The organism is Halomonas lysinitropha (genome assembly GCF_902500215.1).
GTDB lineage: Bacteria > Pseudomonadota > Gammaproteobacteria > Pseudomonadales > Halomonadaceae > Halomonas > Halomonas lysinitropha.
Genome location: NZ_CABVOU010000039.1, coordinates 277,842 through 335,100, shown reverse-complemented (window position 1 = coordinate 335,100; position 57,259 = coordinate 277,842). Strand labels below are relative to the sequence as shown.

Below are 57,259 nucleotides of genomic sequence, written 5' to 3'. Positions count from 1 at the left end.
CTGGGCCTCCGACGCGGCATAGCCATAAAGCCGGGTGCTGGCCTCGTTCCAGTAGATCACACGACGGTCACGATCATATCCCTGGACTGCCACCTTGGGCAGACTCTCCAGCAGGGCCCGGAAACGCTGCTCGCTCTCCAGATACTGGCGGCGAACGACCCCGATGTCGTCAGCAACGCTATCGTCCTGGACATCGGGTTTTCTGGCTCTGAGCTCTTGCCACCGACGCGCCAGCCAGTGTCGGAAGCCGGTATCGCGACCGCCCATTGAATCCCTCATCTTCGGAGGACGATGTGGCTCTTCATCAAGAAGCGGGCTGAACCCCGCGTGTGACATCGAGAAGTCTCATCCTACACGCATAAGTCATGCATGCCGATGGCGGCAAGGCACCGAGCATTATGCTGGTTAACCACCACAAGCCCGAGGCAGGCGAGCGACGAGAATCGCTGCTCACTCTCTGCAACAAGACGCCCCCCGAAGGATTCTCCGGGGGGCGTCATGCTGAACGACGGGCCGAACCCGCGGGCCGAAGCCTTACTGACGGATGCCTTCGAAGGTCACATAGAGCTCGAGCTCATGCATCACCTCGGGGAAGTCGCTCATGTCGATACCGAAGTCGGCCAGCGTCAGCATGGTAGTCCCCTCGAAGCCGGCACGATACCCGCCCCACGGGTCCTCGCCCTCCCCCACCAGGACGACCGGCATCTCGATCTCGTTGGTCTCGCCGTGCAGGGTGAGCTCGCCGGTCAGCACGCCCTCGTTGTCCCCGGTCGGTTCGAAATCCATGGACGTGAAAGTGGCAGTGGGGTACTGGCTGGCATCAAGGAAGTCATCGCTCTTGATGTGCTTGTCACGCTCGGCATGGTTGCTGTTGAGACTGTCGACCTGAACCTCGATCCCGGCGCTGGAGGCCTCCAGATTATCGGGGTCATAGCTGAAGGTGCCGGAAAATTCCTCGAAGCTGCCGAGGATATAAGAGAAACCCAGGTGGCTAATCTTGAACTGCACGAAGGCATGCTGACCATCATCGGTATCGATGACGTAGTCGGCGGCCTGAGCCTGACTGATGCCCATCAGGGCGACGGCACTCAGGGCGGTGGCAATAGCGGTCTTCTTGATCATGTATTTCTCCTTCGGGTCGTGTCGGGAAAATATCGCCTCAGGGACGACGGGAACGGCGCGGGTCGACCATACGCATCAAGACGTCGTTTCGATCAACCCAATGGTGTTTCAGAGCGGCCAGGGTATGTCCCGCCGCCAGCAGGATAAGGGCCAGGGCGCTGTACCAGTGAACCTGGCCAGCCACGGTAGCTTGATTGGGGAGGTCGCTGATCAGGGCGGGCACCACGAAAGCATCGAATACGCTGATGCCCTTGCCATCAGCGGTCGAGATCAGGTACCCGCTGACCAGCACTACCAGCATCAGCACGTAAAGACCGATGTGGCCGAAATGCGCGGCCAGGCGCTCGAGGGGATGCCCCCTCTCCACCGGCACAGGATTGGCAAAGCGCCAGACCACACGTAGCAAGGTGGCGAAAAGCAGCAACATCCCAACGGAGCGATGCCACCAGGGCCCCAGGTTGTACCAGCTGTCATAATAGCCGAGCCCGGTCATCCACCAGCCCAGGGCAAAGAGGCCGATAATGGCCAGGGCACTGATCCAGTGCAGCAGGATGCTGACCAGCCCCCAGCCGCTATGGGTGTTCTTCCACATGATCCGGTGCCTCGGTCCGCCTCGTATCGATGACGACAGCTTACCGCAGCGTATTATCGGCATCCGCTGAAAAAAGCCGAACGCACCGTTCGGAAAAACCACATGCCCCCCGCCACGCCAGGGATGGCAGGGGGCAAGGTAAGCCACGGCGAATCGAGCTCACACCAGAGCGTCGAGCCCCCGGGCCAGGTCGGCGCGGATGTCTTCCATGGCCTCCAGGCCGACCGCCACTCGAATCAGCCCTTCGGTAATGCCGGCGACATCCTTCTGGTCCGCCGACAGGCGCCCATGGGTGGTGGTAGCGGGATGGGTGATGGTGGTCTTCACGTCACCCAGATTGCCGGTGATGGAAAGCAGCCGTGTCGCATCGATGACTGACCAGGCGGCCTCGCGCGCCCCCTTCACCTCGAAACCCAGCACCGCCCCGAAGCCCTGCTGCTGGCGGCTGGCAAGCTCGTGCTGCGGATGCGTGGTCAGGCCACTGTAGTAGACCTTCTCCACGGCGGGATGTCCCTCCAGCCACTCCGCCAGGATGCGAGCATTCTCGCCGTGAGCCCGCATGCGAAGGTGGAGTGTCTCCAGGCCCTTGGTGAAGATCCAGGCATTGAAGGGGCTCAGGCAAGGACCGCAGGTGCGTACCACACCGAACACCTCTTCGAGTTCCTTGTCGCGCCCCACCACGGCACCTCCGATCGCCCTGCCCTGGCCGTCCAGGTACTTGGTGGCGGAGTGGATCACCAGGTCGGCGCCCAGGGCAATCGGCTTCTGCAGCGCCGGGGTGAGGAAGCAGTTGTCAATAGCCAGCCAGGCGCCGTGGCGTCGAGCGATCCTGGCCAACTGCGCAATATCCACCACTTCGGAAAGCGGGTTGGACGGCGTCTCGGCAAACAGCAGCCGGGTGGCCGGGGTCATCGCCGCTTCCCAGGCCTCGAGGTCGGACAGTTCCACGTAGCGCGTGGTGATGCCCAGCTTGCTGAGATACTTGTCGAACAGGCTGACCGTGGAACCGAACAGAGAGCGCGAGGCCACGATCTCGTCGCCGGCCTTGAGTAGTGCCAGCGCGGTGGCCAGGATCGCCGCCATGCCCGAACTGGTGGCCACGCAACGCTCACCGCCCTCCATGGCCGCCAGGCGCTGCTCGAAGGTGCGCACTGTCGGGTTGGTGAAGCGCGAGTAGACATTGCCCGGTTCCTCGCCACTGAACTTGGCCGCCGCCTCGGCGGCGCTGCCATAGACAAAGCTCGAGGTCGGGAAGATCGGCTCGCCATGCTCCTGTTCATGGGTACGCTGGTGACCGGCACGGATTGCCAGGGTTTCCAGTGCCCACTCCTGCTGTGGTGTCTGATCCTGCTGCATGACCTGCCTCTCAGTCGTCGATGTCATCTTCCTGATTGTGCATCCCCACCAGGGCATGGTCGCCGGCGCTGCGCTGCTGCTTGGCATCGTCGCTGCGTGAGGCCTCGAGGGCCGACAGGTAACGCTCATCGATATCACCCGTCACGTACTTGCCATCGAACACCGAACAATCGAAGGTCTCGAGCTCGGGATTCACCTCGCGGCAGGCGGCCTGCAGATCGTCGAGGTCCTGATAGAAGATCCGGTCTGCGCCGATCAGCTCCCCCACCTCGGCCTCACTGCGTCCGTGGGCAATCAGCTCGCTGGCGGCTGGCATATCGATGCCATAGACGTTGGGATAGCGCACCGGAGGAGCGGCCGAGGCGAAATAGACCTTGCGCGCACCGGCCTCGCGGGCCATCAGAATGATCTGCTTGCAGGTGGTACCGCGCACGATGGAGTCATCCACCAGCAGCACGTTCTTGTCCTTGAATTCGATGCCGATGGCATTGAGCTTCTGGCGCACCGACTTCTTGCGCTGGGTCTGGCCTGGCATGATGAAGGTCCGGCCGATATAGCGGTTCTTCATGAAGCCCTCGCGATAGGTCACGCCCAGGTGTTGGGCCAGCTCCAGTGCCGAGGTACGCGAGGTATCGGGAATGGGAATCACCACGTCGATATCATGCTCCGGCCATTCGCTCTGAATACGGTCCCCGAGCTTGCGGCCCATCTGCATGCGGGTGCCATAGACATAGGCGCCATCGAGAATGGAGTCGGGACGCGCCAGGTAGACATGCTCGAAGATGCAGGAGGTCAGCCGCGGATGGTCGGCACACTGCTGGGTATGGATAGTGCCGTCCATGTCGACGAAGATGGCCTCCCCCGGGGCCAGGTCACGGTGCAGCTCGAAGCCGCCGACGTCGAGGGCTACCGACTCGGAGGCGATCATCACTTCCTGCCCGTAGCCTTCGTCGCGCGTACCGAACACCACCGGACGAATACCATTGGGGTCACGGAAGGCCACCAGCCCCACGCCGTTGATGATGGCCACCGCGGCATACCCCCCTCGGCAGCGACGGTACACGCGTCGCACCGCATCGAAGATGTCACCGGGTTCCAGGTGCAGACCCTGCTTGCCGAGTTCGTGGGCAAAGACGTTGAGCAGCACTTCGGAGTCGGAGCTGGTGTTGATGTGGCGAAGGTCGGAGGAGAACAACTCCTGCTTGAGCTGATCGGAATTGGTGAGGTTGCCGTTGTGGGCCAGCGTGATGCCGTAAGGGGAGTTCACGTAGAAGGGTTGAGATTCCGCCTCGCTGGAGGAGCCTGCCGTGGGGTAGCGCACATGGCCGATGCCCAGATTCCCCTTCAGACGCGTCATGTGCCGAGTATGGAAAACGTCCCGCACCAGGCCGTTGCTCTTGCGCAACAGGAAGCGGCCCTCGTGCCAGGTCATCATGCCGGCGGCATCCTGTCCGCGATGCTGGAGCACCGTCAGGGCGTCATAGATCCCCTGGTTCACCGCCTGCTTGGCCATCAGGCCCACGATACCGCACATTCCACCTTACCTCGCTCGCTCGGAACTTGCTTCAAAGAGTCAGGACGGGTCGCGATACGCCCGTCCGAAATGCATCTGTCAGGGATCCGTCGCCTCTTCGGCATCTGCCGGCGCCGTCTCGGCGTCGTTTACCGGTGCCTGCTCGGAACGCGGCAGAGAGAGCTCGCGCAGCGCATCGGGCGTCTCGGGCAGGCCTCCTTCCCATGCCTCGAGGTGACTCACCGCCCAGTCGCGCAGCTGCTCGAAGGTGGGCCGCAGCTCAGCGTCCTGCCAGGCCTGAAGCTTGGCCAGCGGCGTCAGGCTGAGGAGGATGGTCGCCAGCACCAGGATCGCCGCGCCCTTGGCCATGCCGAAGGCAGCGCCGGTCACCCGATTCAGCAGCCCCATTCCGACCCACTCCACCGCCGCATGCACCCCACGGATGATGATGCCGCAGAGCAGGATGACCGCGAAGATCACCAGCACGAAGGCCAGCACCAGGCGTCCATCCGGATTGTCGATAATGCCCGAGAGCAGATTCGCCACCGGCTCGGCGAGTAGCCGCGCGGCCAGCAGGGCGATGATCCAGGCCGCCAGCCCCAGGGCCTCGCGGACCAACCCGCGCAGGAAACCGGTCAGCCCGGTCACCACCAGCACCGCCACGAAGAGCCAGTCGATCCAGGTCAGCGCCATGCTCAGTTACCCGCCCGTACCAGCAGGCCCTGGAGATTGGACTCGGCCTTGAGTTCTGCCATCACCTCCTCGCCTTCACTGGAAGTGGCGTAGGGTCCGACATAGACGGTAGTCAGGCCGTTGTCACGGACGCGGCTATAGACGGGCAGGCCCTGTGCGGCCAGATTCGACTCCAGACGCTCGGCATTGGACGGCTCCCCGAAGCTGCCCACCTGCACGGCCCACTCGCCCTCCGGAGCCGCCTCGGGCGGCTCGCGGTTCGCCTGCTCGGCCTGGCCAGACAGACGCTCGTCGGCGGCGCGGGCCAGCTCGGCAATGGGGTCATCGCTGGGCGCTGCACGCGTCTCGGCGGGCTCGGTATCAGAGGGCGCGTCGGAAGGCGATTCGGCCACGACCTCCACCGCCTGCTCGGCCTCCGGTTCAACCCGCGACTCCGTGGCCTCCTGTCGAGACGACGATGTCCCGCTGGGCGACTGGATCTGCCCGAGGCTCGCCGGGGGCTCCGGGTCGGGCACGTCACGACGCTCGACCTCCACCGGCTGCTCGATGGTCATCACCGGCTGAGGCCGCTCGCTGCGCGGTGCCGGCTCGTCGAACAGCATGGGGACGAAGATCACCGCCAGGGCAATCAGGATCACTGCTCCACTGAGGCGTTCTCGCATTCCGTACTTCATCTCGCTCCCTCGATGACCTTGTCTTCCCCTGCAGTCTGATCCGTCGCCTGGCTCATCGCCAGCCGCCATTCCAGCACCTCGGCCACGGTGAAGAAGGAGCCGCAGACCAGCACCCGATCCTCGGGTAGAAGCCGAGCTGCCAGCCACTCGGCCGCATCGACCGGCGAGCTGCCGCGGTATCCCACCTCGCCGCCGTGAAGCGCCAGACGCTCGGCCAGATCATCCGCGCTGCGGGCACGCTCCCCCGCGAGACTCGCTGGCACCCAGACATCCACCACCGGCGCCAGGGCACTGATCACGCCATCGGCATCCTTGTCGGCGAGCATGCCCAGCAGGCCGTAAGTGCGACCCGTACAGGGCCGCGCCGCCAGGCGCGTGGCCAGGTAGTTGGCGGCATGGGGGTTGTGGCCGACATCCAGGCACCACTGCCCCAGCCACTGCATGCGGCCCGGCAGCTCGACGCCGGCCAGTGCGCGGCGACAGGCAGGCGGGTCCAGCTCGATGCCGACCAGGGTCAGCGCCTGCAGGGCCGTGGCGGCATTGTCCAGGGGCAGGCCGGGGTCGGGGAGATCGGTAACCGGGGTCTGAACCCAAAAACTACTAAAGCGCCAGCCCGGGCCCTCTCCCTCGCGGCGGAAGGCCTCTCCCAGGGCATGGACATCGGCGCCAAGCTCCGTGGCCACCTGACGCACGCTGGCGGGCAGCATCGTGCTGCCCAGCACCGCGGGCCGACCGGCCCGCAGAATGCCGGCCTTCTCGCGGCCGATGCCCTGCAGGTCGGTGCCGAGGAAAGCCGCATGGTCCTGGGCCACGGTGGTGATCACCGCCACATCGGGGTGGATGACGTTGACCGCATCCAGCCGACCACCGAGCCCCACCTCGAGGATAGCCAGGTCTACCTGCCCCCTGGCGATGACCCACAGCGCCCCCAGGGTACCCACCTCGAAATAGGTGAGGCTGACGGGTTCGCCTTCCCACCGCGCCAGTTCCACCGCCTCGAACCCGGCGATCAGAGTTGCGTCGTCGGCCTCCTGGCTGTCGAGACGCAGGCGTTCGTTGTAGCGCAGCAGATGGGGCGAAGTATAGGCCGCCGTGGAGAGGCCATGAGCACGGGCCAGCGCCTCGAGCATGGCCACGGTCGAACCCTTGCCGTTGGTACCGGCCACGGTGATGACCCGCTCGCACAGCGGAGCCTCGAGGAGCCCCATGCGGCGAGCGACCTCGGCCACACGCTCGAGGCCGAGGTCGATACCGACCGGGTGGGTCGTCTCCAGCCGGGCCAGCCAGGCCGGAAGCGTATCGGGAAGGGCGTGATCGCTCATGCCAATCGATCAGCGCGCGGGATCGGGACGCTCGCCGTCCTGCTCAGCATCAGGGTCGGCCTCCGGCTCGGCGTCCAACGGGCTGGTCGACGACTGGGCCGCTTCCTGTTCGGCCTGCTCGGCGGCCTGCACCAGATCGGGCTCGTCAGTGACGGGAGCTTCCTCGCCGGCCACGGGCCAGTGAGTCAGCTTGCGCAACACGCCACCCAGCCGCTCGCGCATCTCCCCGCGAGACACGATCATGTCCACAGTGCCGTGCTCGAGCAGGAACTCGCTGCGCTGGAAGCCTTCCGGCAGTTGCTCGCGGACCGTCTGCTCGATGACCCTGGGGCCGGCGAAGCCGATCAGCGCATTGGGCTCGGCCACATTGAGATCGCCGAGCATCGCCAGCGACGCCGAGACACCCCCGAACACCGGGTCGGTCAGCACCGAGATATAGGGCACGCCGGCCTGCTTGAGCTTCTCCAGGGCCGCCGAGGTCTTGGCCATCTGCATCAGCGAAAACAGCGCTTCCTGCATCCGTGCGCCGCCGGAGGCGGAGAAGCAGATCAGCGGAATGCCCTCTTCCAGGGCAACAGTCGCGGCACGCACGAACTTCTCGCCCACCACGGCGCCCATGGAACCGCCCATGAAGGTGAACTCGAAGGCCACCACCACCACCGGCAGCCCTTCCAGGGAGCCGCGCATGGCGATCAGCGCATCCTTCTCCCCGGTCTCCTTCTGGGCCGCCGCCAGGCGGTCCTTGTACTTCTTGGAATCGCGGAACTTGAGGCGGTCCACCGGCTCGAGGTTGGCGGCGATCTCCTCGCGACCCTCCTTGTCCAGGAACCAGTCCAGCCGCTTGCGCGCGGTCAGGCGAAGATGGTGGTCGCACTTGGGGCAGACGTTGTGGTGCTTCTCCAGTTCGGGAAGATAGAGCACCGCCTCACACTTGGGGCACTTGCGCCACAGGCCGTCAGGCACGCTTGCCCGGCGATCCTTGCGCTGGATGCGGCCCACCGAGGGCACGATCTTGTCTAGCCAGCTCATGTCAGAAACACTTCCGTATAGGCTGATGCCCTCGGCGGCGCCGGGGGCGGGATCGATTCGATTGGCGACGAGCCCGGATCAGGCGTCCAGCGCCTGGCGCATCTCCCCCAGCACCGCCTTCAGCGCGGCCGGGATCGCCTCGGGGCGTTCGGCATTCTCGGCAACGCGATTGATGAGCGCGGAACCGACGATCACGCCGTCGGCCACCTTGCCTACCTCGGCCGCCGAGGCCCCATCGCGGATGCCGAAACCCACGCACAGCGGCAGATCGGTCATCTCGCGCAGCGGCGCCAGATGCGCGGCCACATCCTCGGCATTCAGGGTCGCCGAGCCGGTCACGCCCTTCAGCGAAACATAGTAGATGTAGCCCTCGCCATGGGCGCATATTGTAGCGGCCCGGGCCGGCGAAGTGGTAGGGGCGACCAGGAAGATCGAGGCCAGCCCGCGGGCCTTGAGCAGCGGACCGACATCGTCGGCCTCCTCCGGCGGCATGTCGACGATCAGCACGCCATCGACGCCGGCCTCGGCCGCCTGGTCGGCGAAGGCCTCGAGGCCGATGCGCTCCACCGGATTGAGGTAGCCCATCAGCACCACCGGGGTCTCGCTGTCGGTCTGGCGGAATTCGCGGACCATCTCGAACAGGTGGGAGAGCCGCACGCCGTGCTTGAGGGCGCGTTCGCAGGCCTTCTGGATCACTGGCCCGTCCGCCATGGGGTCCGAGAACGGCACCCCCAACTCGATGACATCCGCCCCCGCCTCCACCAGGGTGTGCATGAACCCCACGGTGTGCTCGGGTGCCGGGTCGCCGGCGGTAATATAGGGAATCAGCGCACGGCGCCCCTGGGCCTTCAGCGCGGCGAAGCGTTGGTCGATACGATTCATGGTCTGGGCCGTCATCAGAATTCAATCCCGTCGATCTTTGCCACCGTCATGATGTCCTTGTCACCGCGACCGGAGAGGTTGATCACGATGTTCTGGTCGGGGCGCATGGTCGGCGCCAGCACCTTGGCATAGGCCAGGGCATGAGCCGTTTCCAGCGCCGGCATGATGCCCTCGACGTGGGTCAGCTCGCGGAAGGCCGCCAGCACGTCATCGTCGTTGGCGGCCACGTAGTTGACCCGCCCCACGTCCTTCCACAACGCGTGCTCGGGGCCGACGCCCGGGTAGTCCAGGCCCGCCGAGACCGAGTGGGTATCGGAGACCTGGCCGCCCTCGTCGGACATCAGGTAGGTGCGGTTGCCGTGCAGTACGCCGCGAGGTGCGCCGGAGGCCAGGGGCGCGGCATGGCGGCCGGTCTCGACGCCATCGCCGCCCGCCTCGACGCCATACATGACGACATCATCGTCCTCGACGAAGGGATAGAAGAGGCCCATGGCGTTGGAGCCGCCGCCCACGCAGGCGATCAACGCATCAGGCAGCTTGCCGAACTCCTCGAAGGACTGGCGGCGTGCCTCGCGCCCGGCCACCGCGTTGAAGTCGCGCACCAGCATGGGATAGGGATGGGGGCCGGCCACGGTGCCAATGATGTAATAGGTGGTGTCGACGTTGGTCACCCAATCGCGCAGCGCCTCATTCATGGCGTCCTTGAGCGTGCGAGTGCCGGATTCCACCGGGATGACGTTGGCCCCCAGCAGGCGCATGCGATAGACGTTGAGCTTCTGGCGCTCCACATCCGCGGCCCCCATGTAGACATCGCACTCCAGACCCAGCCGCGCGGCCACCGTGGCAGATGCAACGCCGTGCTGCCCTGCCCCGGTCTCGGCGATCACTCGCGGCTTGCCGGTCTTCTTGGCAAGCAGCGCCTGGCCGATGGTGTTGTTCACCTTGTGGGCGCCGGTGTGGTTGAGATCCTCGCGCTTGAGCCAGATCTGTGCGCCACCGAGCTGCTTCGACCATCGCTCGGCATGATAGAGCGGTGACGGGCGGCCCACGAAATGGGCCAGGTCATAGTCGAATTCCGCCAGGAAGGCCGGGTCTTCACGAAGACTCAGATAGGTCTTCTCCAGCTCATCCAGGGCGAAGCTCAGGGTCTCCGAGACGAACCGGCCGCCATAGGCACCGAAATGGCCGCGGGCATCCGGCAGTCGGGTCAGGTCACTGAACTTGCTCACGAAAGACACCTCACAGGGTCGCCAGAAGGGATGTAGGGGAAACAGGGTGAAGCGAAGGGCTCAAGCACCGCAACGCGCGTCATCAGCTCGGCGCACGGCCCGCAGGAAGGCCGTCATGCGCGCACTGTCCTTAACGCCGGGGAACACTTCGATGCCACCGGAGACATCCACGGCAAAGGGAGACACGGCCGCGATCGCCTCGGCCACATTGTCCGGCATCAGGCCTCCGGCGAGGATAACAGGTTTTGCCAGACTTGCGGGGATTCGCGACCAGTCGAAGGTCTCGCCGGTGCCCCCCGGCACGCCCGGCCGGTAAGCGTCCAGCAGCAGCGCCTGTGCCCCGCCATAGGTCTCGGCGGCGGCGTGCAGGTCGAGGCTATCGCGCATGCGCAGTGCCTTGATCCAGGGACGGCCGGCGGCAAGGCAGGTGTCGGGAGACTCGTCACCATGAAACTGCAGCAGATCCAGGCAGGGCGCGCAGCGCTCTATCCAACCGTACTCGGCGTCGACAAACAGCCCGACCCGGGTGACAAAGGCCGGCACTCGGGCGGTCAGCTCGACAAGACGCGTTGCGTCCACGGCGCGCTTGCTGCCCGGCCAGAGCACGAAACCCAGGGCGTCGGCGCCCGCGGCCACGGCGGCATCGACATCCTGGGGACGCGTCAGGCCGCAGAACTTCACGCGGGTACGTCCGGTCATGTCGCCTCCTGGCTGGCGGCCACTGGTCTGCCTCGTCGAAACTCGACCATCGGGCAGTCGGGAAGCGCTCGCTCGCCGGTCCATTCGCCGAGGAAGGCCAGCAGGTTGGGGCCCAGCGGTTCGCGAGGCAACCCCCAACACTCGTCGTAAAGGGAGTCGACGAAGTGCAGGCCGCACGCGGGGGCGGTGACATCGGCAAGCCGACGGTTCTTCAGCGCCATGAGCTCGCCCAGATAGTCTTCGCCGCGCTGGCCGCGCCCCACCGTGACCAGGGCACCCACGATATTTCGGATCATGTGGTGCAGGAAGGCATTGCCCTGGACGTCGATGACCACCAGCGGGCCGTGGCGGTGCACCTCAATGAAGTGCAGGTGGCGCCAGGGGGTCTTCGACTGGCAGCCGGCGGCACGGAAGCTGGAAAAGTCATGCTCGCCCACCAGGGCCTGGGCGGCGCGGTGCATGGCCTCGGCGTCCAGCGGATCGCGACACCAGGTAACGTTGGCGCGCTCCAGCACCGGACGGCTAGGCTGATTGAGCAGGATATAGCGGTAGCGGCGAGCCAGTGCCTTGAAGCGGGAGTGGAAGGTCTCGGGTACCTCCTTGACCCAGCGCACGGCGACATCGCGCGGCAGGTTGGCGTTCACACCAAACACCCAGGCCTTCTCGGAGCGCGGCACCGGCGGATCGAAGTGGATGATCTGGCGAGTGGCATGGACACCGGAGTCGGTGCGTCCACTGGAGTGGACACGCACCGCCTGACTGGCCACCCTGCCCAGGGCCTTCTCAAGCGCGCCCTGCACCGAGGGCGCCTGCTTGAGAAACTGGAAGCCAGAGTAAGCACTGCCGTCGTACTCCACCCCCATGGCCAGGCGGCCGGCCAAGGGGCGGTGTTCATCGAGAGCTCGGAAAAGGGTCATTCGGCCTCATTGCGGGGGTTGGTCCAGCAATTCGCGGGCCTCCTCCTTGACATCCGGGTCGTGGGACTCGTCGATCAGGCTCTCGAGCAAGGCACGTGCCTGGCCGGACTCGCCGGCGTCAAGCAGGCGCCGCGCCTCGGCCAGGGTCGATGTGGAGGAAGCCGCCGCGGAAAAGTGGGCATTATCCCGCGAGAGAGGCGGGAAGGCCACCTCCTCGATGTCCCACTCCTCGTGCACGTCGCGATCCGCGTTGTTGCCGGGCTTGGTATCCACCGCGGCGTCGTCCCCGGCGTCGGACGCGGTGAACTCCACGCTGGGCTGCATCGGCGTTTCTTGGCGAGGGGCCGGGCGCTCTTCCAGAGTCGGCGGACTATAGTCGATGACGTCGCGTCCGTCTTCGCTGGCACGAGTGGTCAGTGGCACTGACGAAAACTCCTCTCCCCCTTCCGGCCCTTCGGATGTCGCCACGTCGGGGCGCTTGCCCCCGGGGGACGACACACCTTCCTGATCAGGCGCCGCACCGGACCGCTCGTCGCCCCGGGACGGCTCACCATCCTGAGCGGACGAGGCAATGTCTCCCGCCCGTGAGGCTGAGCCCTGCTGAGATTCTGGCTCCAGTTCGGGTGGCCGATAGCGAGCCAGCGGATCGGCCGGTTCACTGACGGGAGATTCCTTTTCAGGTTCCGGCGATACGGTGGGGGGTGTCTCTTCGGGCTCCGACGAGGCGACCGAAGACTCCTCCGGTGCCTCGGCGGGTGATGCCTCCTCGGCCGCAGGTGCTTCGTCGCCGTACGTCTCGTCGCTCTCGTCAGTCGCATCGGCGTCGTCGAAGCGACGCGGGGGAAGCTCGTCGGCCTCGGGGAAGACCGCCCGTTCGGCAGGCGTATTCGCCGAGGTGTCCGTGGCAGAGGCCGACGAAGCGCTGTGAGCATGGCGCTCCATCAGATGAGCTACCTGAACCTGAATATCCGGATCCCCGCCGGCGCGCAGCAACTCGGCCTGTCGGGTTGCCGCCGCATTGTCGCCCTGGGACAGCTGCACCCCCAAAAGCTTGAGCCTCAGGTCATCACGGTCTGGCTCTTGTGCCAGGTTGGATTCCAGCAGTTCGCGTGCCTGGTCGTGACGCCCGTAGGCGATAAAGATATCCGCTTCGCTGATGGCCTCGGCCTCGGGCATGGACGTGCGCACCGACAGCTCCCTCTCTTCGCGACGTACATCGGCTCTCTGCGCTTCGGAGGTACCCGGTACCACGACACCACCTGCTGTTGAGTCCCACGGCTGAACCTCGCTGAACACCGCCGTCGGCTCGCTCTCCTCGCGACGACGACGACGTATCAGGGCCCACAGCGCCAGCAGTGCCGCCAGCCCGGCTCCACCCAGCAACAGATGGCGGCCGGAGTCACCCTGATAGAGCGCACCCCACCAAGGCGCCTGCTGGGAAGTTTCCGGCTCGCTGCCAGGCGCCACCACGCCACCGCTGCCTGCCGCATCAGCGCCTTGTTCTCCGGCACTCAGGGCGGCCAGCTGGTCACGCATGGCGTCCAGCTCTTCTCGCAGCTCACCGAGCTCAGATTGCAGCACATCCCGTTCACTGCGAACCGCCTCCAGGGCCTGACGATTCTCGCGCCAGCGAGACTCGAGGCGCAGCAGGCGCTGATCCTCGGTAAGGCCGCCGCTGCCCGCCATCAACCCCAGCACCTCGGGGTCGATGAACGGCCCCTGACCGGCATCACCCGAGGGCAATGCCAGGGAGACATCCGTCATCACCTCCGCCTGGTTTGCGTCGGTAGTCTCGTCATTCTCCTGCTGGGCCTGGTCCTCCTCGACGGGCGCCACACCTTCAGCGGCCACCTCGGCATCACTGAGCAGTGTCAACCGGGGGGCCTCCTCGTCAGTCACTTTCTCATCATTGTCGGAGGCAACGCTGGGCTCTGTCTCGGCCGTCTCTGCCTGCGCCTCGGCGGCAGGTTGAGCTGACGCATCTTCCTGCGCAGGGGCACTGGCCACTGCCGATGTTGCCGCATCGTTGGAACCGCCCAGGGCCACCCTGGCCGGTGCCCCACTGCCGCGGTTGGCCCAGGCCTGATTCATAGCCTGGACGATACGCTCAGCGTCGGCAGAGGAGCGTGCCGCGATGGCCTCACGAGGCGGCACTACCAGCGTGAAGCCGGCCCGCATGGCATTGATATTGCCGGACGGGAAGACCTCCGGATTGGCCTCCACCAGGGCAACCATCATCTGATTCCTGCTGATACCGCTGTCCGGTCGCAGCCGGCCAGCCACGGACCAGAGGGTATCGCCGCTGCGCACCCGTGCGGGGTCTCCCGAGCCGTCGCTGGAGGTTCGCGCCACCGGACGCGGCCCGGGTTCTGAGGCCGCGGAAGAAGAACTCGGCGAGGATGCTGACTGCTGCGGTGAAGCCGAGGACGCCACCAGGGCCGGAAGCTGATCATAGTCGGGCGGATCGAGCAGCAGGGTCACTTCCTGCAGTTGCTGGCCACTCGGCCAGTCGAAGCGCAGCAGAAGGTCGATCCAGGGCTCACGAACTGCGCGCTCAGTGGTCAGATCGACTACCAGACGCCCCTGGCGTCGAGTCACACCCATCCTCACGCTGGCCGCAAGCGGGGTGCGCGGCAGGCCAGCCGCCGAGAAAGCACTCTCATCGGCCACCGAGACATTGAGCAGTTCAGCTTGCAAGCCGCTGCTGTCAGTCAAGGGGATGCTCGCCCGCAACGGTGCATTGAGCGTCGAGTTCACCTCGGCCTCGCCCAGGCCCAGAGCCAGCGCCATCGGGCTGGCGGCGGAGAGCGAAAGCAGCATGGCAAATGTCAGCTTGCGTTTCATCGGGATCCCTTGCGTCGTTCCACTGCGCCCCGCCGGGCCCGGCGGTAGCCTGGTAATATATTCTTAGTCGTTATGATGAATATGTATCATATTCATTCTACCGGCGCCCTCATGGATCATCACTGTTCATCGTACTTTAAACATAAGCCATTGATCGCATGAGATGCGACCCTCGCTCGCGAAAACCGACAACCAATGGCCAACGAAAAGCGGGGCGCCTTGGTCGGCGCCCCGCTTTTTGCTCAAGTGGTCGTTGACGACCCCATCGGATTTATTGCTCACGCAGGATCTTCAGCATCCGCTTGAGCGGCTCGGCGGCGCCCCACAGCAGCTGATCGCCGACGCTGAAGGCCGAGAGATATTCGCCGCCCATGGCCAGCTTGCGCAGACGCCCCACCGGCACGCTCATCGTGCCAGTGACGGCCGCCGGCGTCAGGCCATCGATGGTGGCATCCTTGTCGTTGGAGATCACCTTCACCCAGTCGTTGTGCTTGGCCAGGCGGTCCTCGATCTCATCGATCGGGACATCCTTCTTGAGCTTGATGGTGAAGGCCTGGCTGTGGGAACGCATGGCGCCGATGCGCACGCAGAGACCGTCGATGGGGATCGGGTTGTCCTGGAGGCCGAGGATCTTGTTGGTCTCCACGGAGCCCTTCCACTCCTCCTTGCTCTGGCCGTTGTCCATGGCCTTGTCGATCCAGGGCAGCAGGCTGCCGGCCAGCGGGGCACCGAAGTTGTCGGTGGGGAATTCCCCGCTACGCATGGCCGCGGTGACCTTGCGATCGATATCGAGAATGGCGCTGCCCGGATCGGCCAACTCGTCGGCCACGCTGTCGCGCAGGCCGCCCATCTGGTTGAGCAGCTCGCGCATGTGCTTGGCGCCGGAGCCGGACGCAGCCTGATACGTCATGGAGGTCATCCACTCGATCAGGTCAGCCTCGAACAGGCCGCCCAGCCCCATCAGCATCAGGCTGACGGTGCAGTTGCCGCCGACGAAGGTCCTGGCACCCTTGGCCAGCTGGGCATCGATGACGCGCCGGTTGACCGGGTCGAGGACGATGGTTGCCTCGTCGGCCATGCGCAGGGTGCTGGCGGCGTCGATCCAGTAGCCCTTCCAGCCACCCTGGCGCAGGTCACCATAGACCTTCTCGGTGTACTCGCCGCCCTGGCAGGTCACGACCACGTCCAGCGCCTTGAGGGCTTCCAGGTCGAAGGCGTCCTTCAGCGGGGGAACGTCGACGCCGACATCGGGGCCGTCCTGGCCAACCTGGGAGGTGGTGAAGAAGATCGGCTCGATGCCCTTGAAGTCACCGTCATCGATCATCCGCTGCATCAGCACGGAACCCACCATGCCACGCCAACCGACAAAACCGACTTTCAACATGTGAAGTCCTCCAGAAATCGAATGTGAGAGATATTATACAGAAAGGAGGCCCGCCTCGCAGGCGACCAGGGCGACCCACCGCCGCTGCGCGACGTATCGCGACGCGAGCGTCGAGGCATCGAACCGTTCGCTCCTACAAGGGCACGATGCCAGCGCATACTGTGGGAGCACTGCTTGCAGCGCGATGGCGCCGTCAGGCGCCTAGGTAAACGCACCGTCGCTGCGCGACGGATCGCGATGCAAGCATCGCTCCCACAGTGCCTCGGAGCTAAACCGGAGTTATGGGAGCGACGGTTCGGCGCTCCGACTTCTTATCGCGATGGTGCCGCCAGGCGCCCTAAAAACCAACGCTGCTTACAACGCCTCGAACGCCGCCAGCACGGCGTCTCCCATCTCGGCGGTGGAGACGGTACGCGTGCCTTCGGCGGCAATATCGGCGGTTCGCAGGCCGTCATCCAGCACCTTGCCCACCGCATCCTCGATGCGCTTGGCCATGGCCGGCGCGTCCAGGGAGTAGCGCAGCATCATGGCCACCGAGAGAATGGTGGCGAGCGGATTGGCGATGCCCTGGCCGGCGATGTCCGGGGCGCTGCCGTGGCAGGGCTCGTACATGCCCTGGCCGCTCTCGTTGAGGGAGGCGGAAGGCAGCATGCCGATGGAGCCGGTGAGCATGGCGGCGGCGTCCGAGAGGATGTCGCCGAACATGTTGCCGGTCACCACGACGTCGAACTGCTTGGGGGCACGTACCAGCTGCATGGCGGCGTTGTCGACGTACATGTGGGAGAGCTCGACGTCCGGGTACTCCGGCGCCAGGCGCTCCATCACCTCGCGCCACAGGATGGTGACCTCGAGCACGTTGGCCTTGTCGACGCTGCAGAGCTTCTTGCTGCGCTTTTGCGCCATCTCGAAGGCGACCCGGCCGATACGCTCGATCTCGCTCTCGGAATAGACGTAGGTATTGAAGCCCACCCGCTCGCCATCACGCTCCTCGATGCCGCGGGGCTGACCGAAGTAGATGCCGCCGGTGAGCTCGCGCACGATCATGATGTCCAGGCCGGCCACCAGTTCCGGCTTGAGGCTGGAGGCAGACGCCAGCTGGGGATAGGTGATGGCCGGACGCAGATTGCCGAACAGGCCCAGCTGCTTGCGAACGCCAAGCAGGCCCTTTTCCGGGCGCTTGGCGAGGTCCTCGATCTTGTCCCACTTGGGGCCGCCCACGGCGCCCAGCAGGATGCCGCGCGCCGCCTTGGCCTTTTCCAGGGTCTCGGCGGGCAGCGGCTCGCCGTGAGCGTCATAGGCGGCGCCGCCCAACAGCCCCTCGAAGACCTCGACGTCGAGGCCGCGGGCCTGGCAGGCGGCCAGGATACGGGAGGCCTGGGCGGTGATCTCGGGGCCGATGCCATCACCCGGCAGTACAAGAATCTTCTGAGTCATTAATTGGTCCTTGTGCAACTACAGCCGGGTAACAAGGGCGCCGGGGGCAGGCCGAAGAGGAGGTCCTATGCCAGGGATGGCATCGGTAGCGTACAGGGAAGTATTCACAGCGCCTCCCCGATGGTCCGACACTTCGGGGCCTGCCGCCGGATCAGCCCGCGTTCCCGTCGGCAAGGGTGTAAGAGGTTGTCAAGCCTGAGCGGAATCGCGAAACAGCCAGGGCCGCGCCGCGCGGTGCTTCGCCTCGAAGGCACGGATGGCGTCCTCGTCCTTCAAGGTGATGCCGATGTCGTCCAGGCCTTCCAGCAGGCACTGCTTGCGGAACGCGTCCACCTCGAATTCGAAAATCTCACCGAAGGGCGTGATCACCCGCTGGTTCTCGAGATCCACGTCGAGCCGGTAACCCTCGTTGGCCTCGACCTCGTCGAACAGGCGATCCACGGTCTCCTCGGGCAGGGTCACCAGCAGCAGGCCATTCTTGAAGGCGTTGTTGTAGAAGATATCGGCGAAGCTCGGCGCGATCACCACGCGGAAGCCGAAATCCTCCAGGGCCCAGGGTGCATGCTCGCGTGAGCTGCCGCAACCGAAGTTGCGACGCGTCAGCAGCACGCTGGCCCCCTCATAGCGCAGCTGATTGAGCACGAAGTCGGGGTTCTTCGGGCGCTGGGAGACATCCTGACCGGGCTGCCCTTCGTCGAGGTAACGCAGTTCGTCGAAGAGGTTGACACCGAAGCCGGTGCGCTTGATCGATTTCAGAAACTGCTTGGGAATGATCAGGTCGGTGTCGACGTTGGCCCGGTCGAGCGGCGCGACGAGGCCTTGGGTGCGTTCGAATTTCTTCATGGTTCAGGCCTCCTGACCCTGGACGTCGTCATTGGCAGCATCGGTTCCAAGTCCCCTCACATCCACGAAGTGGCCGGCGATGGCCGCGGCCGCCGCCATGGCCGGGCTGACCAGGTGGGTGCGCCCGCCGAAGCCCTGGCGACCCTCGAAGTTGCGGTTGGAGGTGGAGGCGCAGTGCTCGCCGGCCCCCAGCTTGTCGGCGTTCATGGCCAGGCACATGGAGCAGCCAGGCTCGCGCCACTCGAATCCCGCCTCGATGAAGACCTTGTCGAGGCCCTCCGCCTCGGCCTGGCGTTTCACCAGGCCGGAGCCCGGGACCACCATGGCCAGCTGGATGGAATCGGCCACCTTCTTGCCGCGCGCCACCTTGGCCGCCTCGCGCAGGTCCTCGATGCGCGAGTTGGTGCAGGAGCCGATAAACACCTTGTCGAGACGAATATCGGTGATCTTCTGCCTCGCTGCCAGCCCCATGTACTCGAGGGCCCGGGTGTAGCCACGCTGGGTGGTCTCGTCGCCGGCCTCGGCCGGATCGGGCACCTCGCCGGAGATGCCGGTGACCATCTCGGGACTGGTGCCCCAGGAGACCTGCGGCTCGATCTCGGCGGCATCCAGGGTCACCACCTTGTCGAAGGCGGCGTCGGCATCGGAGACGAGATTGTGCCAGTCGGCCACCGCGGCGTCCCACTGCTCACCGGTGGGCGCATAGTGACGGTCACGCAGGTAGTCGATGGTAGTGTCGTCCACGGCGATCAGGCCGACCCGCGCCCCCGCCTCGATGGCCATGTTGCAGACGGTCATCCGGCCTTCCATGGAGAGTTCGCGGATGGCGCTGCCGGCGAACTCGATGGCATAGCCGGTACCGCCGGCGGTGCCGATCCGGCCGATGATGGCCAGCACGATATCCTTGGCGGTGACGCCTGTGCCAAGTTCACCCTCGACGCGCACCTGCATGTTCTTCATCTTCTGCGCCAGCAGACACTGCGTGGCGAGCACGTGCTCCACTTCGGAGGTGCCGATGCCGTGGGCCAGGGCGGCGAAGGCGCCGTGGGTGGCGGTATGGGAATCACCGCAGACCACGGTCATCCCAGGCAGGGTGGCGCCCTGCTCCGGTCCTACCACGTGGACGATCCCCTGGCGCGGGTCATTGATCTTGAACTCCTCGATGCCGAACTCGCCGCAGTTGTCGTCGAGGGTCTGCACCTGGATCAGCGACACCGGGTCCTTGATGCCGGCGTTCCCCTCCGCGCGCTCCTTGAGGGTGGTGGGCACGTTGTGGTCCGGGGTGGCCAGGTTGGCGTCGATACGCCACGGCTTGCGCCCCGCCAGACGCAGCCCCTCGAAGGCCTGGGGCGATGTCACTTCGTGGAGCAGTTGACGGTCGATGTAGATCAGCGCGGTGCCATCACCACGCTCCTTGACGAGGTGCTGCGACCACAGCTTGTCGTAGAGTGTCTGGCCTGCCATATCGCTCTCCCGGGCCTTGGGCCCTTCATTTTCTGTCCAGTCATAGGCATTTTCCGACGGCTCGCCCATAAAATCAATTCATGTTATTTATGGATTGGATTCCATTAAGGAATCCGAAATCATCGCCACGGGGGTGCCCATGGATACGCAGAGCCTGCAGGCCTTTCTCGCCGTGGCCGACAGCGGCAGTTTTTCCCGCGCCGCCGAGCAGCTGCACCTTACCCAGCCGGCGGTCAGCAAGCGAATCGCCGTGCTGGAGGGCCAGATCGACGCCCGACTGTTCGACCGCATCGGTCGTCGGGTGAGCCTCACCGAGGCCGGTCGGGTACTGCTGCCCCGGGCGCGGCAGATCCTGGTCATGGTTGACGACAGCCGCCGGGCGCTGGGCAACCTCGAGGGTAGCGTCGCCGGCAGCCTGACGCTCGCCACCAGCCACCACATCGGCCTGCACCGTCTGCCCCCGCTGCTAAAGGCCTATACTCGCGACCACCCCGAGGTCCGGCTCGACCTTCACTTTCTGGATTCCGAGCAGGCCTATCAGGGGGTGCTGGACGGCGAGCTCGAGATCGCCGTGGTCACCCTGGCACCGCATCCCGACCCGCAACTGCGGGTCGTCCAGCTGTGGATCGACCGCCTCTGCTTCGTCTGTGCAACCGACCACCCCCTCGCCGGCCGGGGGCGCCTGGCCCTCCGGGAGCTGTGCGCCTTCGACGCCGTGCTCCCCGGGCCGCTGACCTTCACCCGCAGCCTGATCGAGTCGCGCTTCGCCTCGGCCGGGCTCAACCTGCCGGTGGCGCTCTCTACCAACTACCTCGAGACACTCAAGATGATGACCGCCATCGGCCTGGGCTGGAGCCTGCTGCCGGCGCATTTGGTCGCCGGCGAACTGCACGAGCTGGAGGTCGACCATCCGCCCATCAACCGCCCCCTGGGCTATCTCGTGCATCGCAGCCGCACCCTCTCCAATCCGGCACGGGCCATGCTGGCCCAGCTCGACGCCGCCCGTGAGGCGGCTGCCAGGGAGTGGGGCTGACGCATCAGGCCATCGCGACGGACCGCGACGCAAGCGTCGAGGCGTCGAACCGTTCGCTCCCACAAGGGGCACAGTGCCGACATTATAAGTGGGAGCCCGGGACAACCTCATGGCAGATTGTTTAGACTGTTCACTATTTGCACGAGGATTCCCGTTCCGTGTCGGAGACTACCGCGGCGACCATCGTCCCCCGCCACGCCCTGGCCGGCGGGCTGATCCTCACCGGGCTCATCCTGCAGGTCGCACAGTTCACCGGGCTATTCCCGCTGGCCCATGCGGTGAGCTACTGCCTGTGGCTGGCCACGGCCCTGCTGTGGGTGGACATCCCCCGGCGCACCCGGCGCCAGGCGGGGATACTCGCCGCGCTGGGTCTGGGGCTGCTGGTAATGGCACGCACCTGGCACGGCGCCAGGATCGACTGGCCGGGCATCCTCGACGGCAACACCTACGTGGTCGCCATGCTGGTGGGGGTTAGCTTCATCGGCCTGATCGGCAACCTGCGCGGCCGGTCACGTCCAGCGGGCAAGGCCCTCACCGGGGCCCGCGGCGTGCTGGGCACCTGGCTGGGGGTCCATCTGCTCGGCTCCATCCTCAACCTCTCCACGGTGTTCATGGTCGGTGACCGCCTGGAGCGTCGCGGACCACTCACCACGCCCCAGCTACTGGGCCTCAACCGCGGCCTCTCCAGCGCGGCACTCTGGTCGCCCTTCTTCGCCTCCATGGGCGTGGTCATGACCCTGGCACCGGCGATGCACTACGCCATCATTCTCGCCTTCGGTCTGCCCCTGGCCATGGTGTCGGGCATGCTGACAGTCGGCGAGCTCTCGCGGCGTTTCGAACTGGCCGATACCGCCGGCTTCTCGCTTTCGCCACGCAGCCTGCTGATGCCGGTGTGCATGGCGGGCCTGGTGATGCTGTTCCACTACGTCATCACCCCCACCCTCTCCATCGTCAGCATCATCACCTTCCTGCTGCCGGGCGTGGCGCTGCTTTCCAATCTGCCCCGGGGCGCACGCTGGACCCTACGGCGAGTCCATCAGCACACTCTCAACCGCCTACCGGCCATGCGCAGCGAGATCTCGCTGTTCCTCTGCGCGGGACTGCTGACCCAGGGGCTATCGAGCTTCATCACCGCCGCCACGGACAGCACCTGGACGCTCTTTGCCCACTTCGGGCCCCTTGAGGCCGTCGCCAGTTTCCTGACTATCGTGCTCAGTGCCGTGGCCGGCCTGCACCCCATCATCGGCGTCTCCGTGCTCGCCTCGATGCTCGACCTGGACGCCGGCCAGCAGACCCTGTTCGCGTTCGTGGGCCTGGCCTCCTGGGCCGTCGGCACCAGCGTCGGTCCTCTCTCCGGCATCAATCTCTCACTGCAGGGACGATACGGCGTCAGCGGGACGACAATGATGCGCCACAACCTCGGCTACGCGGCGGTGATGGCCTTGCTGGTGGTAGTGAGCATCATAGGGCTTGATGCCTGGCTTTGAAGCTGCAAGGCAGTATGTGTCCCAAGCTGGAGGCTAGATGGGTTTTCCTTGTCACTTGTTCCTTGAAGCTTGTAGCTGGCCGCAGGCCTACTTTTTCGGCGCGCGAACGAAGTAGCGGTGGCCGCACTGGTGACAGGGCTCTATCCGCGCAACCCCTTCGAGCTCGACGATGGCATCGCAATGCGTGCAGGCCATGCGCCCGGGGGCGGCCATCTCGCCGGCGACATAGTCGGCGCGTGACGCCTCAAGGTCATCCTGGAGCTGCTCCCGCTCGATAACGCTGCGATCGGCGATGGAAAACAGCGACTCCACCACCTTGCGCGACAGCACGGAGAGGTCGATGCCTAGCCAACTGGCCACACTCTCGCCGCCGGCGCTCAAGTAACGGCGCATCTCCTTGAGGTCACGCTCTACCCAGGCACGCAGCAGCGACAGCTCATCCTTGGTGAACTCTTCCAGCTCGTCCTCGAACTCGACCGCCTCGTCCAGCTCTTTCTGCAGGTTTTCCCAGGTCAGCTCGTGCGCCCCGTCACGCAGTCGGTCGAGCATGCGCTCATACCCCCCGCGGAGGCGGTGTTCCTGGTGCGTATCCTTGTGCTCGCTCATGGTGCTCTCCTCGTGACGCGTCAGGGCTTGCCGGCCCGGCAGCGATACCCCATAGCCGCCGGATACCGTGCTGGGGTATGCTAACAGGCAATCAGAATCACCATTTAGACGACATCCCGCCGGAAAATCAATGGTTTCGCGCAGGCCCCGCGCACGACCTTGATGCCGGACAAGGGCCGCTGACATGCGCAGCACCGCACCGCTGCGCTCGACTTTCAAGGTACCCGAAGAGAGCGATGGACGCACAGTACAACCCCCACGATACCGAACGCGACGCCCAGCAGTTCTGGGACAACAACCAGTGCTTCAAGGCGGTAGAAGACGCCAGTCGCGAGAAGTTCTACTGCCTGTCGATGTTTCCCTACCCCAGCGGCAAGCTGCACATGGGGCATGTGCGCAACTACACCATCGGCGACGTCGTCTCGCGCTACCAGCGCATGCAGGGCAAGAACGTCATGCAGCCCATGGGCTGGGACGCCTTCGGCATGCCCGCCGAGAACGCCGCGATCCAGAACCGGGTACCGCCGGCCAAGTGGACCTACGACAACATCGATTACATGCGCACCCAGCTCAAGGCGCTGGGCTTCGCCTACGACTGGAGCCGCGAGTTCGCGACCTGCGATGTCGACTACTATCGCTGGGAGCAGTGGTTCTTCACCAAGCTGGTGGAGAAGGGGCTGGTCTACAAGAAGATGTCCACCGTCAATTGGGACCCCGTCGACCAGACGGTGCTGGCCAACGAGCAGGTGATCGAAGGGCGCGGCTGGCGCTCCGGGGCGCTTGTTGAGCGCAAGGAAATCCCGCTTTGGTTCCTCAAGATCACCGACTACGCCGAGGAATTGCTGGCCGACCTGGAGCGCATCGACTGGCCCGAGCAGGTCAAGACCATGCAGCGCAACTGGATCGGCAAATCGCGCGGCGTCGAACTCACCTTTGACGTCAAGCCCGCCGAGGGCTCCGGCCTCGAGGCCGTCGAGGAGCCGCTTGCGGTCTATACCACGCGTCCCGACACCCTGATGGGCGTCACCTACATGGCCGTGGCCGCCGACCATCCGCTGGCCAAGCAGGCCGCCGAGAGCAACCGGGCGCTGGCGGATTTCTGCGCCGAGTGCGCTCGCGGCGGCACCTCGGAAGCAGAGCTGGCCACCCGCGAGAAGAAGGGCATGCCCACCGGCCACCTGGCCGTCCATCCCCTCTCCGGCCGCGAGGTCCCGGTTTACGTGGCCAACTTCGTGCTGATGGAGTTCGGCACCGGGGCCGTGATGGCCGTGCCCGGCCACGACCAGCGCGACTGGGAGTTCGCCACCAAGTACGAGTTGCCTATCGAGGCGGTGATTGCCGACGAGAAGGGCCAGGCGCCGGACCTCTCCCAGGGCGCGCATGACGACTATGGCGTGCTGATCCATTCCGGCGAGTTCGACGGTCTGGCCTTCGAGACCGCCTTCGAGGCCATCGCCAAGCGCCTCGAGGTACTCGGCCGTGGCGTGGTGAAGACCAACTTTCGCCTGCGCGACTGGGGCGTGGCTCGCCAGCGCTACTGGGGGGCGCCGATCCCGGTCAAGTACGGCCCCGAGGGCCAGACCGTCCCGCTTACCGACGAGGAGCTGCCGGTGGCACTGCCCATGGAGGTCACCGTTGACGCTACCGGCTCGCCGCTCAAGCGCATGCCCGCGTTCTATGACCTCGGCGACGGCTGGACCCGCGAGACGGACACCTTCGATACTTTCATGGAGTCCTCCTGGTACTTCGCGCGTTTCTGCTGCGCCGACAACATGGAAGCGATGCTCGACGAGCGGGTCGACTACTGGCTGCCGGTGGACCTCTACATCGGCGGTATCGAGCACGCCATCCTGCACCTGCTCTACGCCCGCTTCTTCACCAAGCTGATGCGCGACCTGGGGCTGGTGAAGAGCGACGAGCCCTTCCAGCGCCTGCTCACCCAGGGCATGGTGATCGCCGAGACCTACTATCGCCCCACCGAGAACGGCGGCAAGGCGTGGTTCAACCCCGCCGATGTCGAGGTCAAGCGCGACGAGAAGGGCCGCCCCGTCAGCGCCGTGCTGGCCAGTGACGGGGAGCCGGTGGAGATGGGCGGCATCGAGAAGATGTCCAAGTCAAAGAACAACGGCGTCGACCCGCAATCCATGATCGACCGCTTCGGTGCCGACACCGTGCGCCTGTTCATGATGTTCGCCGCCCCGCCGGAACAGTCCCTGGAGTGGTCCGACGCCGGCGTCGAGGGGGCCCATCGCTTCCTCAAGCGCCTGTGGCGCCTGGTCAGCGAGCACCTCGCGGCTGGCGAGCCCGGCACGCTCGACCTCGGCGCCCTCACCGAGCCCCAGCGTGAACTGCGTCGCAAGACCCACGAGACCATCAAGAAGGCCGGTGACGACATCGGCCGGCGCACCACCTTCAACACCGCCATCGCCGCGGTCATGGAGCTGACCAACGCCCTCTCGAAGTTCGAGGACGCCTCGCCCCAGGGCCTGGCCGTGGCCCGCGAGGCGGTGGAAGCCTGCGTGCTGCTGCTCGCGCCGATCACCCCCCACGCCTGCCACACGCTGTGGCAGGCGCTCGGCCATGACGAGCCGGCGATCGATGCCCGCTGGCCACAGGTCGATGAATCGGCCCTGGCGCGCGACACCATCGAGCTGGTGGTGCAGGTGAACGGCAAGCTGCGTGCGCGCATCGAGGCCGAAGCCTCCGCGGAAAAAGCCGACATCGAAACCCAGGCCCTGGCGGCCGAGAATGTCCAGCGCCACCTCGACGGCAAGACGGTCTACAAGGTGATCGTGGTGCCCGGCAAGCTGGTCAATATCGTGGCCGGCTGAACGCCGCACCCTGACGGGGAGAGACCCATGCAGCGCCGAACCCTACTGCAACTCGGCTTCGCCGCCGGCGCCTCCCTGGCGCTGGCCGGTTGCGGCTTTCGCCTTCGCGGCCTCGACCAGCCAGTGGTGGCCCGCGACGCCCTGGCCCTGGCGGGCACTGACAGCGAACTGGCCCGGCAGGCCGCCCGACGCCTGGAGCGTGCCGGCACCCGGGTGCATGACCGGGCGGCGCTGGTGCTCAACCTGGGTGCGGAACGCTTCCGTGAGCGACGCCTGAGCGTGCTCGACAGCGGACCCCGCGAACTTGAGATCTCCCTGGAAGTGCCCTTCTCCGTCCAGCGCCGCGCCGACGGCGCCTACCTGATCGATCAGCAGCGTCTGGAAGTCAGCGAGCGCATCACGGTCAACGATGACCAGCTGCTGGCCCAGGATGACCTGCGCGAGGCCACTCACGACCGGCTGCGTGACGACGCAGTACGCCAGCTGATGGATCGCCTGCGCGCGCTGGACACACAGTGAAGGGGCTTTCGTGAAGGTACTGTCGTGAAGATATTCGCTGACAAGCTCGAGGATGCACTGGCCAAGAAGCTGCCCCCGGTCGTGATCGTCTCGGGCGAGGAGCCGCTGCAGCACGTGGAAGCCTGCGACGCCGTTAGAGCCGCCGCCCGTCAGGCCGGGGTCGACGAGCGCGAGATCCTGCACGTGGAGGCCAACTTCGCCTGGGGACGCCTGACCGAAGCCGCCGCCAACCTCTCGCTGTTCGCCACGCGGCGGCTCATCGAGGTGCGGCTTGGCAGCGGCAAGCCCGGCCAGGAAGGCGCCAAGGCGCTTCGCGACTATGCCGAGTCCATAAAGGGCAGCGACGATATCCTGCTGCTCTCCACCGGCAAGCTCGACTACCGCGAGCAGAAGAGTGCCTGGTTCAAGGCCCTGGACAAAATCGGGCTCTTCGTACCGGTCTGGCCGGTAGACGTCTCGCGACTGGGTTTCTGGCTGCGTGACCGCGCCTCCCGCCACGGGCTCTCCCTGGAGCTCGAAGCCGCAAGGCTGCTCGGCGAACGCACCGAGGGCAACCTGCTGGCCGCCGATCAGGAACTCCAGAAACTCGCCCTGATGCTGCCTTCCGGCGCGCGAGTCGGGCCACGCGAAATAGCGGGCGGCGTAGAAGACAGCGCACGATACGACGTCTTTACCCTGATGGACGCCTGCCTCAAGGGCGAACGCGCGCGAGTCACACGGATCATGGCCGGCCTGCGCGGTGAAGGCGTCGAACCCCCTATAGTGCTCTGGGCGCTTTCCCGTGAACTGCGCATCCTTCTTTCAATTCAGCAGCACCTTGATCAGGGCCAGAGCCTGGAGCACGCCTGCAAGGCCCAGAAACCGCCGATTTTCGAGAAGCGCCGCCCGGCCTATCAGCAAGCCATGGCCAGGCTGCCGCTTAAACGACTGCACAAGCTGCTGCTCTTTGCCCAGCGACTGGATCTGGCGATCAAGGGAGCCAGCAGCGTGCCACTATGGGATGGCCTCCATGATCTGGCCCTCACCCTGGCCGGCGGACGCGGCCTGCTGGCTGAGCTGCCCTCCTCCTACCGCGTCGGCTAAAGCACTGGGGCAAACACTATTGAGAGTGCCACTTCTTGTGGGAGCGATGCTTGCATCGCGATGCAAGCATCGCTCCCACAAAGGCACGGTGCCGAGTTCTCTCCCACTAAGGCATGAAATGTCACGGCATTCCGTCCTATAATCAGACAGCATCGCTGCTTCGCGGGCCTGCATGAAAGCCGCGCCGACGAAGCCTGGAGCTGGAAGCCCAATCCCGACAAGAAGGAACACCGCCATGATGAAGAAGCTCTACCGCTATCTCAGCCCGCTGCTGATCGCCGCTCTGGTACTGGGCAGCCTGCCGGTGGCCGCTGCACCGGCCAGTTCTGGAAGCGGACTGATCACCACCCAGGAGGCCCTGAATGCCGAAAGGTCCCAGGGAGATCGGGAGCGAATCCACGAGATCCTCGCACGTGACGAGGTACAGGAGCAGCTCGTCGCCCAGGGCGTTGATCCCACCGAGGTGGAAGCCCGCGTAGCCGCCCTCTCCGATGCAGAAGCCGCTCAGATGGCCGACCAGCTCGAGCAGCTGCCGGCCGGTGCCAGCGTGGTCGGCGCCCTGTTCGCCGTCTTCGTGATCCTGCTGGTCACCGATATCCTCGGCCTGACCAACGTCTACCCCTTCACCCGCTGATAGGTGAGCGACGCATGACTCCATGCCCTTCCCGGCATTTCACCAAGACGACCTTCTGGAACGCCCGCCTAGCGGGCGTTCTCGCGTTGGCACTGGTGATGCTCATCATGGCCGGCTGCGCCAGCACGCCGCAGCTGGCCGAGACCACGAAACGCGAACTTCCCCGCCAGACCCTTCTCGAGCAGACCCCCTTCCACGGGCAGCGCGACTACCAGTGCGGCCCCGCCTCGCTGGCCATGGTGCTCAACGCCTCCGATGTACCGGTAGAGGTCGACACCCTGATTCCCCAGGTCTTCCTGCCCGAGCGTGAAGGCAGCGTCCAGCCGGAGATGCTGGCCACTGTACGCCGCCACGGTCGCATTCCCTTCATGATCAAGGGCAACCTCGATGCCCTGCTCACCGAGATCGACGCCGGCCACCCGACGGTGGTGATGCAGAATCTCTCGCTGCCCGCCTGGCCGATCTGGCACTACGCCGTGGCCATCGGCTTCGATCTGGACGAGGAGACGCTGATCCTGCATAGCGGCATGGAGCCGGAGCGCATCGAGTCCTTCAAGCGTTTCGATGCCACCTGGGCCCGCAGCGATCGCTGGGCCTTCGTTGCCCTGCCCCCGGGCACGCTGCCTGCCACCACCGACGCTGAGGCCGCAATGGATGCCATTGTCGACTTCGAGCGCGTGCAGGGCGAACAGGCTGCACTGCTCGCCTGGGAGGCTCTCATTGACCGCCACCCTGAACACGCCATGGGGCATTTCGCCCTGGGGAATGCCCGCTACGCCACCGGCGACCGGCAGGGCGCCATTGCGGCCTTCGAGGGGGCCGTGGCACAGGACCCCGACCTCGCCGTCGCCTGGCTCAATCTGGGGCTCCTGCAGCAAGAGATGGGAAACGTCGATCAGGCTCGCGAGGCCCTGCAGCTAGCGGCGGCCCATCCCGGCGCCTGGCAGAACCCGGCTCGCCAAGCCCTCGACGGCCTGAAGAGTGGAGATTAGCCGCTCCGCACCTCCCGGAAAGGCTCGAGCCTTCATCCCATGGAGTTCCCCAGTTTTTCCCCAACGCACGAAAAAGCCCCCTGGCGAGTTAGGCCAAGGGGCTGATTCACATGTTCTTTTTGGTGGAGCCTAGCGGGATCGAACCGCTGACCTCAACACTGCCAGTGTTGCATAGCCGTTCGCATAACGTACTGATGTCAAATTGAAACCTTCCTCTCAGACTGGAAGCACATACAGCATATACGCTCTGCATGGATACTGGCGCTCCGGCTGGGTTTTACGGCATGATCAGAGGGGACCTACCGGGAGGAATCGCCATGTTCAGCATTGTCGAAGGCCCTGACGAGATCACTATCACCTGTCCTTGCGGTGCTACGGAGTCTGTCCGCGACGAACACCACCTCAGTGAATTTGAGTGTGGGCGAGGCTTAGACGGCTCCACTGACGTTGCCTTCAAATGCACGAGCTGTGGCCACACTGACAAAGCCACCCGGATGAACGCCGACCCATAGCAAGGACTTGATGATGTCTGTATGGACACAAGCAGCTCTGCCGATCGCCACCACCCTAGCGGGTGGTTTGATTGGATGGGCGGCCTCCCTAGCGAACTCGCGCAGGGCCGAATACAACCATCTCACCCACGATGTGCGTGTGGGGTTGGAGAAGTTAATCGCCAGTGACTCCCCCGAAACAGTGAGCGGCTCACCGTCAGGCGATGATCTGACCCGTATGAAGGCCAGCCTTCGCAACCGTGACAGAAAGCGGATCGCTCCGAAGGCCGCGAAATACTTGGCCGCTCAGAGAGAAGCCCATGCGACGGACAAGCACAGCCAGCCGGTATGCACTGCCGAGCAGCGAGAGCAGTACTTGTCAGCAGCTCAGGAATTGCGAGAGGCTGTAGCCGTGAAGTAGTCTTTGTTCGTGTAGCTCAATGGCAGAGCCGCGCCCCACCTACTGAGCCCCGTCACCCCTACTACCTTGGATCACTCGCCGTCTCAGAAGACGGCAACGTGTCTCACATCTTGCGCTCCACCAGTTGACTCAGTAATGGCACCTTATCCTTACCTACCCTCTTCCCTGAAGGCATGTTTCCTCCATGGACGACGCCACCCGTTACCGACTCACCACCTGGCGTAAGCGCCTTGAGCGCCTGGGCTGGGTAAGCTTGCGCCGGGGCCGGCCACCAGGTGATCGGTTGGTCGAGTATCACGTGATCTGGCAGGGGCGACTGATCAGCGGGCGGGTAAGGCTGGGCGAGTTTGGACCACCATGCCGGCTTTTGGGAACCAGGCTCAGCGGTGTATCTGCTGGATCGGCGCCAGGATGTCGAGGAGGGAGTGTGGCAGGTGGCAAAGGATCAGAAAGCCGTCCCTGGCCTGGCGGTGCGATCCATGCCGGTATGACGCGGTGCCCCGTCCGTGGTGGCAACTCCTCATCCTGTGGAGTCGCATGCTGTGAGGCGTCACGCCTCAAACATAGGCGCCCTGCCGCAGCCATTGCCATGCTAGATCTCGCATTCTGGTGTGCGAGATCGCTTACAAACACTCGGTGATGCTGCTTTAGCCCCTCACGTACCTTTGTGCTGCCTGAGAGACAGGTCTAGGCTAAGTGGACCTCATATCGCACATAACAAAATTGGCAGGGACGAACCATGGAACTAGGTGACAAGCTTTCAAGCATCGCTCGGAGAGGCCAGGAACAGGTAGGCCACATCAAGAATGAGGAGGCAACGAAGACGGCGTTGGTGATGCCCTTCATCGGTGCGCTGGGTTATGACCCTTTCGATACGCGAGAGGTAGTGCCGGAATTCACCGCTGACGTCGGCACCAAGAAAGGGGAAAAGGTAGACTACGCAATCAGGACGAATGGCACCTTGTCGATTCTGGTGGAATGCAAGCCGCTGGGCGCCGACCTCTCTCATGTCCAGTACAACCAGCTGTATCGGTACTTCGCCTGCACCGATGCAAAATTCGCCATCCTGACGAATGGCTTCGAGTATCGCTTCTACTCCGACCTCGACTTCGAGAACAAGCTGGACACTCGCCCCTTCTTCACCTTCGATCTCGCTGACTTCAACGACCAGGACATCGACGAGCTTCAGAAATTCACCAAACCGAACTTCGATGTCGATGCCATACTCAGCACGGCGAACCGTCTCAAGTACACCAACTTGGCAAAGAGAGCCATAGATGAGGTGTTCCGCGAAATCCCGGAAGAATACGTCAAGTTCATAGTCGGTAAGATCTACGAAGGGCGGCAGACGCGACAGGTCATCGAGGAATTCACCCCCATCATTAAGGAGGCTGGCACGCTCTATGTGAAGGAGCAGGTCGCCCAACGGCTCAAAGGGGCACTGGCAAGCAACGATGTGGAAGCCGCCAGCGCCATACCTGCCTTACAAACTCCAAGCGAAGAGCAGCCAACCGACGACGACGGAATCGTCACGACTCAAGATGAAATCGATGGTTACAACATTGTCCGGTCGATCCTGGCTGAGCAGATAGACGTCGGCCGAATCACGATGCGCGATGCCAAGTCCTACTGCGCCGTGCTACTTGATGACAACAACCGCAAGCCGATCTGCCGCTTCCACTTCAATGCCAAGAGCGTTATGCGCGTGGGGTTCTTTCAGGATAAGCAGGAGGATCGGGTAGAGATTGCTTCGGTTAGCGACCTCTTCCAGCACCGTGAAGCACTGAACGCCACGGTAGCGGAGTACCTTGGATAGCGGCATAGCCAATCACAGTCATAGGATGGAGTGCTTCGATGAGCAAGTGGCCAGATAACGAAGGGAAGCCATGGTCTGCAGCGGACAAAGCCAAATTGAAACAGTTGGCGAAGGAGAATACGCCTACCCGAGTCATTGGTCTGAAGCTGGGCAGGACCGAAAATGCCATCTACAGCAAAGCCCAGGAGCTGGGAGTCAGCTTAAAGCCGACAAATCAGTCACCGTATGGATAGACCATTCTGAGCCTGATCCACATACCTCGATGCGTTGATCCCTGGTCGACCGCCACTTTGCGCTGAAGATGGGCAAGACTAGCCTGTGAAGACAATCTGACATGAGGTCTTCATCATGCTAACCATGACCACTGGCGGCCTACTGCTAGACATGCTGGGCGTGGCGCTGCTCTTCATCTACCCACCAAGCCTTCCGGAGCACGAGAAGTCCCAAGGTGTTCGGGTCACCACATCGCCTGAGCTCAAAGCTACACGAGCGCGACTGGCTAAAAAGCGAGCCAAGTCGAACAGAATCGCGCGGGTAGCCCTGGTGGCTATTTTCATCGGCTTCGGGCCGCAGCTCTGGGCTCAGTTGCTATAGCCACTCACACCTCCACCACCACATCCGTCAGCGCAGGCGCTTCGCCCTTCACCTCCCCCGCCTGCACGAACGCCTTGAGCCCTACCGCCACACCCTGCCCCCTGGCGCGGAGGTTGCCGCCGCCGGGGAGTTGCAGGGTGCTGGTGCCGTCGGGGTGGTGCTGGATGACCTCGCCGACGAACATCGGGTCGCGGGGGATGAGATCGAGGAACTGGCGGTAGAGGTTGCGGGCCATCAGGCGGTCTCCTCGAGGTGGCGTTCGAGCTCGGCGGTCTGCTCGATGGTGAGGGCATCATTCTGCAGGCGGGCGTTGAGGCTGACGGCGCGCACCAGGCCACGCCAGTCATCCCCGCTGGGATCGACGTGCAGCAGCTGGCCGGTCTCGAGCAGCCCGGCGAGGTCGTCAGCCAACGGCAGGGCCAGGGATTCGCGGGTCTGGGCACCGCTGGCGGAAAGCACGCTGATGCCACGGGCGCGGGCCGGGGCCTGGCGGGTGATCAGTGGGTCGACGACCATCTCGCCGAGGCGGTCGGCGGCGGTGCCGGTGCGCTTGACGAGTGCCAGCACGCCGGTGGTCTCGCCGGAGATGTAGACGCCGTTGAGCGCCTCGGAGCGGCGCAGCTCGGAGCCGAGCCGGGTGAGCACGTCGAGCGGCAGAGTCACGCTGGGCGTGGTGCCGGCCCAGGCCCAGTGCGGCAGGGCGTAACGCGGGGCGATGATCAGCTGCGGGGCGCTGCGATGAGCCTGCACCATGGCGCCGGCGGCGTTGGCGATGGCGGTGATGGCCTCGATGGGCGTGCGGTTGGTGTAGTGCCAGGCCTCGGGCTCGACCAGCCAGTCGTCGATCTGCCAGTCCAGCGTCCAGCCCAGGGGCAACTCCTGGGTGGCGAGCTGACGGGCGGTGCGGGTCTGGGTCTCGCTGTAGCTGCGCGGCTCGGCGTGGGGCGCGGCCAGGTAGGCGGCGAGGCTGCGGGCGCTGAGGGTGATGGTCGGCACCTCGCCGAACTGACGCTGGCGGCTCCAGGAGTCGAGCACGCCGCGCCACACGTAGCCGTTGAGCACGGCTTCAATCTCCACGGGCTGGCTGGCGTTGCGCACGGCGTCGAGGCTGGCCTGGCCGTGCACGGTGGCGCGCATTTCCCAGCTCCAGGAGTCGGCATCGATGGCGGCGGAGATGGCACTGGCGTCGAGCAGCTGGCCGGTGGCCACGAGCTTGAGGCTGGCGGTGTTGCTCACGAGGTAGGTCCTCCGGATCGGCACGCCGACGGGGTGGCAGACGATGGGCCCGAAGCCGAGATCGGTGTCGCCCTGGCCGGGGCGGCAGAACGGCAGCTCGTTGTCGGGCACATAGGGATCGGGCGGCGGCTCGACCGGCGGATGCGGGTAGGGGCTGGTCCCCGGGTCGGGCCATTTGGCTTGCTCGTACCTGGCCTGCCAGGCCAGCGGATGCGGCGCGGCGGTCTGCCAGTCGCTGCCCCAGTGGCAGGCGAGGATGCGGCTGGCCTGCTGGTAGGGCAGGCCCCACTGGGTGCGCAGGTGCGGCAGCCAGCGGTTGTGGGTGCCGGCGTGTTGCCAAATGGCCGCGCCCTGCTGCTCCCGCGGGGTGCGGTGGCGGTCGAGCCGCGGCAGGTAGCGGTTGTGCGTGGCCCGCTGGCTGGCCAGACGCTCGCCGTGCTCCTGCACGATGCGCCGCATCTCGTCCAGTCGGGGCAGGTGCTGGGCCGTGGCATGGGTGCCGCGGCTGAGCGGGTCGGCCTGCTGGTAGCGGGTTGCGGTGGCCTGGTGGTAGCGCTCGCTCTGGGCATAGCGGCCGGTAACGTGCGCCGGCACCGCCTCACCTTGCTGGTAGTCGGTGGCGGCCTGCACGCCGGGGCCGCGCCAGACGTTGATGTCGCGCTCGGCCTCGAACCATGCCTGAGGCGCCGGCAAGCTCGCCGCGACCTGGGCGCGCACGCGCAGGGTGGCCGTGGCGGTGGCCTGGGGCGCGGCCAGGGTGACGTCGATGACCGGGCGCAGCAGGGCCCGGGCGGTGAGCCCGGCAGTTGGCGGCGGCAGCACGCCGAACAGGGTACCCACCGGGCGGCGCTGCTCGGCGGTGATGGTCGCCGTGGGCGGGGCCAGGCTGGCATTGATGGCCGGGCGCAGCAGCGCACGCGCCTGGGCCGTGGCCTCGGGCGCCGGGAGCGTGGCGGCGATCGCGCCGGCGGCGACCGGCACCGTGGCGGCCAGTTCGGCCGTGGGCGCGGGCAGCGTGGCAGTGAGGCTGGCGGGGAAGCGCTCACCAGGCTCGGCGGGCTCGCCCTCGGGGCAGATGCCGAACTGCAGGGAGACGCTGGCGGCCAGGGCCTCGGCGGGAAAGCCGAACTGCAGCGGCACCGTGCCCACGGGGGCATGCCACTCGGGGCAGATCCCCGGCGTGGGCTCACCACCGCCCTCGTCCGGCGGGGCCTGGGCAACACCGAACTGCAACGGCGCCCCGCCGGTGGGCGAGACATAGCCGGCGGGGCCGAACTGGAGATGATACTGGGCCATTCCGGCTCCTCGGCTACGTGCTGTGCTGGAGGTTCGGTGACGATCAGGCCTCGGCGATGGTGCCCGAGGTTATCTCGACGATCACCCCGGCATAGAACTGCGTCTGGGTGATCTCGATGTTGGCGCCACTGCCCTCCACGCCCACGGTGAGGTCGGCCTTCACCGCGCCGGCGCTGTCGCGCAGGCGCGCCCAGGCGGCGATGCCCGCCTCGGTGGCCAGCACCTCATCGAACGGGGCCGTGGTCAGCACGGCGTTGACGATCTCGTCCTCGAAGGGGATTGGGCACTCGACCACCGCCAGCACCACCTGGCCGGCCAGGGCGGTGTCGGGGCTGGCCGGCTGCGGTTCGGCGTAGAAGGTCAGCGTCGCCGGGGCCTGTTCGGTGGCGCCGGCGTTGATCCGCGCGGCCAGGGTCTCGAGGCGGGCCTGGCGTTCGCTCAGGGCAAGGGCAAGGTTGGCCATCAGGCGGGCACCTCCGGTTGGGCGTTGTCTGCGATCACGGCGTTGTATTCGCCGGTATGGTCATGGGCGACGATGGTGAAGCGCTTGGCCGGATCCAGGTCGTCGAACTGGTAGTAGCCGGCGCTGTTGCTCCAGCCCTCGCGGACGATGCGCCCGGTCGTGCGTTCGAAGCAGCGCACCCGACGCGAAACCGGGTTGCCGTTGGGATCGGTGGTATTGCCGCTGATGCGCCCCTGGCGATCGGGCCGGGAGACCACGCCCTCCGGCGTCAGGTGGCTGCCGCCGCTGCCGTCGCGCTGGTCGAACCAGGCCGGCCGGGCCAGCAGGGCCGTGACGCCCTGCACGCTGCTGCGGCCGGAGCGAGGGATGGCGGTGGGGTTGGGGACCGGGCTCGGATGGGGGTTGTATGCCTGGCCAACACCCCCCAGATCTCGACCAACTCGGTAAGTTATTCCTGAAATATTAAAAAACGTATTTCCGGTTACTTCGGTGTATAAATCTTGTCTTTCTGTTTGTGTAAGTGAGCGGTTGTGTGTGCTGAAAATATCCAACATTCCATTAAGGAAGTTAATTTTATTTTCAGGAACCATACATCCTATAACCAATGACTGCGGAGTTATGCCTGTGTATCCAATGGCCGAAATATCCAGGCTCCCGACGTGCTGTGAATCCACAAAAAAATTAACTTCATCTATATCGGCATTCACTTCGATTTGAGCTAAATGCCATTCCCCATCGTGGACGCTTCCCCCAGATGGCGAGCCAAAAACTTGAGAACCACCAGAACTTGAGACTTGGACTCTAAGAAATCCACTAGACCCTTGAATATAAAAATCAACCCTTTCATTTCCAATACCACTAAAGGAACAGATTGCTTCAAATGCAGTAGAATATTCTCTTTTTACCCAACATGATATCGAGAGTATATTATATCTAATGCTGTTTTCTATCTGAACATAAACATGGTCATTGTTGCTTTTATTAAAAGCCAGAGCTTGGCCTTTTATCCCTGGCTCCTGCGCCGCCCCACTTATCGTCCCATTGTAATCACCCGTTTCGGCCACCAGCGTACTGCCGGTGACGTCATCCATTGTGTACCTAATGGTGAGACCGTCAGTCGGGACTGTAATCGGGATCTCTTTTGAGTCGTATACCCCCACATCCACCACATCGCACGCGAGTGCCGCGCTGCTGTCCGCCCTAGCGCCGAGGGTCACCGGCACCGCCGGCCAGGTGACGGTGGCCGTTACCGTGGCCACGGCTTCATTGTCCAGGTAGAGGGTCGCCTCGGCGGCGTCATACACCGCCACGGCGTGGTGGTACTCGCCGGGGTAGACGGTCACCTCCGTGCTGGCCGTGCCGCCCACCACCAGGCGGATCTTGCCGGTCTCGGTCTGCTCGATGGCCAGGCCATTGGTGCCGTCGTGCTGGCCGATCAGGTGCCCGGCTCCAGGGCCTGGTCGGAACCAAACGGGCAGCGATACGGCGGTCTCGCTGCTGAACTGGATGGCGGTGTCGATGCGGCTGGTGGTACCGTTGAGGCGCGCCTCCCCTCCCCCATCGACCAGTTGGCTGGGCGCCCAGGTCACGTCCACCGCGGTGCCGTGGGCGGTGCCCGCGCTGTCGCGGGCGTTGCCGTCGAGCTTATAGCGGGCGATCAGTGTCATGCGCCCACCTCCGGTAACCATTCATCCAGCCGCCAGGCCATCAGCCGCTCGGTGCCGTTGTAGGCCCGCGAATCCATGGCCAGCCAGAACAGCACCGGCACGCCTTCGAGATCCGGCAGGTTGTCGACCACCGCGCCGTGGTAGACGCTAGAGGTGTGCAGCGGCTGCAGCAGGCCGGGCAGGAAGCCGCGCAGGCTGCCCTGCTCCACCACCATCAGCTTACCGGTGGCCACGTAGAATCCGTTGGTGGCGGGGTTGGGGTAGGCGATCACGCCGTCGCCCAGGCGCGTGCCGATGCCGTAGAGCTGCCAGGGCACCTCGCCGGGCAGCTGTTGGTAGCCGCGGGCGATGGCGCGGTAGTCGCTGCTGCCCAGGGTGGCGAAGTCGGCGTAGTAGCTCTCGCTGGCATCCCACTCGGCACCGGTGCTGCTCTCGATGCCGGTCAGCACGCAGTGGGCGGCGTCACCCGGGCGGACGCTCTCGATGTCGCCCAGCATCACGGCGCTGCGCTTGCCGGCGGAGGCGTAGCGGTTGAGCCAGTAGAGGGCGTGGCCATCGGCGACCAGCAGCCACTCGGCCGTGGCGTAGCGATGGCTGGCGGGCCAGAACTGCTCCATGGCCTGGTCATAGGTGGCGAAGTCGGTGAAGCTCTCGCACACCCGCACCCGGGCGACGAACTCGTTACCCGCCGAGTAGTTGCCCTGGTTGCCGTTGTTCTCGATCACGACGACATGGTCGGTGGCGTCGGCCGCCGTGCGGCTCAGCGCGATCTTGTGGTTGGTGGCGTCCTCGGCCTCGATGGTCCATCCGCCCACCGGGGCGGCCTTGGCCTCCAGCGTGGCGCCGGTGGCGGTGGTGGCCGCCGGGGCATAGGGCGGCTTGAAGAGGAACTGGGTGGCGGTGACGGCAGTGACGCGGTGCTCGCCGTTGTAGGCGGCCTGGTCAGCACCGCTGACATCGACCACCTGCCCCACCTTGAAACCATGGTCGCTGCCCACGGCCACGGTGGCGCGGTCGGTCTCGCTGTCGTAGGTCATCGAGGCAATCGGGGTCACATTAAATCCTGTGACCAGGCAGGCCTTGACCAGGGCGATGAAGTCGCCGGCGGCGGTGTCGCCCAGAACCGGCGCGCCGCCCATGTCGCTGGAGAACCACTTTACGGGGAATGGCATGTTGCTCTGCTCCTATCGGGGGCTGTCTGGACGGGCTATCAGGACGGCTGGGCGTCGACGTTACCGCGCACCTGCAGGCGGAACTGGAAGTTGCTGGCCTCGGCGGGGCCCTGGAGCACCGTGCGGGCCAGCCAGATCGGCGTGTTGGCGCCGATGGTGTTGAAGCGCAGCACGTTACCGGCGCTCCAGCCGCTGCCCCAGCCACCGGCAGGGATGCGGAAATAGGGCACGCCGGTGTTGGGGTTGTTGGGCGTGGTCTCGCTGTTGATCGAGAAGGTACCGATCTGGCCGACCGACTCACCGATGATGTTGCCGCCACTGGTGCTGGTGAAGCGCAGCGCCCAGCGCTCGGTGATGGTGCCGCGGTTGGTCACGGTGAGCGGGTAGATGGCGGCGTTGTACTCGGCGCTGGTCTCACTGCCGATCAGCTCGTCCGACCAGGTGTTGGTCCAGGTGCTCTGGTCGAACAGGTTGGTCCAGCGCGCCTGCAGGTCACCGGCGATCAGCGCACTGCTCACGTAGGTGCCGTCGACGGGATAGTCGTGGCTCAGCTGGCCGACCAGGGTCAGCTCGCCGCCGATCTGCACGTCACCGATCAGCACCAGGTCCTCGATGCGGTGCACGGCGTAGAGTGGCTCCACATAGCCCGAGAGATCCGCCGCGGCATCCAGGGTGATGGTGCCGGCGTCGAGGTCCGCCACGTAGTCGGCGGGTGGCATTCGGGTGCCCTCGAAGTCCTCGATGTGCAGCAGCGCCAGGCGTGTGCGGCCGACGTCGAGGCTGTCGCCTGCAGCGGTGCCCAGCGGCCAGGGGGTCTTCTGGGTGTTGTGCACCACCGCCACGTTGGCCGGCCGGAAGATCGGCACGCGGCCATCCGGCGGCAGGCGCACCGGGTCGAGGCCCAGCAGCTCGGCATCCAGCGGCAGCGAGGAGAGAATCACCGCGTTGAAGCGGCAGGCGCTGGGCAGCACCGCGCGGGGCTTCCAGATCATGCCGCCCTCGACGTTGGCCGGGTCGTACCAGTCCTCCTGCTTCTCCTCGGGGGTCAGGGTGCTGTCGTCGACCAGCTCGCCGAAGCTCGCGCTGGCCACGCCGGTCTGGTAATCGATCTCGCCCTCGACGTTCGCGCCCTCGATCACCCCCTGGAAGTTGGCCTGGCCGTTGAGCAGCGCGCCGTCGGCGGTGGTGGCCAGCAGGGTCAGGCCGCCCACCTGGATGGGTGCGCCCGGGGTGCGGAAGAACACGTCGAACACCGTCCAGCGGCCGAACACCGTGACCAGGCTGGTGATACTGATCTGGTTGCTGCCGCTCGAGCCCCAGTCCTCGAGGACCACCTCGGCGCGGTCGTAGTCAATGGAGCCGCTGAGCAGCCCGGCGCCGGTGGCCGGGTCGACATCGCGGTAGAGCGAGCCGGAGCGGTCCTCGTAGGTGGCACCGCGGAAGGTGAAGCGCAGGGTGTCCGGCACCACCATGTCCTGGATCAGCGGCAGCAGCGAGACCGTCAGCGGGTTGGGGTTGCGCTGCACGCTGCCCGAGGTGCTGGCGATGATCTGCGGCTGCCAGCGGGCGATCACGGCGGCGCCGTCGGCGAACGCATCGGTCAGCGTGGTGGACTCCCAGGTAGCGCCACTGGCGCTGTCGCGCCGCCATTCGTTGACCTCGTTGACCGCCTCGACCTTGAGGGTGACCAGGCCGTTCTCGTAGTTCACCGTGCCGTCGAAGGCCTGGATGCCGCCCATGCCGTCGTCATAGGCGCGATAGGAAACCGTGCTGCTGTCGTCGCGGCGTTCCTCGTAGGTGGCACTGCCCCCGCCCATCAGCTGGCTGTATACCTCGGTGCTTCCGCTGACCGTGACGTCCTTTCGCGTCACGCTCCACTCGAAGCTGACCGAGCCGGGCTTGATCGGCGCGTTGGGCAGCTGCAGCTGCACGAAGCCGCTGCCGTCCTTGCTGGGGTTGAAGGTCGCGGTCTGGCTCGCGCCGTATTCGTACTCCACCACCACCAGGGAGTTGGCATCCGGCCAGAAGCCGTCGTTGAACTCGACCCACACCTGGCCGGGGCGGTCGCCGGCGTCGACGTCCTGCCAGCCGTAGATCATGCGCCCCGTCGCCGAGCCGCTGAGCGTGCCCATGCCGTCGTCGGTGGCCTGCACCTCCACTTCGTCGCTCATCCACTTGACCACCACGCTCTGGGGCACGATGCCGCCGTGGTCGAGCTCGAAGGTCAGCGAGGGCGTGGGGAACGGCACCTGGTAGCCGGCGCGGTCGACGTAGTGCACCGGCGTGCCCCAGAAGAACAGCAGCGAGGTGTCGGCATCGGGCAGCGCCTGCAGGGTGACGATCACCGAGCCGGTGGCGTAGTTGATCTGCCCGGTACCGGCGCCGGTCAGCTCGCCGTTGCCCTCCTCGTCGCGCAGGGTGTACCAGCGGCCCAGGGCGCGGTACTCCACCACCACGGTGCCGGGGGCCGGCAGCGGCTGCAGGTTGCGGGTGTAGTTGAAGCCGCGGTTGTTGACCTGGATGGCGATGCGGTCGGTCTCGGCGACCTGGGGGATCTCGTGATCGATGCCGCCGCTGGTCACCGTCACCGCCGTTTCCCCGCCGATCTGCACGTCGACCACCGGGGTCTCGGTCTGGGTGCTGGGCACGATGGCCTGGTAGACGCTCTCCACGGTGATGGTGTTGCTGCCCAGGCTGGCCGCCATGGCCGCCCGGCTGATGCCGTAGTAGCGCGCGGCATCCGCCACCAGGGTGCTGCGCAGGCGGGTATCGGGCTGGGTGCCGGTGGTGCGCTGCGGCTCGTGGCCGTAGAAGCGCAGCAGCAGCTCGGTGGAGATGCCGATGGTCAGCACCTGGCGCACGAAGTCGCCGGCGCCGTCGGTGAAGGTGAGGTCCTGGGAGTCGATCTCGGTGACGCGCACGTACTGGCTCTCGCCGTTGAAGGCGCCACTCTCGGTGGCCAGCAGCAGCACGTCGCCGATGTCCGGCGGGGTCTCGCCCACGCGCTGGTAGGCGAGGATCGAGCGCTGGCCGGGGAGCTGGTCGCCGTAGAGGCGCATGCGCGTGAGGGGCCCGCTCACCACGTAGCCCTCCACCCGGTCGCGTGCCTCGCCGCGTTCGTCCACCGGGCTGCCGGTGGAGAACGCGAGCACGCTGACGTTGTCGTCCGCCGGGGCCTGGTCGATGATCACGTGGGCGCCGAAGTAGTAGTCGGTGTCGTCGGTCTCCACGGCGCCGAACACCTTGCGCAAGCTGGTACGGCCGTAGACGCGGTCCAGGTCGGAGACATCGTTGAAGATCTCGTTGCTGAGGCCGTCGACGATCTCGTTGCCGGTGATGCGCCCGCCGCCGTCGGTGTTGTCGGTCATGCGTTCCGACTTGAGCAGCTTGATGTCGCCTTGCAGGATCGGCATGGGGTTAGATCTCCTGGAGCCGGAGCGTGATCAGATAGGGATGGGTGCCGTCCGGGTCGGCCAGGCGGTAGACGGGCAGCGCCTCCAGCGGCTGGGCATTGCCGCCGCGGCGCCAGGTCACCGAGAACACGCGGCCGTGCACGTCCAGCGTCATGGGCGCCACCGGCTGGCCGACGGCCACGGCGGTGGCATCCATCTGGTGGATGGCCTGCAGGGCCAGCACCTGGGCCCGCGGGAACCAGGAGGCGCCCTCGCTGGCCAGGGTGATCGGGCGGCCGCTCTGGCGGGTGCTGTGGTGGATGATCAGCGCGCCGGTGAGGGTGCGCTGTTCGGCGGCGGCCACCGGGCTCCAGTCGAACTCGTCCGGCCAGGCGAGATCTTCCGGCAGCGCGATGGCGGTGCCGGCATGGGTGAGTGTGATCATCGGGGCTCTCTTCAGGACTGTCTTGAGGACAGGCGGTCAATGCACACGCTTGGCGTCGCGCCCCAGCGCCTCGAGGAAGCGATCAGCCTCGCTCTGGCTGTCGGCGTAAACGGTGGCGGTGCCGGTGTCACTCTTGATGGCGATCTCGACGCGCTGGGTGCTCTGGGCCGGGGCGGCCGGCTGATTGGCCGCCGTGCTCGGCGTGGCGGCAGTGGCGGTCGCCCGGCGCTGTTCCTCGCGGGTCTGGTCCACGGCCTGGCGTTCACGCTCCTGGGCTTCCTTGCGGATGTTGGCCAGGCGCTTGTGGTGGATCTCGTCGGCCAGACGCATGGCTTCGCGGGCGCTGCGCTGGGCCTCGGCGTCGCCGGCCTCGCGGGCCTCGGTCAGCTGTTGCTGCAGTTCGAGGCGCTGGCGGTCGTACTGCAGCTCCTGCACGCGGGACTGGTCGCCTTCCAGTTGGGCGAGCTGCTCCTGCATGCTGGCGATGTTGGCTTCCAACGACTGGTTGAGGCTGGAGCTGGCCTGCTCGGCGCGCTGCATGGCGCGGGTCTGCTCGTCCACGGCGCTGGCGTGGTCGCGGCTGCTGTCCGCCGCGCGGCTCTCCGCGGCGGCTGCCTCCCGGGCCTGATTCGCCAGGGCCTGCCAGGCGGCGCGCACCCCGCCGGCGGCACGGTTGGCCGCGCCCTGGATCTGCGCCAGGCTCAGGCTCAGCTTTTTGCCGGCCTCGGCGTTCTCCTCCTGCTCGTCCGCGGCCTCCTTGGCGGCGTCCTTGACCTTCTTCAGGGCATCGACGGCGCCGTCGCTGCCCTCCTCCAGGCCATCGAAGGCAGCCCGCCAGGCAGCGAGCCACTGGCCGGCGCCCTCAACGCCGTCATCGACCATCTCGCGCAGGTTGTCGAGGAAGGCCTCGCGCGCCTCGGGGCTGTCGAGGTTCTCCCAGGTGGCCTGGAAGGCGTCCTGCAGCTGCTCGCCGGTGAGCTCGCCGGAACGCGCCAGGGTCTCGAAGCCCTCGATGGCCTCGGCAGCGCTGTCGCTGATGCCGGTGCGCAGCTCATCGAGCGTCAGGCCGATGGCCTCGGCGGCGGCCTGCATGGCCTTGGTGTTGCTGTCTGCCGCGCGGGTTACGTCCTGTAGCTCGACCTTGAGCGCGGAGAGCCGCATCTCATACTGGCGAACCTTCTCGGCCACCTCGGGCGAGGGATCGTTCGCCATGATGGTCTGGTAGCGGGCCAGCTCCAGCTCGGTGGCCTTGACCTCTTCTCGCAGCTCCTTCTGGCGCTGGGCGTTGTCGGCGGTCGCCTTGGCGATGTTGATCGCCGAGGCCACGGCGGTGGCGCCGACTTCCTTCTGTACCTCGGCGGCCTTCTTCGTCTCTTCCGCCGCGCGCTTGGCCGCCTTGCCGCTGTTGTCGAAGGCGCCCACGGCATCAGAACCCGCTTGGATGGCCTGGCTCCCGTATTCCAGTGTTTGCCGCCCGAGGTCGGCCACCGTGTCGCGGGCGGCCTGGGCGCGGGCCTGCATGCGCTGCATCGCTTCATCGCTGACGATGCCGAGGCGATTGAGGCCCATCATCACGCCTTCAATCGCACTCATCACCCCGGCCACTGCGCCACCAATGACGGTGAGCACCCCAGCCGCCGCCGCCTGGATACCGCGGAAGGCGGCCACGAAGCTGTTGCCCAGGAACTGGGCGGTGTCGATCAGCGTCTGCAGCGAGCTGCCCACCTTCTCGCTGTTGGAGATGACGTACTCCATCCAACGCTGGGTGGTGGTGATCAGCCCACGGAACACCTGGGCCATGTCATCGATCAGCCCGGGGTTGTCCTCGAGCAGGTCGTCGAAGCTGTCCGCCAGGTCGTTGACCGCCGGAGAGACCTCACCGATCAGGCGGTTACGCACCCCCTGCAGACGGCCCTGCAGGCGATCGAGGGCCTCGTTGGTGGCCTTGAGGTTCTCGATGTCCTCGGGGGACATGATGGCCCCGAGCTGATTGGCCTCGTCGGTCAGCTCGCGCAGGCCGGCGGCGTTGTCACGCAGCAGGGGCAGCAGCAGGCTGGCGTCGTTGGCCAGGCTCTCCATGATGTTGACCTGGCTGGCCGGCGGCATGCTGTCCAGGGCGTTGGCGATGGCCAGCAGCTGCTCATCCGGCGACATGCCGATCAGCGTATCGAGGCTCAGTCCCAGGGCATCGATGGCATCCTTCGCCTCGCCGCCGCCGTTGGTGTAGGCGTCGCCGATCTTATCGGCCACGTCCTTGAGCAGGTCGCCGGTCTTGTCGGCATCGATGCCCACCCGGCTGAAGGCGTACTGCAGCTCCTGGAGGCGCTGGGCATTCACGCCGATTGACTCGCTGGTGTTGTCGATCTGCTGGGCGGCGTCGGCCTGGGCGGCGGTGTAGCGGGTCAGCAGGCCCACCGAGAGTGCCGCACCGGCAGCGGCCCCGGCCGCCGCCCACTTGGCGAAGCTGACGGCCCCTCCGGCCAGCGACTTGCCGAACTTCTTCAGGCTGCCGTCGGTCTGGTCGACCTGCTGGCGATACTCGCGCAGGCCATTCTTGAGCTGATCGACCGAGCCCTCGAGCTGCTGCGATTCCACATCGAGCCGCTGCTGTTCGTCGGCGAGGTTATCGACGTCGACGCCGGCTTCCTTGGCATCGGTGCTCAGCTCGTCGAGCGCCTTGCCCTGCCGCTGGAAGCTGGTGCTCGCCTTGTCGGCGGCCTGTTCGGCGCGGTCCAGCTCCTTGCCCTGGCGAGCGAAGGCCTTCTCGCTTTCCTTGAGATCCTTGTTGAGGTCGCGGCTTTCGTCGCGGTAGTCCTCCCAGCTCTCTTTCGCGCCATTCACGGCGGTGCGCTGCTGGGTGAGTTCATCGCGCAGGTTGCCGAGGGTGCCGGCCTGCTGCTCGTAGCTCTGGCGAGCCTGGTCGGCGGCGCCACGCGCCTCGTTGAGCTGGCGGGTCTGTTCCTCGGTGGCCCCGCCGCTGGCCTCGATGGCCTGCTCGAGATCCTGCACTCGCTGGGCGGCATCGCGCCATGCCTGGCGAGCGCCGGTGGTGCTCTCCTGCACGCCCTTGTACTGAGTCTGCAGAGCCTGCAGTTCCCGGCGCTGCTCCTGATACGCCTGGCTGGCCACCTCGGCCTGCTCGGCAGCCTGCTGAGCAGCCCGGCGCTGGGCCTCCACGCCCTCGGCGCTATCGTCGTAGGCGGACTTCAGCCGCTCGGCCTCGCCCACCGCCTCGTTCATGGCCTGCTCGGCTTCACTGACCTTGCCGCGCGTCTGCTCCAGGGCATCGATCAGCTTGCGCTGCTGGCTCAGCGAGGTCATCGCCTCATTGAGCTTCTCGACATCGGCGGAGGCCGCGGTGGTATCCGCCCCCACCTCGTCGAGTTCACCGAGCAGCTTGCCGATGTCCTGCAGGCCATCGACCGCGGCACTGATGCGCAACTGGATGTCGTTCTGGTTCTGGGCCATGGGTCACCGTGCAGGCAAAGAAAAGCCCCGCTCGATGGCGGGGCTCAGGTAATCGTGTGGGTAACGCTAGGGATCGCGTTGCTGCATGCGTCGCCGGAACTCAGCGGCGGCGTCCTGGTCTGTCTCGGCGCGTTCGTAGGTCTCTTCGCTGACGATCATGCCAGCCGGTGGCGCTGACTCAGGTTGAGCCTGTGGCGAGTCACCAGGCCGATACACGGTATCAGGTGCGGCCGGCATCGATTGCGGCACCTCCGCTCGGTTCGACTGGGCTCGCTCCTGCTTGCGGTTGCGGTGCTGTACCGCCATCACGATCAGCACAGGGATCGACAGCACCGGCACCCAGACCAGAATGCCCGTGATCGACTCCATCGATGAAACGCCAGAATCACCGCCAGCCATGACAATCATCAACGGCAGAACAAACCCCGCCATGAACACGATGATGATCCAGCCGCGCAGGCTGAGCATCTCCCCGGTGTCCTTGATCTGATCACTGCCACACGCCTGGCATCGCCAGCCGCCGACATGAAACAGGGTCAGGAAGACCCACACCACTACCCAGAGGCTCAGGGTGAAGATGGATAACAGCAGGTGAAGGATGTGGTTCACTCCCCGCCGCTTCACCAACGTGTACTTGTTGCACTCCCGGCAGAATCCCTGCCGCATCTGTTCCGCCATAACCCCTCCTCTCGATCCCTGAGAGCAGGTTACAACGGGTAACCCAGCCCCGCCACTCGGCAGGGCCGGGGTGGCATCACACCTTGTGGTGATTCTTCAGGCGTTCCACCTGGTCACGGCGGACCTTGATCTGGTCGCCTTCCTGGTAGTCCTTGCCGCCATGGGTGTGCGGCTTCTTGAGGGTGACCTGCACGAGGTCGGCGGGCTGGGCTTGTGTATCAGGCATGGGGGTAAGGCTCCTGTCGGTGATGGCTTACACGTGTTGTGGGCGGAAGCTGACGTCCCTGTCAGCCAGCACGTCGGTCAGTGAAGGGCTCAGTCGTACATGTCCATGGTGTACGGGCTCTGCTTGCCTTCCAGGGTGACCAGCGAACCGGTGAGCTGGCCGTTGATGAACTCGCGGCCCATCAGCTCGGTGGCCTGGTCGGAGCTGAGCACCACGCGGTCGATCTCGACGCGCACCCGCTTGTTGGTGGCCAGGTTGATGCCCTCGACCATCACGAAGCGCGGCTTGGAGATCTCGCTGGCACCGAGCACGCGGGTGCCGGTGGTGGCGTCGGTGTCGTAGTCGATGGTGACGTCGACGGCGGCGGCCGTGGTATTGGCTCGCACCAGGCCGGCGGCGTGATCGATGGTGCAGTCGGCGGTCACGTCGGTGCTGCCGGTGGTGGCGGTCACGGTGACCGAGTTCTCGGCCAGGTTGGAGTGGGCGAGCTTGATCCACAGCCCTTCTTCCAGGGTGTGGGCCTCACCGGTGATGGTGTCGGCGGCGTCGTCGATGGCCACTGTCTTGCCGGCCAGGGCCTCGGCCAGCTGGATCGCGGGGAGCGAGTCGAACTGGATGGTGAGGTTGGCCGCCTCGTTGGGCAGGTTCACGGCGTCGAGCGTCTGGCCGTAGGTGGCCTTCTTGTAGCTCTGCCGTTCGATGGTCTCGACGGTGTTGGGGGTGATGGCAAGCGACGGCACGTTGATGGGGCCGCGCAGTGCGCCGACGTTGCCGTCCGAGTCGACCTCGCCCATGAAGACGTCGCCGGCGACGATCAGGCCGGTATCGTTGTAGCCAGGCATGGCGTGTTACCTCTCGCTGGTGTAGGTGATGGTGACGGGCAAGTAGATGGGCACGATGCGACTGCCCAGGTCGGCATCGTCGAGGGCGGCAACGCCCGTGGAGATCTCCACCGCGAGGCGGTCGAGCTTGATCTTCTCGCCGGTGTACAGGGCCCGGTAGAGGTCATCGAGCAGGGCATCCTGCCGCTGACGGGCGCCGGCGCCACCCTTGAGGTAGGCGTCGATCTGCAGGGTGCGCTGCTCGCTGCGCGCGCCGCCGGCCACCACGCTGGTGATGGCGTTCTCGAGGTTGCGCAGGTGCAGCACCGGCAGACTGGTGTCGTGCTGGATGTCGACCTGCGGCGCGTCGCTCTCGATGTGGGCCAGGTCGGTGAAGTAGCCGTTGGCGGTGCTGATCGCCGCGAGGCGCTCGAGCAGCTTGGCGACCACCTGGGTGCTCTTGGGGGTACTCACTTGGCCCACTCCTTGTTGAAGCGGTTGAGGAACTTGCCATCCACGCCGGTGGCGATCTCGCTACGCAGCTGGTCATTCACCTGGTGATTCCAGTGGTTCTTGAGGCCCCAGCCGGCGGCGCGGCGGACGCGATCCTTGTTGCCCTTGCGGTACCGGGTGAGCGGCACACCCCGGCCCTTGGGGTTGACGAAGCCCCACACGCGCATGCGGGTGCCACCCTTGCGAATCCAGATGCTGGACCGGGTGCCGGTGCCATCGGTCTGGCGGGTCTCGTACTGCCAGTGCTTGAAGCGCACCGGGCGGCGGCTGAGCTTGAGCTCGGCGAAGGGCTTCTCGCTGGCCTTGGCCTTGCTGATATAGATGCGCTTGGCGACCTCACCCTTCTTGACGCCGCCATCCTGGCTGATGCGGCCGACCAGGGCGGTGCGGGTCTCGCCGGCCTGCTCGTTCACCGCCCCGGCAATGGCCCGGCGGGTGGCGGCCGGCAGCGCCTGGAAGGCCTTCTTGCTCTCGCTGAGCCCGCTGACCACCACGCCCTTGGGCAGCTTGCTGTTCGCGCCGCGCTTGCGGGCCATGGCTTATCTCCTACGTTCAGCCCGGAATGGTGAACAGCTGCACGGTGATGCCGTCGTCGGTGCCCTCGACCTGGCCGACCACCTCGAGGCTGAGGCCAGCGATCTGGATCAGGTCGCCGGGCTCCGCCCAGGGCCAGGTCAGCTGCGGCTGGATCACCTCCACCAGGTGGCGCGGCTCGTTGGCCTGGCCGGTGAAGACATTCTCGCGCAGCAGGAAGGCCTCGATGGCGTAGCCGATGCCGGTGGCGAACGGCACATAACTGGCCGCCACGCCTTGCAGGCGACGCGCGGCGATCTCCACCACCGTGCGGGCCGGGTCGATGGCCTCGATGATGAACAGCGCGCCGTCGCCCCGCTCGATCAGCTGGCCCACTTGCAGGCCGGCACGCGGGCGCATGCGTACCAGGGTGCTGCCCGGCGCGCGGATGCCGACTTGCTCGGTACGCCCGGCACTCTTCGGCTCGACAAACTCGGCCCACGCCTGGCCAGCCACGGGCCAGCTGGGCGGGTGGCCATGGCGGGCAGCGAGGATCCTAACCAGATGGTTGAGACGACCAATGCGCATGGCTCAGCCCACCGAGTGGATAACGTAGGGCGCCAGCAGCGTCTCGACGCTAAAGGGAATCGCGCTGCTGATAGTGCCGATGACGACCGCCTCGCGGTTCTCGTAGAAGTGACCCACGAGCAACAGCAGCGCGGCCCGGATGTCCGCCGGCAGTTCTGCAGCGCCAGCGGTAGCGGTGATCGACACGCACTCGGGTTCGTCCGTGGTGGCGGGCCACAGGCTGCCCCACTGCGGCGCCAGCCGGGGATAGATCGGCCGGGTATCGAGGCGCAGGGTCTCGGCAGCCAGTGACTGCTCGATGCCATCCGGATCGACATACTCAAGTGACTCGACGGCCTCGACGGGCGTCCAGGGCAGTTCGATCGCCTGGCTGCCGGCCGGGAAGCCATCCAGCACCAGCGTCTTGGAGCGCCTCTCCAGCGTGGTGCGGGTCACCGCTTCCGCATGGCGATAGGCGGCGCTGATCAGCCCCTGGATGTGAGCATCCTCGGCGGTGTAGCTGTCCGCGTCGGTGAGGTCAGTGATCAGGCGCAGGTGCAGCTTGGCCTCGGCGAGTGTGATCATAGGCGCGCTCGGTCAGTGTTCGGGTTGCCGCCCGGGTGGGCGGCAACGGGGTCAGGTCTTGTCGGCGCCTTCGGTGCCCTTAGTGCTGGCCTGCTTGGTCTCGGCCGATTGCTCGACGTCCTTGGCCTGGGCGCTGCGCACCGCGAGCTTGCGCTCCTCGAGCTGCTTGGCGCGGTCGGGCTCGAAGCCGGCGCGGTCGCCCTTGGTGTAGCGGCCCCAGGGCTTGCGGAAGGTCATCGAGACGAGCTCGCGCTTGGTTTTCTTGGCGGTGGCCATGGTCTGGCTCCTTTCGGGAATGGGATCCGGATACGATACCGGCCGCACTCAGGCGGCCGGCATCAAGGTGGCGTCGCCGGAGGCGCGCCGGGTGGGTGGCTTACCAGGGCACCTCGGTACCCAGCACCAGGCCTTCGGGATGGCGGAAGGCCACGTCGTGCTCCTTCACGACACGCAGCAGCGACTGGTTGCGCGAAAAGGCGCTGACCAGGTTGTCGCTGGCGTCCTTGTAGGTGGCCTCGCGGCTGAAGTCGATGGTCATCATGTCGCTCTCACCGATGACCACGTCGTTCCAGTCGGCGAAGAAGATCTCGGTCTCGTCGTTGTCGAGATCGCCCGAGGTGTCGAGGTTGGTGGGGATGGTGGTGGTGTGCTTGATCGGCCAGCCCTTGAGCTCGCCCTGGGCCATCTCCGGATACACCTTGTTGCCGTTGCCGTCGCGCAGGCCGAACAGCTTCATGTAGGTGCGCGGCGAGAGCGCCCAACCCGGCTGGAGCAGCAGGCTGTCGCTCTCCATCAGGGTCAGAATCAGGGTATCGAGATAGGCGTCGATGGCCGCCATGTCGCTTGCATCAGCGCTGTTCCACGGCACCAGCCGGCCTTCATCGGCACAGATCTTGGCGAAGCCGGTGGGAGTGTCGGTGGTGCCGTCGTCACGCAGGAAGGCCTTATCCTCGCGCACCGCCATGGAGGCGATCATGTCGTTGAGGAACAGCTGCTCGACGTTGAACCCGGCGCGACCGATCAGCTGGTTGGAGAACGGCACCAGGGTGATCATGGTCTTGGCCTGCAGCGCGACGTCGTCGGTGCTGCCTTCGGAGGCCAGCACGTCGGCGCCCTCACCGACATAGCTGGAGGTCGCACCGGAGGCCATGCGCGGGATGCTGAGGTTACCGTTGGGCAGCGGCATGGTCTGGGCGCCGAGGCCGCGGACCACGGTGCGCGGACGCAGCAGCTCGATGACCTCATCGTGCATGTTCTGCGGGATCAGCGAGCCGCCGGAGCCGGCACTGGTCTCGATGGCCATGGAGACATCCGCATCGCCGATCTCGCTGGTGGCAAACTTGGCCGCCAGCTGCAGGTCACCCTTGCCGGCGGCAACGGCCATGGCCATGCGCGCGACCTTGGCCCCGGTGTATTGCTTGAGCTCGGGCTTGGTGTGCACCGCCGGAGAGCGGTTGCCGTAGTTCTCGACCGGGGTGGAGGCGGTGGCGTTCATGCGCTCCACGTTCTCGGCACGGGTCAGCTGCTCGGTGATCTTGTCGAACTGGCCGGCGAGCTGCTCGAACTGCTCGAGCTGCTCGGCGGTGAGCTCGCCGTTCTCGGTCTCCAGTTGCGCCAGTTCCTGCACCTGGGCATTCACCTCGGCGCGCTGGCGGCGGAGTTCTTCGATGGACTTCATGGTAGAACCTCTTTCGGTTGGGCACGAAAAAGGCGGCCGTGGCCGCCTGGGGTGTCGCTCCGCCGCGTGGCTAGAGCCGACAGCTGGTGTCCAGCGCTCGGGCCTGGGCCTGAATGCGCCGGCTGTTTCGGGGGCCCGATGGCGGGCTCTGGCTGGTATAGGCCTGGGCGATGGCGTCGAGGGCGTCCTGCGCCGGGGCGATGTCGTCGATCAGCCTGGCGGCCAGGGCATCTTTGGCGGTGTATAGCCGGGCCTCGGTGGCCATCACGTCGTTGACCGAGAGCCCGCGGTAACTGGCCACGGATTCGGTGAAGGTGGCATAGGCGTCGTCGAGCTTGATGTTGATCTCCTGGATGGCCTGGTCGGTGATCGGCTCGTGGGGCGAGAGGTTGTTCTTGTGATCGCCGCGGAAGAAGGTGTTGAAGGTGATGCCCATCTCCTCTTCCATGCGGCTGATCTCGTAGGTCTCGATGATCACGCCGATGGAGCCGACGCCTGCGGTGGGGCTGGCGATGATCCGGCTACAGGCCGCGGCCAGGAAGTAGCCGGCCGAGTAGGCGGCGAAGTTGACCAGGGCGGTGATCGGCTTGATGGCGGTGCTGGCTCGAATGAAGTCGCCGAGTTCCTTGCAGCCCATGGCCTGGCCGCCACCGGTGTGGAAGTCGAGCACGATCTCCTCGACCATCTCGTGGTTGAGGGCTGCTGTGATCTGCCCACGCAGGCGCTCGTAGCTGAGGATCTCCTCGCAGGCGTCGTTGATCTGCCCCCGGCGGGCGACCAGCACGCCATGCACCGAGATGATGGCGAGCCGCCCCACCACCTGCAGGCGTTGCATCTCGCGCTCTTCATCACCGCCCAGGCCGAGGCTCTGCGGCAGGTCGTGAGTGCGGCCCAGCAGGCGTGGCTCGAGCACGGAGCGCACGGCCTGCACCAGGGTCGGCGTCGCATACAGCGGGGTGTTGAACACCATCGAGGCGATATGCGGGTAGTTGATCATGGCGTGGCTCATTGAAGGATCTCCTGGATGGCCTGGAGCTGATCGGGAGTCGCGTGCAGGCTTTCGCCGGGGCGCTGGGAGTCGGTCATGTTCATCGGCGTGAGGTACTTTTCGCCGCCGGCGATGGGCGGCATGTTCTCCAGCCGACGGATGTCGTTGACCGACAGCCAGCCCCACTGGCGGCCCAGGGCGTAGGCCTCATAGCGGCTCTTCTGGTCGCCGCGCAGCAGGCCGCCGACATTGAATTCGATGTAGAGGTTCTTGCGCTCCTCGGGCAGCAGGAGGTCGCGCATCATGGCGGCCTCCTTGCGCTTGATCCACGGCAGCAGGGTGTAGATGACGTACTGCAGGCCCTGGTGCTCGATGTTGTTGAAGGTGGCCTTGTCGAGCTGCTGGATCATGTGCGGCGGTACCTTGTAGAGCCGGCACACCTCGATGACGCCGAAGTTGCGCGACTCGAGCAACTGGGCCTTCTCGTTGTCCATCGCCAGCTGCTTGTACTCCATGCCCTCCTGCAACAGGGCCACGCTGAACATGTTGCGAAGGCCGGAGTGACGCTCGGCGAATTTCTCCAACAGGCGATCGACCTTGGCTTGGTCCTGGATCGGCGTCGCCGCCTGCGGCCGCTGGATCACCCCGGACATGGTGGTGCCGCGCTGGAAGACGGCGGCCGCGTGCTGTTCGGTGGCCAGTGCCAGGCCGATGGCGTCGGCGTTGGTGGCGATCGGTGAGAGGCCGACGAAACCGTCGATGGAGAACGCCTTTACGTGGTGCATCATGCGCATCGGCACGATCTCGTCGGCGTGCTCGAGCAGCTGGTAGTAGGGCATGCCGTCCGGCCCCTTGAGCACCCGCACCTTCTTGGGATGCACGGGGATCAGCTCGCGCGGATAGCCAGCACCGTCGCGGTCGATCAACGAGAACTCGTTGCCTTCCAGCGTCAGCGCGCCCATGCCCTGCTCGTAGTATTCGAAGCTGGTGTCCTTGCGGTTGGGCTGGCTGTGAATCAGGTCGTACAGCGGATGATCCACGGCTCGAGCTCGCCCGCCGTTATCGTCGCGGCGGTAGAGCTCGCAGGGCAGCTGGGCGACGGACTCGGCGAGCAGGGTCACACAGGCGCGCAGGGCACCGACGGCCAACGCGGTCTCGGTGTTGACCATGGTGCCGGCCGAGCTCTGGCGGCCGGCCACCGAGCTGACCCAACCGGTCCAGTCGACGCTCTTTCGCTGCTGGCCGCTGGCGGCACTGGTGAACATGTTGGGCCAGAACATCAGCGGTCACCCTCATCGGATGGCGGGGCCTGCCGTGCACTGGCCCGGGCGGCCAGCCACGACCAGGCCAGGCACAGCACGCCGGCCACGATGTAGCCGGCGGCAGGCGCCAGCAGCCAGGCGCCGAAGGCGACCAGGGCGGCGCCGATCAGGCCGACGAGAAAGGTGACGAGGGGAATCAGCATGTCACGTCCGTGGTGTCGTAGATGGATTCGTCCGGCGCTTGGCCTTCGGCGGTAATGGCGCGGCCCAACGCCATGAGGATGGCGATGATGCCGTCGATCTTGTTCTCGGGCTTTTCCTTGCGCGGGTAGATGTTGTCCTTGGCGTCGGCCTTGGCGATGACGTTGCTGGCCATCCAGGTCAACACGGGATCGCAGGGGTGGCGCCAGCGGCCACCGGTGATGGCGGCCTCCATCTCGCGCATGGCCGGCGACATGTTCTGCACGGTGTTGCGGTACTCGATGATCTCGGCACCGTCACTCATCAGCTGATGTGCCAGCTGGGTGGCGCGCCAGGGGTCGTAGGCGATCTCCTGGATCTCGAACAGGCTGGCGAGGTCCTTGATGTCCTCGCGGATCACCTCGAAGTCGAGCTCTTCCCCATCCGTGGTGATCAGGTGTCCGCTGTTGACCCAGCTCTCATAGGCGGCGCGGTTGTGACTCGCCCTCTCGACGGCGCCCTCTGGCAGATAGCTGCGCACGAAGGCGGTCCAGCGTGTCTTGAGCCGGCCGTTCTTGTCCTCGACCTCGTCGCGGAACAGCAGCGCGATGGCGGCGATGTCGGTCTTGCTGGCCAGGTCGACGCCCATCCAGCAGGGCTGGCCGATGAAGTCCTCGATCTTCAGCGAGGGATCGCCGATGGCGTGCCACTCGGCCATGTTCAGCCAAGCGCTGCGGGCGCTGACCCAGACGTTCAGGTGCTTGGTGAGAAAGCTGTTCTGTCGACTGGGGTAGCGAATGGCATCGCGCTGGGCCTTGAGCAGGAATTCCTCGGAGACCGAGATGCCGAAGTTGGGGTTGGCCTTGCGCAGTACCGCCGGATCCTGCCAGCTGTCGCCCTGGTCGATGGTGTAGATGATGCCGAACAGCTCTTCGTTGGGCAGCGCGCCGTCGAGCATCTGCTGCACCTGGCGGCGCTTGTCGTAGCAGGGGCCCGCCAGGTTGAAGCCGGCCGTGGTGATGATGAACATCAACGGCTGGTCACGGGAGCCCATGCCGGTCGCCATGGTGTCGTAGAGGCTCGGCGACTGGTGCTCGTGGAACTCGTCGACCAGGGCGCAGCTGGGCGACGAGCCGTCACCCGGGTCGCCGATCAGCGGCTCGAGGCGCGAGCCGTCCTCCGGGATCGAGACGTTCTTGGCCATGATCTCGATGCCTGCGGCGCTGACCAGCGCCGGCGACTTCATCAGCATCAGCCGAGCGGGCCGGAACACTTCCCAGGCCTGCTTCTCGGTGGTTGCCCCGCAGTAGACCTCGGCGCCGTACTCGCCATCGGCGGCGAGCATGTAGTTGGCAATGGCGGCGGCCAGTACCGACTTGCCGTTCTTGCGCTCGACCTCGATGTAGGCCTCGGTGAAACGGCGCATGCCGGTGCGCTTCTTCAGCCAGCCGAAGATCGCGCAGACGATGAACAGCTGCCACGGCTCGAGCGTGATCAGCCGCTTCTCTCGCGCCCAACGCCCCTTCGTATGGGGCAGTAGCTGGATGAAGACGCAGGCCCGTTCAGCGGCCTCGCGATCGAAGCGGTACGGATACGACCGAGACTTCGCTGCCTTGGCGTCCTCCAGATGGCGCCGGCAGGCCTGCTGGACCTCCTTGCACGCCGCGATGCGGCCAGCTGCAACGTCCCGAGCGTACTTGTTCGCGACGTTGACGTTGGGATAGCTGGCCATTGAGTGTCATCGCTTTTTGCCTACCAGGTCTTTGAAGGGATTGTTGGCATCCTTGGCGCCGGGCACGGCCAGCCGCGCGCGGCTGGAAGGATCCAGACCCAGGGCACTGCCGAACATCGCCATCTGCTTGAGCGCAGCATTGGCCTCGGTGCATGCCGGGTTCTTCACGTCGGAGTTCATGCCAGGTACGACGATGCCGTTCTTGGCGATGTCCTGCTCGGCGAGGCGCCAGCGAGAGTAGGCGGCACAGTAGGCCTCGAGGTTGGCGAGATCCGACATCGTCAGGATCTTGCTGCTGACCAGCCAGGGAGCGATCTTCTCCCACAGCTCGATGCCGATCGGCGACAGCCACTCCGGCGGCAGCGGTACCTCGGTGATCTCGTCCCCCTGGGGCTCGTCATGATTGACCGCCCGCTTGCCGGCATTTCCCTGCACCGCCTTCAGGTGGCTGGGCTTTGGTTTGCGACCTCTTGTCATCTGCGAACCTTCCCGATTGCGAGCGATTCCCGCCGACCTGATTTTTCAATTTCGCGGGTGTAAGAAACTGCCGAAGGCTTGCGGTCGACCCCCTGAAAGGCTGTAGGGATTGCACTCCCCCCTCCCCTCAGGTGTCGCCCTGGCGGGCCCGGGTGGCCTCCTGCTGAGTCTTAGCCTTGTGGCAGGGGGAGCAGATGGCCTGAAGGTTATCGTGGCTGTCCGTGCCGCCCTCGCCCTTGGGGACGATGTGGTCGACGGCGCTGGCCGAGGTGATACGTCCTGCCTGCCGGCATGGCTGACACAGCCCGCCATCCCTTTGCATCACCACTCGCCGCAACTTTCTCCAGTGCCCGCCATAGCCACGCTCGGTCGAGTTCTTGCCCTGCTGGGTCCGCTGCCATCCGGTAGCCAGGTGCACATGCTCCTCGCAGTAGCCCTGGCGTTCAGTGGTCTTGCCGCTGCACATTGGCGCACGGCAGGGTCGCGGTGGTTTGCCAGGCATCGACTTCTCTCATACGAAAAAGCCCAGCACTTAGCTGGGCTGATATGGTGGTTACGGATCATCCGAAGGAGTAAATCCTCTTGCCCTGCTTGAAGACATACCACGGAGGAAAAAAGCATCGAGCCTTACAGGCTGCGAGAACCTCTTCTAGGCTTGCCGAATCAAACTTCTCGCTCAATCTGAAAAACATGTATTCGATGCTGAACTCCTGAAAACCCTCCAGGAGATCTGCAGGCTCTTCTATTTGGCGCAGGCTTCTCCCTTCGGGATCATCGTCGAGTGGCTCGTCGGCATAGTGGTTGAAGAGCTCCTCTCTACAATATTCGTATGCTTCCGGTGCCTCGGCGAAGTCATCGTCCGTCTTAACTTCCATTCCATCCTTCTGATCGAAGACGACAATGTATCCTTCCTTATAGGCGCGTAACGCCAACTTCCCTGACTCGACTGGATCCATGACTTTTTCCTGGCAGTTGTGGATCTCTGTTTATCGCTGAGGGATAGGGGCACGTCAACCGGTTAACCCCCTGCTCTTTCCGTCTGCCAGGTGCAGCGAGCCCATAAAGATCTGCAGAGCTTGTCCTAGCTGGTTTGCATCGTCGTAGCAGGCCGCAACTCCCACGGCCTGCTAGCCTGCCGATTCATGGCTTGGCCAGGAGCGCATGGTCCTCGCAGTAGCCGTGGCGTTCAGTGGTCGTGCCGGTGCACATTGGTCGGGGTGGCTTGGTAGGTATCACAGCACCCCGCGTATGCGGGTACCAATCATCACGATGTAGCCCGCCAGCGTCTCGCTGATACCTGGCGGCAGCTCGACGCCGCCGAACTCGGCAGCAGCCCAGCTCAGCAGTGCCACCAAGGCGAGCGATCCGGAGTCACTTGAGCGGCGTGCGCCTTGTG

54 protein-coding genes (2 of these 54 only partly in view) are annotated in these 57,259 nt (G+C 65.5%); 10 read left to right on the top strand and 44 right to left on the bottom strand.

Features of this window, described 5'->3' with window-relative positions:
* From HALO32_RS13240 to leuC, 18 genes are all read right to left on the bottom strand, one after another.
* Positions 1-267, bottom strand: the 5' portion of a protein-coding gene (locus HALO32_RS13240; protein WP_151444340.1) for a putative bifunctional diguanylate cyclase/phosphodiesterase. Its footprint begins 1,560 nt before the window's first position; the window shows 267 of its 1,827 coding nt (coding positions 1-267); it begins with the start codon at positions 265-267; its stop codon lies beyond the left edge, outside the window.
* A gap of 267 nt (positions 268-534) precedes the next feature.
* Complete coding sequence (locus HALO32_RS13235; protein WP_151444338.1) at positions 535-1,122, bottom strand: YceI family protein; 588 nt, start codon at positions 1,120-1,122, stop codon at positions 535-537.
* Positions 1,123-1,159: 37 nt separating this feature from the next.
* On the bottom strand, positions 1,160-1,714 hold the full coding sequence (locus tag HALO32_RS13230) for a cytochrome b (RefSeq protein ID WP_151444337.1): 555 nt from the start codon (positions 1,712-1,714) through the stop codon (positions 1,160-1,162).
* A 159-nt stretch (positions 1,715-1,873) separates the two neighbouring features.
* Positions 1,874-3,070, bottom strand: a complete 1,197-nt coding sequence (locus tag HALO32_RS13225) for an O-succinylhomoserine sulfhydrylase (protein ID WP_151444336.1) — start codon at positions 3,068-3,070, stop codon at positions 1,874-1,876.
* A 10-nt stretch (positions 3,071-3,080) separates the two neighbouring features.
* A complete protein-coding gene (gene purF, locus HALO32_RS13220) occupies positions 3,081-4,604 on the bottom strand; it encodes an amidophosphoribosyltransferase (RefSeq protein ID WP_151444334.1) in 1,524 nt (507 codons plus the stop codon).
* Between the two features lie 78 nt (positions 4,605-4,682).
* On the bottom strand, positions 4,683-5,276 hold the full coding sequence (locus HALO32_RS13215; RefSeq protein WP_151444331.1) for a CvpA family protein: 594 nt from the start codon (positions 5,274-5,276) through the stop codon (positions 4,683-4,685).
* A 2-nt stretch (positions 5,277-5,278) separates the two neighbouring features.
* Positions 5,279-5,938, bottom strand: a complete 660-nt coding sequence (locus tag HALO32_RS13210) for an SPOR domain-containing protein (protein ID WP_225810000.1) — start codon at positions 5,936-5,938, stop codon at positions 5,279-5,281.
* Positions 5,939-5,946: 8 nt separating this feature from the next.
* Positions 5,947-7,272 carry a bifunctional tetrahydrofolate synthase/dihydrofolate synthase gene (folC, locus tag HALO32_RS13205; RefSeq protein ID WP_151444329.1) on the bottom strand — a complete coding sequence of 442 codons (1,326 nt, stop codon included), beginning with the start codon at positions 7,270-7,272 and terminating at the stop codon, positions 5,947-5,949.
* 9 nt (positions 7,273-7,281) lie between these two features.
* On the bottom strand, positions 7,282-8,301 hold the full coding sequence (accD, locus tag HALO32_RS13200; RefSeq protein ID WP_151444327.1) for an acetyl-CoA carboxylase, carboxyltransferase subunit beta: 1,020 nt from the start codon (positions 8,299-8,301) through the stop codon (positions 7,282-7,284).
* A gap of 78 nt (positions 8,302-8,379) precedes the next feature.
* Complete coding sequence (gene trpA, locus HALO32_RS13195; RefSeq protein ID WP_151444562.1) at positions 8,380-9,183, bottom strand: tryptophan synthase subunit alpha; 804 nt, start codon at positions 9,181-9,183, stop codon at positions 8,380-8,382.
* A 14-nt stretch (positions 9,184-9,197) separates the two neighbouring features.
* Positions 9,198-10,412, bottom strand: a complete 1,215-nt coding sequence (trpB, locus tag HALO32_RS13190) for a tryptophan synthase subunit beta (protein ID WP_151444325.1) — start codon at positions 10,410-10,412, stop codon at positions 9,198-9,200.
* Positions 10,413-10,472: 60 nt separating this feature from the next.
* Complete coding sequence (locus tag HALO32_RS13185; RefSeq protein ID WP_151444323.1) at positions 10,473-11,111, bottom strand: phosphoribosylanthranilate isomerase; 639 nt, start codon at positions 11,109-11,111, stop codon at positions 10,473-10,475.
* Positions 11,108-12,028: a tRNA pseudouridine(38-40) synthase TruA gene (truA, locus tag HALO32_RS13180; protein WP_151444322.1), complete on the bottom strand. Its 921-nt coding sequence runs from the start codon at positions 12,026-12,028 to the stop codon at positions 11,108-11,110. The genes HALO32_RS13185 and truA overlap by 4 nt, the downstream gene beginning before the upstream one ends.
* 6 nt (positions 12,029-12,034) lie before the next feature.
* Positions 12,035-14,872: a FimV/HubP family polar landmark protein gene (locus HALO32_RS13175; RefSeq protein WP_151444320.1), complete on the bottom strand. Its 2,838-nt coding sequence runs from the start codon at positions 14,870-14,872 to the stop codon at positions 12,035-12,037.
* Positions 14,873-15,143: 271 nt separating this feature from the next.
* Complete coding sequence (gene asd / locus HALO32_RS13170) at positions 15,144-16,256, bottom strand: aspartate-semialdehyde dehydrogenase (RefSeq protein WP_151444318.1); 1,113 nt, start codon at positions 16,254-16,256, stop codon at positions 15,144-15,146.
* Positions 16,257-16,610: 354 nt separating this feature from the next.
* Positions 16,611-17,690 carry a 3-isopropylmalate dehydrogenase gene (gene leuB / locus HALO32_RS13165; protein ID WP_151444317.1) on the bottom strand — a complete coding sequence of 360 codons (1,080 nt, stop codon included), beginning with the start codon at positions 17,688-17,690 and terminating at the stop codon, positions 16,611-16,613.
* A gap of 189 nt (positions 17,691-17,879) precedes the next feature.
* A complete protein-coding gene (gene leuD / locus HALO32_RS13160; protein ID WP_151444315.1) occupies positions 17,880-18,533 on the bottom strand; it encodes a 3-isopropylmalate dehydratase small subunit in 654 nt (217 codons plus the stop codon).
* A gap of 3 nt (positions 18,534-18,536) precedes the next feature.
* Positions 18,537-19,997 carry a 3-isopropylmalate dehydratase large subunit gene (gene leuC / locus HALO32_RS13155; RefSeq protein WP_151444314.1) on the bottom strand — a complete coding sequence of 487 codons (1,461 nt, stop codon included), beginning with the start codon at positions 19,995-19,997 and terminating at the stop codon, positions 18,537-18,539.
* A gap of 139 nt (positions 19,998-20,136) precedes the next feature.
* On the opposite strand from leuC, the gene HALO32_RS13150 reads away from it, so the two are divergent.
* On the top strand, positions 20,137-21,030 hold the full coding sequence (locus HALO32_RS13150) for a LysR family transcriptional regulator (protein ID WP_151444313.1): 894 nt from the start codon (positions 20,137-20,139) through the stop codon (positions 21,028-21,030).
* 158 nt (positions 21,031-21,188) lie between these two features.
* Positions 21,189-22,517: a hypothetical protein gene (locus HALO32_RS13145; protein ID WP_225809998.1), complete on the top strand. Its 1,329-nt coding sequence runs from the start codon at positions 21,189-21,191 to the stop codon at positions 22,515-22,517.
* Positions 22,518-22,604: 87 nt separating this feature from the next.
* Here HALO32_RS13145 and HALO32_RS13140 read toward each other — a convergent pair whose 3' ends face one another.
* Entirely contained in the window at positions 22,605-23,123 is a 519-nt protein-coding gene (locus HALO32_RS13140; RefSeq protein ID WP_151444312.1) for a zinc ribbon-containing protein, read from the bottom strand.
* Between the two features lie 236 nt (positions 23,124-23,359).
* On the opposite strand from HALO32_RS13140, the gene leuS reads away from it, so the two are divergent.
* From leuS to HALO32_RS13095, 8 genes are all read left to right on the top strand, one after another.
* Complete coding sequence (leuS, locus tag HALO32_RS13135) at positions 23,360-25,954, top strand: leucine--tRNA ligase (protein ID WP_151444311.1); 2,595 nt, start codon at positions 23,360-23,362, stop codon at positions 25,952-25,954.
* A 27-nt stretch (positions 25,955-25,981) separates the two neighbouring features.
* Positions 25,982-26,473, top strand: a complete 492-nt coding sequence (locus tag HALO32_RS13130) for an LPS-assembly lipoprotein LptE (RefSeq protein ID WP_151444310.1) — start codon at positions 25,982-25,984, stop codon at positions 26,471-26,473.
* A gap of 24 nt (positions 26,474-26,497) precedes the next feature.
* On the top strand, positions 26,498-27,556 hold the full coding sequence (gene holA / locus HALO32_RS13125) for a DNA polymerase III subunit delta (RefSeq protein ID WP_151444309.1): 1,059 nt from the start codon (positions 26,498-26,500) through the stop codon (positions 27,554-27,556).
* 238 nt (positions 27,557-27,794) lie between these two features.
* Entirely contained in the window at positions 27,795-28,190 is a 396-nt protein-coding gene (locus HALO32_RS13120; RefSeq protein ID WP_151444560.1) for a PA2779 family protein, read from the top strand.
* A gap of 14 nt (positions 28,191-28,204) precedes the next feature.
* A complete protein-coding gene (locus HALO32_RS13115) occupies positions 28,205-29,182 on the top strand; it encodes a PA2778 family cysteine peptidase (protein ID WP_151444308.1) in 978 nt (325 codons plus the stop codon).
* 525 nt (positions 29,183-29,707) lie between these two features.
* Positions 29,708-30,094: a hypothetical protein gene (locus tag HALO32_RS13110; protein WP_151444307.1), complete on the top strand. Its 387-nt coding sequence runs from the start codon at positions 29,708-29,710 to the stop codon at positions 30,092-30,094.
* Between the two features lie 739 nt (positions 30,095-30,833).
* Positions 30,834-31,910, top strand: a complete 1,077-nt coding sequence (locus HALO32_RS13105) for a type I restriction endonuclease (RefSeq protein ID WP_151444306.1) — start codon at positions 30,834-30,836, stop codon at positions 31,908-31,910.
* A gap of 348 nt (positions 31,911-32,258) precedes the next feature.
* Positions 32,259-32,504: a hypothetical protein gene (locus HALO32_RS13095; protein ID WP_151444304.1), complete on the top strand. Its 246-nt coding sequence runs from the start codon at positions 32,259-32,261 to the stop codon at positions 32,502-32,504.
* 4 nt (positions 32,505-32,508) lie between these two features.
* Here HALO32_RS13095 and HALO32_RS13090 read toward each other — a convergent pair whose 3' ends face one another.
* The 25 genes from HALO32_RS13090 to HALO32_RS12975 form a co-directional block, all read right to left on the bottom strand.
* Complete coding sequence (locus HALO32_RS13090) at positions 32,509-32,739, bottom strand: hypothetical protein (protein ID WP_151444303.1); 231 nt, start codon at positions 32,737-32,739, stop codon at positions 32,509-32,511.
* Complete coding sequence (locus tag HALO32_RS13085) at positions 32,739-35,036, bottom strand: hypothetical protein (protein ID WP_151444302.1); 2,298 nt, start codon at positions 35,034-35,036, stop codon at positions 32,739-32,741. The genes HALO32_RS13090 and HALO32_RS13085 overlap by 1 nt, the downstream gene beginning before the upstream one ends.
* 43 nt (positions 35,037-35,079) lie before the next feature.
* Positions 35,080-35,499 (bottom strand): hypothetical protein, encoded by a 420-nt coding sequence (locus tag HALO32_RS13080; protein WP_151444301.1) that lies wholly within the window; start codon positions 35,497-35,499, stop codon positions 35,080-35,082.
* Positions 35,499-37,166 (bottom strand): LamG-like jellyroll fold domain-containing protein, encoded by a 1,668-nt coding sequence (locus HALO32_RS13075; RefSeq protein WP_192576508.1) that lies wholly within the window; start codon positions 37,164-37,166, stop codon positions 35,499-35,501. The genes HALO32_RS13080 and HALO32_RS13075 overlap by 1 nt, the downstream gene beginning before the upstream one ends.
* Positions 37,163-38,338 (bottom strand): hypothetical protein, encoded by a 1,176-nt coding sequence (locus tag HALO32_RS13070; RefSeq protein WP_151444299.1) that lies wholly within the window; start codon positions 38,336-38,338, stop codon positions 37,163-37,165. Before HALO32_RS13070 ends, HALO32_RS13075 begins: the two co-directional genes overlap by 4 nt.
* A 38-nt stretch (positions 38,339-38,376) precedes the next feature.
* A complete protein-coding gene (locus tag HALO32_RS13065) occupies positions 38,377-41,751 on the bottom strand; it encodes a hypothetical protein (RefSeq protein WP_151444298.1) in 3,375 nt (1,124 codons plus the stop codon).
* A gap of 4 nt (positions 41,752-41,755) precedes the next feature.
* Positions 41,756-42,175, bottom strand: a complete 420-nt coding sequence (locus tag HALO32_RS13060) for a hypothetical protein (protein WP_151444297.1) — start codon at positions 42,173-42,175, stop codon at positions 41,756-41,758.
* Positions 42,176-42,211: 36 nt separating this feature from the next.
* Positions 42,212-45,643 carry a hypothetical protein gene (locus HALO32_RS13055; RefSeq protein ID WP_151444296.1) on the bottom strand — a complete coding sequence of 1,144 codons (3,432 nt, stop codon included), beginning with the start codon at positions 45,641-45,643 and terminating at the stop codon, positions 42,212-42,214.
* A 66-nt stretch (positions 45,644-45,709) separates the two neighbouring features.
* Positions 45,710-46,321, bottom strand: a complete 612-nt coding sequence (locus HALO32_RS13050; protein ID WP_151444295.1) for a hypothetical protein — start codon at positions 46,319-46,321, stop codon at positions 45,710-45,712.
* Between the two features lie 76 nt (positions 46,322-46,397).
* On the bottom strand, positions 46,398-46,547 hold the full coding sequence (locus tag HALO32_RS17980) for a DUF7210 family protein (RefSeq protein ID WP_192576507.1): 150 nt from the start codon (positions 46,545-46,547) through the stop codon (positions 46,398-46,400).
* Between the two features lie 89 nt (positions 46,548-46,636).
* A complete protein-coding gene (locus tag HALO32_RS13045) occupies positions 46,637-47,389 on the bottom strand; it encodes a phage tail tube protein (protein WP_151444294.1) in 753 nt (250 codons plus the stop codon).
* 6 nt (positions 47,390-47,395) lie between these two features.
* A complete protein-coding gene (locus HALO32_RS13040) occupies positions 47,396-47,842 on the bottom strand; it encodes a hypothetical protein (protein WP_151444293.1) in 447 nt (148 codons plus the stop codon).
* The gene (locus tag HALO32_RS13035; protein ID WP_151444292.1) at positions 47,839-48,417 is read right to left on the bottom strand and encodes a hypothetical protein; all 579 of its coding nucleotides are present in this window, start codon (positions 48,415-48,417) and stop codon (positions 47,839-47,841) included. Before HALO32_RS13035 ends, HALO32_RS13040 begins: the two co-directional genes overlap by 4 nt.
* Before the next feature lie 16 nt (positions 48,418-48,433).
* Entirely contained in the window at positions 48,434-48,982 is a 549-nt protein-coding gene (locus HALO32_RS13030) for a head-tail adaptor protein (RefSeq protein ID WP_151444291.1), read from the bottom strand.
* Between the two features lie 3 nt (positions 48,983-48,985).
* Positions 48,986-49,546, bottom strand: a complete 561-nt coding sequence (locus HALO32_RS13025; protein WP_151444290.1) for a head-tail connector protein — start codon at positions 49,544-49,546, stop codon at positions 48,986-48,988.
* 51 nt (positions 49,547-49,597) lie between these two features.
* A complete protein-coding gene (locus HALO32_RS13020; protein WP_151444289.1) occupies positions 49,598-49,822 on the bottom strand; it encodes a hypothetical protein in 225 nt (74 codons plus the stop codon).
* A gap of 100 nt (positions 49,823-49,922) precedes the next feature.
* Positions 49,923-51,224 (bottom strand): phage major capsid protein, encoded by a 1,302-nt coding sequence (locus tag HALO32_RS13015; RefSeq protein WP_151444288.1) that lies wholly within the window; start codon positions 51,222-51,224, stop codon positions 49,923-49,925.
* A gap of 70 nt (positions 51,225-51,294) precedes the next feature.
* Positions 51,295-52,233, bottom strand: a complete 939-nt coding sequence (locus HALO32_RS13010; protein WP_151444287.1) for a S49 family peptidase — start codon at positions 52,231-52,233, stop codon at positions 51,295-51,297.
* Positions 52,230-53,492 carry a phage portal protein gene (locus HALO32_RS13005; RefSeq protein WP_151444286.1) on the bottom strand — a complete coding sequence of 421 codons (1,263 nt, stop codon included), beginning with the start codon at positions 53,490-53,492 and terminating at the stop codon, positions 52,230-52,232. The genes HALO32_RS13010 and HALO32_RS13005 overlap by 4 nt, the downstream gene beginning before the upstream one ends.
* Complete coding sequence (locus HALO32_RS13000) at positions 53,492-53,677, bottom strand: hypothetical protein (protein ID WP_151444285.1); 186 nt, start codon at positions 53,675-53,677, stop codon at positions 53,492-53,494. Before HALO32_RS13000 ends, HALO32_RS13005 begins: the two co-directional genes overlap by 1 nt.
* Complete coding sequence (locus HALO32_RS12995; RefSeq protein ID WP_151444284.1) at positions 53,671-55,386, bottom strand: terminase large subunit; 1,716 nt, start codon at positions 55,384-55,386, stop codon at positions 53,671-53,673. Before HALO32_RS12995 ends, HALO32_RS13000 begins: the two co-directional genes overlap by 7 nt.
* Before the next feature lie 6 nt (positions 55,387-55,392).
* Complete coding sequence (locus HALO32_RS12990; protein WP_151444283.1) at positions 55,393-55,863, bottom strand: phage terminase small subunit P27 family; 471 nt, start codon at positions 55,861-55,863, stop codon at positions 55,393-55,395.
* Positions 55,864-55,990: 127 nt separating this feature from the next.
* On the bottom strand, positions 55,991-56,365 hold the full coding sequence (locus tag HALO32_RS12985; protein WP_151444282.1) for an HNH endonuclease: 375 nt from the start codon (positions 56,363-56,365) through the stop codon (positions 55,991-55,993).
* A gap of 58 nt (positions 56,366-56,423) precedes the next feature.
* Entirely contained in the window at positions 56,424-56,819 is a 396-nt protein-coding gene (locus tag HALO32_RS12980; RefSeq protein WP_151444281.1) for a hypothetical protein, read from the bottom strand.
* Positions 56,820-57,095: 276 nt separating this feature from the next.
* Positions 57,096-57,259: the 3' portion of a hypothetical protein gene (locus tag HALO32_RS12975; RefSeq protein ID WP_151444280.1), read on the bottom strand. 22 nt of this gene lie beyond the right edge of the window; only the last 164 of its 186 coding nucleotides appear in the window; its start codon lies off the right edge, out of view — the gene reads right to left on this strand; it ends in the stop codon at positions 57,096-57,098.

Coding starts and splice junctions, on each gene's coding strand:
- HALO32_RS13225 (WP_151444336.1), bottom strand. CDS start 3,070: ATGCAGCAGGATCAGACACCACAGCAGGAGTGGGCACTGGAAACCCTG.
- HALO32_RS13025 (WP_151444290.1), bottom strand. CDS start 49,546: ATGATCACACTCGCCGAGGCCAAGCTGCACCTGCGCCTGATCACTGAC.
- HALO32_RS13045 (WP_151444294.1), bottom strand. CDS start 47,389: ATGCCTGGCTACAACGATACCGGCCTGATCGTCGCCGGCGACGTCTTC.
- asd (WP_151444318.1), bottom strand. CDS start 16,256: ATGTTGAAAGTCGGTTTTGTCGGTTGGCGTGGCATGGTGGGTTCCGTG.
- folC (WP_151444329.1), bottom strand. CDS start 7,272: ATGAGCGATCACGCCCTTCCCGATACGCTTCCGGCCTGGCTGGCCCGG.
- purF (WP_151444334.1), bottom strand. CDS start 4,604: ATGTGCGGTATCGTGGGCCTGATGGCCAAGCAGGCGGTGAACCAGGGG.
- HALO32_RS13020 (WP_151444289.1), bottom strand. CDS start 49,822: ATGGCCACCGCCAAGAAAACCAAGCGCGAGCTCGTCTCGATGACCTTC.
- HALO32_RS13075 (WP_192576508.1), bottom strand. CDS start 37,166: ATGACACTGATCGCCCGCTATAAGCTCGACGGCAACGCCCGCGACAGC.
- leuC (WP_151444314.1), bottom strand. CDS start 19,997: ATGGCAGGCCAGACACTCTACGACAAGCTGTGGTCGCAGCACCTCGTC.
- leuB (WP_151444317.1), bottom strand. CDS start 17,690: ATGACTCAGAAGATTCTTGTACTGCCGGGTGATGGCATCGGCCCCGAG.
- HALO32_RS13070 (WP_151444299.1), bottom strand. CDS start 38,338: ATGCCATTCCCCGTAAAGTGGTTCTCCAGCGACATGGGCGGCGCGCCG.
- HALO32_RS13110 (WP_151444307.1), top strand. CDS start 29,708: ATGTCTGTATGGACACAAGCAGCTCTGCCGATCGCCACCACCCTAGCG.
- HALO32_RS13010 (WP_151444287.1), bottom strand. CDS start 52,233: ATGAGCCACGCCATGATCAACTACCCGCATATCGCCTCGATGGTGTTC.
- accD (WP_151444327.1), bottom strand. CDS start 8,301: ATGAGCTGGCTAGACAAGATCGTGCCCTCGGTGGGCCGCATCCAGCGC.
- HALO32_RS13230 (WP_151444337.1), bottom strand. CDS start 1,714: ATGTGGAAGAACACCCATAGCGGCTGGGGGCTGGTCAGCATCCTGCTG.
- HALO32_RS13005 (WP_151444286.1), bottom strand. CDS start 53,492: ATGTTCTGGCCCAACATGTTCACCAGTGCCGCCAGCGGCCAGCAGCGA.
- HALO32_RS12995 (WP_151444284.1), bottom strand. CDS start 55,386: ATGGCCAGCTATCCCAACGTCAACGTCGCGAACAAGTACGCTCGGGAC.
- HALO32_RS13175 (WP_151444320.1), bottom strand. CDS start 14,872: ATGAAACGCAAGCTGACATTTGCCATGCTGCTTTCGCTCTCCGCCGCC.
- trpA (WP_151444562.1), bottom strand. CDS start 9,183: ATGAATCGTATCGACCAACGCTTCGCCGCGCTGAAGGCCCAGGGGCGC.
- HALO32_RS13140 (WP_151444312.1), bottom strand. CDS start 23,123: ATGAGCGAGCACAAGGATACGCACCAGGAACACCGCCTCCGCGGGGGG.
- HALO32_RS13120 (WP_151444560.1), top strand. CDS start 27,795: ATGAAGAAGCTCTACCGCTATCTCAGCCCGCTGCTGATCGCCGCTCTG.
- HALO32_RS13150 (WP_151444313.1), top strand. CDS start 20,137: ATGGATACGCAGAGCCTGCAGGCCTTTCTCGCCGTGGCCGACAGCGGC.
- HALO32_RS13115 (WP_151444308.1), top strand. CDS start 28,205: ATGACTCCATGCCCTTCCCGGCATTTCACCAAGACGACCTTCTGGAAC.
- HALO32_RS13210 (WP_225810000.1), bottom strand. CDS start 5,938: ATGCGAGAACGCCTCAGTGGAGCAGTGATCCTGATTGCCCTGGCGGTG.
- HALO32_RS13050 (WP_151444295.1), bottom strand. CDS start 46,321: ATGGCGGAACAGATGCGGCAGGGATTCTGCCGGGAGTGCAACAAGTAC.
- HALO32_RS13105 (WP_151444306.1), top strand. CDS start 30,834: ATGGAACTAGGTGACAAGCTTTCAAGCATCGCTCGGAGAGGCCAGGAA.
- HALO32_RS13235 (WP_151444338.1), bottom strand. CDS start 1,122: ATGATCAAGAAGACCGCTATTGCCACCGCCCTGAGTGCCGTCGCCCTG.
- HALO32_RS13065 (WP_151444298.1), bottom strand. CDS start 41,751: ATGCCGATCCTGCAAGGCGACATCAAGCTGCTCAAGTCGGAACGCATG.
- HALO32_RS12990 (WP_151444283.1), bottom strand. CDS start 55,863: ATGACAAGAGGTCGCAAACCAAAGCCCAGCCACCTGAAGGCGGTGCAG.
- leuS (WP_151444311.1), top strand. CDS start 23,360: ATGGACGCACAGTACAACCCCCACGATACCGAACGCGACGCCCAGCAG.
- HALO32_RS13015 (WP_151444288.1), bottom strand. CDS start 51,224: ATGAAGTCCATCGAAGAACTCCGCCGCCAGCGCGCCGAGGTGAATGCC.
- HALO32_RS13095 (WP_151444304.1), top strand. CDS start 32,259: ATGCTAACCATGACCACTGGCGGCCTACTGCTAGACATGCTGGGCGTG.
- HALO32_RS13185 (WP_151444323.1), bottom strand. CDS start 11,111: ATGACCGGACGTACCCGCGTGAAGTTCTGCGGCCTGACGCGTCCCCAG.
- HALO32_RS12985 (WP_151444282.1), bottom strand. CDS start 56,365: ATGCCTGGCAAACCACCGCGACCCTGCCGTGCGCCAATGTGCAGCGGC.
- leuD (WP_151444315.1), bottom strand. CDS start 18,533: ATGAAGAAATTCGAACGCACCCAAGGCCTCGTCGCGCCGCTCGACCGG.
- HALO32_RS13000 (WP_151444285.1), bottom strand. CDS start 53,677: ATGCTGATTCCCCTCGTCACCTTTCTCGTCGGCCTGATCGGCGCCGCC.
- HALO32_RS13055 (WP_151444296.1), bottom strand. CDS start 45,643: ATGGCCCAGAACCAGAACGACATCCAGTTGCGCATCAGTGCCGCGGTC.
- HALO32_RS12980 (WP_151444281.1), bottom strand. CDS start 56,819: ATGGATCCAGTCGAGTCAGGGAAGTTGGCGTTACGCGCCTATAAGGAA.
- HALO32_RS13090 (WP_151444303.1), bottom strand. CDS start 32,739: ATGGCCCGCAACCTCTACCGCCAGTTCCTCGATCTCATCCCCCGCGAC.
- HALO32_RS13085 (WP_151444302.1), bottom strand. CDS start 35,036: ATGGCCCAGTATCATCTCCAGTTCGGCCCCGCCGGCTATGTCTCGCCC.
- HALO32_RS13035 (WP_151444292.1), bottom strand. CDS start 48,417: ATGGCCCGCAAGCGCGGCGCGAACAGCAAGCTGCCCAAGGGCGTGGTG.
- HALO32_RS13130 (WP_151444310.1), top strand. CDS start 25,982: ATGCAGCGCCGAACCCTACTGCAACTCGGCTTCGCCGCCGGCGCCTCC.
- HALO32_RS17980 (WP_192576507.1), bottom strand. CDS start 46,547: ATGCCTGATACACAAGCCCAGCCCGCCGACCTCGTGCAGGTCACCCTC.
- truA (WP_151444322.1), bottom strand. CDS start 12,028: ATGACCCTTTTCCGAGCTCTCGATGAACACCGCCCCTTGGCCGGCCGC.
- HALO32_RS13060 (WP_151444297.1), bottom strand. CDS start 42,175: ATGATCACACTCACCCATGCCGGCACCGCCATCGCGCTGCCGGAAGAT.
- HALO32_RS13030 (WP_151444291.1), bottom strand. CDS start 48,982: ATGCGCATTGGTCGTCTCAACCATCTGGTTAGGATCCTCGCTGCCCGC.
- HALO32_RS13215 (WP_151444331.1), bottom strand. CDS start 5,276: ATGGCGCTGACCTGGATCGACTGGCTCTTCGTGGCGGTGCTGGTGGTG.
- HALO32_RS13080 (WP_151444301.1), bottom strand. CDS start 35,499: ATGGCCAACCTTGCCCTTGCCCTGAGCGAACGCCAGGCCCGCCTCGAG.